Raw genomic sequence first — 53,849 nt, forward strand, 5'->3', positions numbered from 1 at the left:
TTGAATACTATTTGGTAAGATGGAAGATTGAAACTAACTATAAATATCTAAAATCTAATTTGAGTTTCGATAAATATAGAGTTCGTAGTATCCTTTCTATAGAAAGATATTTTTTGATTGTATTTTTAGCAATCAACTTTTTGGAGTTATTTAGATTTAAATCTATTAAACCATCTATTAAAACCATTGGTGATACTATTAATTACTCCAATAGCCTTTCACATACAACAAAACAATTCACTAATTTAGTGCTAATCTTTCTAGTTTTTATTTTTCTTTATTAGATTTTGTTAATTATGCTTATCTCTAAAGGTATACGATATAGGCAAAAAAATCAATACTTTAAAAGATAGAAGATTAAAATCTGAAGTAAAAATTTCAACAATTACTTTTATAATATTATTTGGATTTATGCTTCAAATAAGAAGTTTCAATAGATTAAACCATTGGCTTTAAAAAAACAAATTTAAGAAAGTATTACCTAAAAATACTGGAGCACCTCGCATTGATGGCATTAGGCGATCTTTAAGTAAATTTGACTTAGATGGATTAAAGGAAACGCATAATCATATAATTAAAACCACTATAAAAAATAAGGTTTTTAGAGGTGGAACTATTGATGGATTAAGAGTAGTTGCTATAGACGGGGTGGAATTATTTGAAAGCACTAAAAAATGTTGTGACACGTGTCTTTCTAGAGTACAGAGAGATGGTATTACTCACTATTTTCATAGGGCAGTAGTATGTGCGACTGTAGGTTCAGATCCACATATTATCTTAGGACAAGAGATGCTTAAACCTAAAAATGATAGCTCAGAAAAAGACGAAGGCGAAATTACAGGTAGTAAAAGACTTATTAGGAAGTTATATAAACAATATCATCATTTTGCAGATATTATAGTAGCTGACGTTTTGTACTGTAAATCTACTTGGATTAAAGAAGTTCTTTCTATAGGAATGGATGTAGTAGTTAGAGTTAAAGATGAAAGGTTTCATATTGTAAAAGATGCTTTAGGCTTATTTAAATGCCGTAAGGCAGATAAAGAGTGGATTATAAAGGAAAAATGTAATGAGTATAGAAAAATTAAAGCTTGGGATGAAGATAATTTTGAAATGTTTGATTCAGATATAAAAGTAAGATTTATAAAATTTGTAGATGAAATTCATACGGGAGACAAGGTAGAAGTCAAAGAAGGATGGATTGTAACTACAGATAAAAACATCACAGTGGAGACATTATATAAGATAATGCATAAAAGATAGGATATTGAAAATAATGCATTTCGTCAATTAAAAACACAGTAGCATTTAAATCATTGCTTTTTGCATAGTCCTACGGGCGTAGAGACTGTGTTAATGTTTATAATGATAGCATTTAATTTTATGCAATTATATTTCTTTAGGCGTATTAGAGGTTTTAGAAATAAAAAAATGTTGCAAATAGATATTATTGAAGATATAAGAGATGAAAAATTTACTATAGAAGAAGACTGGATCAATCCAATATTTGGGAAAATATAATTTAAAAACAAAACTGAAAATTGATTATTAAAATTTCTTGGGGTAGGGGGAGGTGTAACTATTTTTAAGACCTATCGGTCTATAGACTTTCTAATTATTCAAGTAAATGTTAAAAAAATAAATTTTAGTAAAAATAAATTTTTAACTGGAAATTTGGTGGGAAATCTCTGGATTTTTATGATAATATTTGTTAAGTCATACTTCCTATAGAGATTTAAGTGAAGACTTTAATTTATATACGTCCAAAATCCTCAGAAACATTGTGTATTTGTACATGCATAAATTAAGTTTTACTATGTAAATTCTATATTCAAGAGAGATACAAATTAAATAATTAATGAATAAAGTTTAATTAAACAAATTGCATAATTATCTTAACCTTTCCATATTCAACTTAGTCAAGTCATAATTATGGAATTTTTTCAATAATAATTTTAAGGGCAAAGGCTTTTATTTTGATAATATTTAAGATTTTCTTAATATTAAACAATTCGACAAAATTCAACAAAAAATTATTTGCTTTTATGCTAGTATAATATTTATGATAGAGATAAATTAACTCATTGGGCTAGTTTCAAGTGCAAAAGATTTTCTTTTTGCCAAGGAACTTAAGTTTTTTACAAAAGAAATTCAGAGTTACAATTCAAGTAACAAAGAGCAAATGCAAATTATTATCAGTAAAATTTTAGAAGCAGGAATTAAGGTTTTTAGACCCAAAAGAATGACATTAAAACTTGGAATTAAAATGCGTCTTCATACGTCTCTATTCATGTAATAAACCCTTTTTTTATCTATAAATATTACTTGGAAAACTAAGATATTCTAGAAGAAGGTGAAATTAATGATTTTGATTAAATTAAAGGAGCATAGGCACTTTGCAGTACTATTGTATTACTTAGTAATATACTGTTTATATATCTATACTGAAAAAGTTACTGTACCGCAATATATTATGTATTCAAAATTAGATGACTATATCCCTTTTGTTAAAGAAATGGTTATACCCTATTTATTTTGGTACATATATATTTTTATTGCATTAATGTACTTAGGATTTACTTCAAAGAAGGATTTCTATAAATTATGCGGATTTATGTTTGTAGGTATGACAATATGCTTTATAATTTATTTATTATTTCCAAATGGACAGAATTTAAGACCTTTAGTATTAGGAGATGACTTATTATCCTATGTGATAAGATATATATATTATACTGATACCCCTACAAATTCTGCGCCAAGTATGCATGTATTAGATTCTATTGCAGTTCATTTAACAATTACAAATTGTGACAAGTTAAAGAACAATAGAATGTTAAGGCTTACTTCAGGAATTAGCATGCTGTCCATAATAGCTTCAACTGTAATGATAAAACAACATTCGATAATAGACGTATTATATGGGATAATACTTAGTCTTATAATTTACTGGGGTATTTATAAGGTAAATATTTATAAATACTTAAGCTCTAAAAAATTTATTTATGTGAATGATGTTAATAGATAATACTGTACATATTTACATACTACAAAGGCATGACTAAAGATTTTTTAGCAATCTTTAATCATGCCTATCATTATATTGACTAATTATAATGCTTTCTCCAATTTTCCTCTTAAATCACAACAGGCCCCTGCATAATTCAGGAGCCCTATATATAAAAGGGGATGACCTTTCATATGTTAAACATATGATATCAAAATAATATGTATAAAGTGTGAACTAATTGTTAACAAAATATATACCTATAGGAATGGTAGAGGAAATTTTTTTATTAATTTTTGAAAAATATTTATGGAACTAGACTATTTAATTATCTCCTTATTTTACGTGGCATATAGTTCGAGTTGGATACAACGTTAAAGTTGCTAATATAATAATATTTTGTTAAATATTTGAAACTATTTTTCATTTTAAACGTCTTAATAAATGAGAAAATTGCGTAATACATTTAAGGAATGTTTCAATATAAAATATAGTAGAGAGAGTCGAAATAAAGTCAGGTATTTGTAAAAAAATAGTAGATAACTTATGGGTACTAGGACCTATTTTACTTAAAATTAAACATTTTTTACAATTTTTTTACGAAAGACACTAAGCTTTTTATAAAATTCGTGTATAATGTGTATAAAGTACCATAAAAACGCAAAAAAGGCAAAGAGGGGATAGAGTGTGGAAATTGAAAAGCAGATGATTGATTTTCTATTATTTAACAATGATTTAGAAGGGTTTTCTATTATTAAAGAGGATGTAATAATTAATTGTAATACTAGATTTGCAGCTATGCTTGGATATTTATCTAAGGATGATTTAATAGGACATAAATTCTACGACTTAGCTTCAGATATGCAATCCAATGGCTATAATTCCTTTGAATTATACAGAATAATGGTTTATAATACATTCTCTAATGGAAGAACTAAATTTGAATATCAATTTAAGACAGTATCTGGAGAGATTCTTTGGGTACAAGTAATATTTATTGAGGAAGAATTGGAAGGAGAAAGAATTATTAATGCTATTATTAAAGACAGAACTATATGGCGAGAGATTGAATGTTCTACTAAAGAAGGAGAAAAAAAGTATACCAGCATATTTAATAATCTCCACACTCCTATGCTGATTATTGATTTAAAAGATGGTAGTATAAAGGATGCAAATTGGGCAGCATGTGATTACTATGGATATACTAAAAAAGAAATATTGAAAATAAAAATTAATGATATAAACATTCTTACAAAAAAAGAGATATTTGAAGAAATAGAGCTGGCTAGACTGGAAAATAGGAAATTTTTTAAATTCAAACATAAATTATCTGATGGTCAAATAAAGGATGTAGAAGTGCATAGTGGCCCTATAACAATTAATAATAAAATATATTTTTTATTTACAATTTATGATGGTCAAGAAAAAAAAGAAATAGCGGATAAGTATGAAATAAGAAATATGTATTTTAAGTACTTATTTGAGAATTTACCAGAAGCTATAACATTGCTCGACAATGAATTTAGAATTATAAATGTAAATAAGGGTTTTGAAGAAACCTTTATGTATTCAATAGATGAAATAAAATATAAAAATATAACAGATGTAATATGTGATGAGGCATTTTATGATGAATCAAGTTACTTTAAAAAATGTATTATGAATGGACAAATTATAAGAAAAGAAACAAAGAGAAAAGGAAAAAATGGAGAATTGCTGGATGTTGCTTTATTAGGATTTCCAATAATGAGGAATGGAGAGCAAATAGGTGCAGAGTGTATATATTCAAATCTAAGTAAAATTAAAGAGGAAGAAAAAAAAATAGAGATTTTAACTAATCTTGATAGTATTACAAAATTATATAATAGAGAATTTTTTATTAACAAATTGAATTATGAGATTTTTAAAAGAGAAAAAAATAAGGAATACGATAAAAAGCTGGCTATATTATTTTTAGATATAGATGATTTTAAGGAGATGAACGATACCCTTGGACATTTAATAGGAGATGAAATTCTTAGGAAATATGCCAAAAGATTAGCAGAATGTATAGATAAAAATGATGTGATTGCAAGATTTGGAGCAGATGAATTTATTATTTTATTACCTACAATAAGTGATTCTGACCAAGCAGTTAATATGGCACAAAGGATTTTAAATGTTTTACATCCCCCATTTATTGTAAATGACTATGAACTTAATATAATGACCAGTATTGGTATATCAATATACCCCGATGATGGAACAGATTCTACAACACTTGTTCGAAATGCAGATATTGCAATGGATAAATCTAAAGAAGCAAAAGACAGTAAATTTACAATTTTCAAACCAATACTTGACAGAGAGATTCAAGAGAATTTTCAAATCAAGAATAACCTTCGTCATGCTATTAGTAAGGATGAGTTATTTTTAAATTATCAGCCAATATATTCTGTTTTGACAGAAAAAATAATTGGTGTAGAGGCTCTATTGAGATGGAATTATGAAGGGAATAAACTTATTCCTCCATCGAAGTTCATACCTATAGCAGAAAAAAGTGGAGAGATAAAATTCATTGGTGAATGGGTACTTAGGAATGCTTGTAAACAAAACGTTTTATGGCAAAGATTGGGACACGAACCCATATTTGTATCAGTGAATGTATCGGTTCTGCAGTTAGAGGAGCCTAATTTTTATAAAACAGTTAGTAGAGTATTAAAGGAAACAGGAATGGAAGCAAGATATTTAATGCTAGAAATCACCGAAACAATTCTTACCCAAAATAGTACTAAGGTTATCGAAATAGTTAAAAAACTCAATGACTTAGGTGTACGATTAGCTATAGATGATTTTGGGACAGGTTATTCTTCACTATGGCAGCTTAGTGAACTTAATGTTAGCAAAATAAAGATTGATAGAGTATTTGTAGATGGTATAAATAAAAATTTCAACAAAGGTAAAATTATTAAGGCTATTATATCAATGGCAAAAAGCTTAAATATTGAGACTATAGCTGAAGGAGTAGAGACAGTGGAGCAGTTTAGATTCCTAAAGCAGAATAGATGTAATATGCTTCAAGGATATTTGTTTAGTAAACCAGTAGCTCCAAAAAAAATAGAGAGTATGTTAAGTAAGAACTATGGTTGGTATCCATTTAGAAAATATAATTAACTTCACCGATGATAGGCGAGGTATGGGTATAGGGAAAAGAAGAAATTGAACAAAAATAAAAATGATACGATTTTAGTGAAAAATAGAAAAAAATAAAATAAAAAATCAAGAAAGTGGAAGCTGTAAATATACAGCATCCACTTTTTAGTTAATTTAACTAATTGTGTTTTCTACCCCAAGAATTTTAACATTTCCTTTTAGTTTATACAATAAACCTGTTTTTTTATATGATAAGTTTATACTAATGGTTGAAGAAGTTGAGTTATCCAGATATAATAATAAGCTGAAGAATTAAAAATAGACTATTAAGCTATCTAAACATGACCTTAAAATCTGTAACCTTCAACTAAAAAAGAGGCATGGCACGTTTTTGCTATTAGGGAGTGATTTAAAATGATGGGAAGAACTCACTATACATTAGGTATTTTATATTATCTTTTATTTTGCATGATACCTATATTCACAATGGTCAAATTTTCTAGCCTTAAAGAAATAGTGATTGGTATTTTAGCTGCATCCATCGGTGCAGTGTTCCCCGATGCCGATTCTGACCACAGCTTAATAAATAATAAAAATCCAATTTTTAGGACTTCAAATAGAGTAGTAAATCATTATAAGCAATTACTAAAAAAAATATTTGCTATTGTTTTTTTTGGTATTCCAGCCACATTTATGGCGTTTTATATGTACTATTATAAAAACTATTCAGTAGTACTTATGATATTTACATTCATACTTATTATTCTATCTATAAAGGGTGCAGCTGTAGGAGAAAAAATATATATACCTATTTTTACAGAAGGTTTAAGAGCAATAAATAGTGGAGCGGCTAGAGCAAAAAAAATATTTATGATGATTGTATATTTAAGTGCAGGTATTACGTGTATTTACCTTAGTAAAGGAAGTGTTGATGGAATAATATGGGGCTTAATATTTATTATAATAGCAATATTTCCCCATAGGACCTTTTTACATTCTCCAGAAGGAATTATTTTAGCAACAATCGGAGTAAAATATCTAGAAAAAAGAATAATGTTTGCTAATATTTCTACGGCTTTTTTTATTGGATATTTCAGCCATTTGTATCTAGCAGATATTTTTACAAGTAGTGGAGTTCCTATATCTACTATACCTTTAATATTAAGAAAGACCAAGCTACATAGTAAATTTAAAAGATACAAGACATATATGATAGTCTACACAATTCTAAATAAGAAATTATCGATACCATTAATAAAGACAGGAAGTAAATGGGGAAGTGTATTAGAGGGGATTTACGTTTTTGTGTTGTTTATACTTTTATTTTCATTAATTATTAATAATAAAGGATTTACATAAATATAGATAACTTTAAGGTTTAATGGATTTAAAAGAAAAAATGTAGATAGTGTAGGATAGTTACTTTAAAATTCTTTTAAAATGATATATAATTATATTATAATAGTAAAGTTTTTCCTTTTGGAAAAAGGCAAACCTATAGAAATATAGGGACGCAAAGCCACAGGTCTAAGGAAGTGATGCTTCTATGACGGCTGGGCTGCCCGGAGGTGTTTTTTGTGAAAAAATTTATATTAACAGTTATAATTTGTCTATTTTTATTACCATATGTATCCTTTGCTGAATCAGGCTTTAAAATCAATTCAGCGACTCTTACACCAGGATATGACATAGGTTTATCTTTGAAAAATGCTAAAAAATTAGGAATTGATACTATTAATCTTTCTGTAAAGATAGATATAGACTCTATAAAAAGCAGTAAAGCAAAAATATCTTCTGAAGAGAAAGAAAATCTAAAAAATTCATTGAGGAGAATATCAAATAAAAGATATAGAATATTTATCGAATTATTCCCATGGATAAATGACGGGGAAAATGTTGAGACAGAGTACAATCCAAGTAATAAGAGGGTATTTTTTCGTACATGGGCGAAATGTATTTATGAGGTTTTAGAAATATGTAAGGATTATGAAATAGAGGGATTATTAATTGAGAATAATTTTATAAGCCTTTACCAATATGAACGTAATTGGACAAAAATAATAAATAATGTGAGAGAAAAAACTAACGCTAAAATAGGATTTAAGATTAATTGGTGGTATAATGCCGATTGGGATCCAGAAAGTTATGAATATTATAGATCACTTTTTAATCTTTCATACTTAAGGAAAGTGGACTTCATTAGTATACCCGCATATTTTGAATTAGCTGATCAGCCTACTGATAATGTAGACCAGTTAGTTGAGGCTTGGAAATCATCAAAACGATATGATAGAAAACAACCTATATATGAACAGATAAAAAGACTATCAGAGCATTATGATAAAAAGATATTCTTTGGAGAGGTTGGATATACAAAATATAGGGGTACTACTGTAGAACCTTGGAACTATAGTTTAAATTCTAAGATAGATAGAAAAGAACAAGCAGCAGCCTTTGAAGCATTTTTTCAAACATTTAAAGATAGTGAATTTGTTTTAGGATACTCATTATTTCAAATTGGAGTATACGATTCAAGATATTATTTTATGGATAGTGGTGATGTAAAAAATACAATTAAGTATTATATAAAACAATGAATATTTTAAAGAAGAAATTCATATTTAATAAAGCAGCCATAGGGCTGTTTGTTTTTGTTTATATGATAAAATATATAAACATAAAAAAAGGAATTTATACTTTAAAGTCGAATGTTGTAAAAGGGGTTTTAGTATAAAGCTTAAGGAGATGTAAATTCATGAAAAAAATTATAGCTATTATTTGCATCATAACGGTAATATTATGTATTATTATATTTAATATATTTAATTATTTTTCTAAATCTGATATCATAGATGAAAAAGAGCTTATTGACGAAGAAAAATTTACACAAGATTATTTAGAAAAAGAAAAAATTTGCTTGAAATTTATAAAGGAAAGTATGTCTTCAAAAAGTGGGGGCATACATACTAATTATTTAGAAAATCATAAAATAGAAGAAATGGCAAGCGGACATGAAATATTATCAGAGTCAGAGGGACTCATTATGCTATATTATGTTGAAATTCAAGATAAAGATGAATTTGACAAACATTTTAATATAGTAAAGAATAAGATGATAGATAAAACTGGTCTGGTAAAATGGAGAATAAAAGAGGATAATTATGATATAGCTATCAGTAATGCTACAATCGATGATTTGAGAATAATTCGTGCATTGATATATGCCTATGATATTTGGAAGGATAAAGAATATTATAAAACTCTAAAAAAAATTAGTGAAGCATTGCTTAAATATAATATATATGAAGATTGTTTGAACAATTATTTAGATATGGAGTATAAACATAAATCAGAAGAAATCGATGCAGCTTATATAGATTTATATACAATAAAACTCCTTTCTAGCATTAATAATAAATGGGATAAAGTCTATAACAAAGGATTAAATATTATAAATAAGGGATATATATCTAATAAGTTTCCATTATACCAAAAGACCTATAATATAAGCAAAGATAGGTACCAAAAGAGAAAAGTTATAAATTCTATAGATGCTTTTTTAGTTGTATTGCATCTTAGTGAAGTTGGATTAGTTAAAAATGAAACTATTGAATGGATAAGAGATCAAATGAAGGATGACGGCCGTATTTACGGAGAATATGATATTAAAACTGGAACTCCTGCTGGGAATGTAGAAAGTACTGCTACATATGCAATTGCTGCAAGGATTGCAAAAGTCATAGGAGATGAAGCCTTATATAAGGCATTGATTAATAGGATGTTATATCTGCAAGTAGGGGATAAATCCAGTCCTTTATATGGAGGCTTTGGGGATGTAGATACACTAAAGGTTTATTCCTTTGATAACCTCCAAGCACTATTAGCTTTAAACTTTAGGAGGATAAAATGACAAGAAATAGACATATTGATATATTCTTTTTACTTTTAATCATAGAGATATTTACTATTACTACGCTACTTATATTGAATGTAAAAGAAATTACTTTTACTGACTATGTTTTGTATATGCTGATTTTTCTTATAATAGTTATATCCTTCTATTCAAACTTGATAACGGGATTAATAACAAGTGCATTTTTAGTATTTGGGTATGGGAGCTATATGTTATATCAAAGTCTATTTTATGAAAAATCAAGTATTGGAAATAGTTATTTTTGGATTGTATTATTCCCTTTATCAGCATTTATATCTGGGAGATTATCCGATTCTATAAATGAGATACGAAATAAAAATATGAAATTTGAGAAGCAGGTAAAGGAGCTAGTAACAGTAGATGAAATAACTGGATTTAATAATATAAAAGAATTTTATAAAGATTTAAATGAAGAAATGAGTAGATCAAAGAGACATAAATTTAGTTTAGTAGTAATGTTAGTTGAAATTCAGTATTTAGAAGAATTAATAGGTATTTATGGAACAGATAAAATCAATAAGATATTTAAGATCATATCAAATATAATTGAAAAGGTTACAAGAACAGAGGATAAAAGATACAAGATAGATGAAGATTTATTTGCTGTAATAATGCCTAATACAGATATAAAAGGTGCAGAGATAGTTAAGGAACGATTAAAAAAGAAATTGGAGGATATTGAAGTAAATCATGGCAGTCAGACAAAAACATATAAATTTGATTTTAAAATTGCAGTTTTGCAGTATAATGACAGAATAACCAATTCCTTTGAGTTTAAAGAATTAGTTCAAAAGGAGCTTGAATATGACATTTAGAAGGGTATTAATATTTTTTTCAGTATTAATATTATTCTTAGCTTTGGTGCAACCCCTACAATTAGTAAATGCTGAAGAAAGTAAAAAGAAAGTCCTATTGATATATGACAGAAGGCAAATTTTTGGTTATATAGAAGATATTGTAACTTCTTATAAAGAGCTATTTGGGCATTTTGATGTTGAAGTTTTAGAAGAAAGTCAAGAAAATTACAAAAAAGGACAAGCGGAGGATTTTGATTATATATTTGTTATAGGAATAGAAGGAAATTTTTCTAATTTGGAACTTATAGAGGATTTAAAGAAAACTAAAAAAACTGTTTGCTGGATAGGAAAGGGCATAGAAAAACTTTTAGAAAATAATGAAAATTTAAGTTTTAGATATAAAGGTGAGTCAAATGATTTAGTAAAAATACTTTATGGGGAGAAAAGCTTTGATACAGGATTAATTGATGAATTTGTAATTGTAGACAACCTTTCTCTAAAAGCCAAAGTTTATTCTTGGCTAAGTGATGGAAATAATAGATATCCATACATACTTAGAGAAAATAACTATTGGTACGTATCAAAAACAATCACTTATTCAGTACTATTTTATATATTTGCAGATGTTTTGTATGATCTATTTAATGAGTACAGTATTGAGAAAAGTCGAATATTTATAAGGATTGAAGATGTACATCCCTTCAGGGATACAGATAAATTAAGGGCTATAGGAGAATATTTAAATAGCAAGAATATTCCCTTTATGATAGCAATGATACCTGCTTATAAAAGTCCTAAATCCTCTTATATAACTTCTTTGAAAGAAAAGCCTGAGTTTATTGAAACCATAAAATATTTGCAAGAGCTTGGAGGCAGCGTAGTTTTACATGGATATACGCATCAAGCCTTTGGAGGAGAGTTAAGTGGAGAAGGATTTGAATTTTGGGATGGAATAAATGATAAGCCCTTGGATTTAGATATAGAAAAATGGATACATGAGAGAATTGGTTTAGGAATACAGGAAAGTATAAAAAATGGTATATACCCCTTAGCCTTTGAGGCTCCCCATTACGCTATTAGTCAAAGAGGATATAAGGTGCTTAAAAAATATTTCTCAACCTATTGCGGACATGTTCAAACAAGTGACCAAGGATTTACTACAACAAGCTATCCCTATAATCTTTATGATACTGAATTGTTTAATAAATTAGTACCTGAGAATCTTGGATATGTAGACCCTGATAATCCTTTAGTTATAAATGAAATTAAAAATAATTTAAAGCAAGTTTCTGTAGTTAGAGGCTTTACAGCAGGAGTATTTTTTCACCCGTATTTGGATATAAAATATCTAAAGGAAATAGTTGAAGCCATAGAAGCTGAAAACATAGAATTTTATGATTTGAGGAAGGAAGACAACTGGGTTAAATGGGAAAATATAACCATAGTATCGAAGAATGGAGAAATAAAGACGAATTATGCAAAAAAAGATGAGGATGGTCCAATTAAAGGCTCCTTTAACATAGGAACAAAGGTATTGATAATTTTTGTATTATTTATTAATATAATGTTTTTCATTATTTTGATTAGATCAAAGAAAAGGGCTAATAAATATTTAATAGGAGATTGATAATATGGGACTGAGTCTAGTAGATTATCTTTTTTTATATTCTTTGCTTTCCACATGGCTTCTTTTACTTATGAACATATTTTTAACCTTTAGTGGATATAGGTTTTATACGATTTCTTCAAGTAAAAAAATAGATATACTCAAGGAAATGACAGAATTTCCAAGCGTGTCAATATTGATACCAGCCCATAATGAAGAAAAAGTTATCGGTAAAACTGTAAAAGCTATGTTATCCCTTAATTATCCAGAAGATAAATTTGAAGTAATTGTTATAAATGATAATTCCAGTGATGATACAGGAAAGATATTAGAAGAACTAAAAAAAACCTACAGCAATAAAAACCTAAGGATTATTACTACCGATAAAATAACTGGGGGTAAAGGCAAATCTAATGCATTAAATATTGGCTACCAAAACTCTAAAAGTGATTATATTGTGGTTTATGATGCTGATAATACACCAGAAAAGCTGGCTTTAAGATATTTGGTATATGCCATAACTAATTCAAAGGATTTAGGTGCGGTAATAGGCAAGTTTAGAACAAGAAATAAATATAAAAATATTTTAACAAGATTTATAAATATTGAAACTTTAAGTTTTCAGTGGATGGCTCAAGCGGGGAGATGGCAGTTATTTAGGCTATGTACTATTCCAGGTACAAATTTTATTATCAGAAGAAGTGTGATTGAAGCACTTGGTGGATGGGATATACATGCTATAGCAGAGGATACTGAAATTAGCTTTAGGATATATAAAATGGGATATAGGATTGGATTTATGCCCTTGGCTGTAACATGGGAGCAGGAACCAGAAAAGCTTAGGGTATGGTTCAAGCAACGAACAAGGTGGGCAAAGGGTAATGTATATGTACTTCTTAAATATTTAAAGAACATATATAGAGAAAAAACTAAAAGCGTTTTATTTGATTTATATTATTTCTTTTCAGTATACTTTCTATTTCTATCATCGGTAATATTATCTGACATAATTTTTATTTTAGGATTATTTACTGATATAAAAATAAGCTTATCAAGCAATTTTTTTGTGATTTGGATTCTTGCCTATATTCTGTTTATTCTTGAGGTTAGCATAGCATTAACCTTAGAGAAGGGGGAAAGTAATTACAAAAATATTATATTGGTTGCTCTTATGTATTTTTCATATTGTCAGTTGTGGATGATAGTAGCTATTAAAGGAATGATATTGTATTTTAAGGATGTATTATTTAAGCAAGAAACTAAGTGGTATAAGACCGAAAGGTTTTAAGTGAGGTGAAGAAATGAAAAAATTCATTTTTATTATTTCCTGTATAGTTTTTTTAAGCACCTTAAACTCTACTTTACTATATACCTATGGAATGGCAAATGAAAAATACGTAATTCAAGCTGGTGTGTTTAAAAATCGATTTAATGCCGATAAAGTATATAATCTTTTAGTAAAAAATAATTTTCCTGCATATAAGCGACAAAAAGATAAGATTTGGGTTTATGTAGGACAATATGATGATAAATTAGAAGCTGAAAAAGCTCTTAGCAAAATCAAAAAACTGGGGATTAATGGATATGTAAAAAAAATATATAGTACAGTAAATTCCAATATTACTAATAATGTTAGTGTTGTTCCAAAAACACCTAAAATAGAAGTCAAAAATGATAGTGAAATACAATCTAAAAATTATCACTTAAATAATGATGTAACGATAAAAGGTATTTTTGGAAGCTACACATTTTTTATAAACGTTGATAAATATTGGGAGATTAAAAATAATGCTTATTTGGAGTTGATTTTTAGTCAGAGCCAGATAAAGAATTATAAGAATTCTACATTAACAATTGAAATTAATAACTTTCCTATTTATAGCGTACTTTTATATGATAAAGGTGTTAATAGAGAGAGAATAAAAGTACCTATTCCATTAGATAAAATTACTGAAGGATATAACGAAATAAAAATAAAGGCTTATCATAGAATTACAGATGAACCCTGTTCCGATATTATAAACCCTGGAAACTGGATAGTATTTCACAAAGATTCATATGTTCATATAGAATTTATAGAAAAACCAGATAGCTTAAGTATAATTGATTATCCATATCCTTATTTAAAGGAAAGTAAGAATAAACCAATAGATAATGTAATAATTGTTCCAGATAATTATTACAGTCATGAGCTAAATGCAGCTATGATTTTAGCAGCCAATTTTGGACAAAGATATCCTTATACAAAATTTGATACAAATGTTTTAAAATTTAGTGAGGCTACTAATAAAAACAATAGTAATATTATATATATTGGCAGTAAAGACAATACTCCACAAGAGATATTATCACTATTATCCCATGAAGAAATTAATTCTATTTCAGATAAGGCATTGATTAAGGAACTTAAATCTCCATACAATAGTAATTACAAAATTTTACTAATATTATCAAATAATGATGAAAGTATGTTAAAGGCTGTAAAAGCATTATCAAATGACAAGATGATTTCTCAAATGGACAAGTCATACCAATTTATACCTAATAAAATTAGTATAGATGCAGAAAACACTCCTGAATCTGAATATATTTATTTAGAAGACTTGGGTTATTCAAATATTAAATTAGAAGGAATATTCTATCAAAAAGCTACCTTTGGGGTTAATATACCTAAAGATTGGATTATACAAGAAGGGGCACTTTTACATATTGATATGAGATATTCTGAGGTTCTGGATTTTGATAGGTCTTTATTAACGGTATATTTAAATGATGTTCCTATTGGTAGTAAAAAATTATATTATGAAAATGCAAATAATGATGTATTAGAAATAAAAATTCCTAAAGAAGTTAAGGACAATGACTATTATAACTTGGAAATTGTGTTCTATTTTGAATTAAACAGCCAAGATTGTGATTATAGAAGAGATATTAATTCTTGGGCATATATTTCAAATAGCTCTTACTTATATTTACCCCATGATAAAAGAAAAGATAGTTTTTTTGAGAATTATGAGAGTCCCTTTATTAAAAATAAAAAATTCAATGATTTATTGATAATAGTACCTGAAGATATGAACTCTTATGAGATGACAGTAGTTGCAAGTATAGTAAGTGCATTAGGACGTAATGTCAATAGCTTAGAAAATATAGAGGTAACAACCTTGAAGGAAGATACAGATAAGTTTAAGGATAAAAACTTAATTATTATTGGTACCCCAGATAGAAATGATTTGATTAAAGATATAAATGAGCGATTATATATTAAATTTGATAAGAACTTTAGTCAGTTTTTATCAAATGAAAAGATTACATTATTAGATGATTATAATAATAATCTATCTTCTTTACAATTAATAAAATCACCCTTTGATGAAAGCAAGAAAGCCCTTATAGTTACAGCAACTAAGGATGAAGGATTAAACTGGGCTAAAGATTTTTTAACTGATTTTGAATTAGTAGATAGATTAAAGGGAAATGCAGTAGTTATAGATAAATCTGCTAATATTCAATCCCAATATTATGGAGTAGTTAATGATGAACAAAAAGATAGACAAATGGATAGACAGGACGATAAAGATAAAATAAATACGAAAAAATATATCACAAAAATGATAGCAAGTAAACAAGTTAGGAATTATATTATTTTTGTAATATCTATTTTATCTTTTATCATAATTAGCTCTATACTGATAATGAGAAGGAGAAGATAATCCTATAGAAGATTGGAGAGATGATTTTGAATGAGAAGGAGATATTTACACGAAATATTGAATCTTTAGCCCTTCGTTCCCTTCTTTATGAAGTTTCGGCCTCCCCAAAGCCAGGATTAGTAGACAGGAATAATAATGGGGCCCATAATGATATGGATTTTTACACTTTTATTGATAGTAGTTCTGTTCTGGGAGAAACTTTTTATCACTGCACATTAACGGGCATAGAACATAAGGATTCTAGTAAGACCTTGTTAAAGGCTATTCGTCCCTTTGGTATTAGAGGCGAAAAAAAAATGTTTGCAATTACAAATAATGTTAATACTCATAAAGGGTTAGTTTTTTCACTAGGTATCATATGTGCAGCTATAGGGTATCTTTATCAGAAAAAACCAAACCGTAGATGGCATGCTAATGATATTTGTGAGCAAGTAAAGTATATGACTGAAGGTTTAGTTGAAAGGGAGTTAATGAATAAGAACTTCAAAAATCCAGTAACTTATGGTGAAAAATTATATATAAAGTATGGAGTTACTGGAATACGAGGAGAAGTGACATCGGGTTTTCAAACTGTTTTAAATCATGGATTACCTATATTAAAGGAATTGATGGAATCAAGGGTTGGAACTTTTAATGATAGATTAGTTCAAACTTTATTAAATCTAATGACTCATACAGAAGACTCAAATATTCTTGGACGCCATAATCTTGATATGCTTAAGAGGGTACAGAATGAAGCAAAAAGAATCATTGAGTTAGGTGGAATTTTTTCGCCAGAAGGTATCAAAGCTATTAAAGAGTTTGATAATTGGTGTATAAAACACTGGGTTAGCCCTGGAGGGTCAGCAGATTTATTGGCTGTTACGATAATGTTATTTTTGATAGAAAAATTATAATTTTATATTGCAATACAATATAGTTTTATGTATAATGATATTGATAAACGTTTTCCATGATAATTGCTAGGCTCGTTATAGATACATGTAGTATGCTATAGATGAGATAGCAAGATGGGAATAAGCATTTTATTTAGAATGTATAATTTAATCATATGTGTATTGGCAAGGAGAAAGATAACTTATTTGTTAAGCTTTCAAAGGTCAGTATGTAAAATTCTTAGTATTTCTAAGGGTTTTATATGCTGACTTTTTTTGTTGTTTAGATACAACGATTGTGTAATTACATAAAATAGTTAACTATATAGAGTATTAAAAAGCCTTTAGCTTGGAGGAGAAAATATAATGATGTTTAGTGATTTTCAAGTTAACCAAATAGATATTAGTGAGAAAAAAATAAGGGAAGAAGTTATAAAGCTATTACAACAAAATGATTTGTCTATAGACACATCTTTAGAATTGATGATAGGTGTTTTTGATGCAGAAAAACTAATTGCTACAGGTGGGATTAAAGCCAACACATTAAGATGTATAGCAGTTGACAAGAAATATCAAGGTGGAAAAGCGTTAAACATGCTAATGAGTGAGCTTATTAAACTTCAGTATCGCAGAAATATTAATGACATATTTTTATTTACTAAGCCTTCAGCTAAAAATAGCTTTGAATTTATGGGTTTTTATGTTGTTGAAGAAATAGATGGTAGCGTGGTTTTAATGGAAAATAGACCCCATGGATTAAAAGAGTATTTAACTAACTTATCTAAACTTAGGGTAGAGGGTAACAAAATAAGTGCAATAGTTATGAATGGCAACCCATTTACATTGGGACACAGGTATTTAATTGAAAGGGCTGCTAGGGAAAGCGACCATTTACATGTTTTTGTTTTATCGTCAGAGGAATCAACCTTCCCTTATGAAGTTCGAATGAATCTCATAAATGAAGGAACTAAGGATATAAAAAATTTAACAATTCATAAAGGTGGTGACTATATAATTTCAAATGCCACCTTCCCCTCCTACTTTATTAAGGAGAAATCAGATATTCTTCATATCCATACTATGTTAGATGCAAAGATTTTTGGAAAATATATTGCACCTTGCCTTGGAATTAATAGGCGTTATGTCGGTGAAGAACCGTATTGTGAAACAACAAATATGTATAATCAAACATTAAAAAAGCTACTTCCAAAGTATGGAATTAAAGTAATAGAAATTTCAAGAAAAACCATCGATGACGTATATATTAGTGCATCAAATGTTAGGTCATTTATTGCAAAGGGAGAAATTGATAAGGTTAAAAGTCTGGTTCCTAATTCGACCTATTCATTTTTGACTACAGAAGAGGGACAGCAATTAATTAATAAAATCAAAACATCTTTAAATAAAAGACATTAATGATGATAAAACTTAAAGGGGTGACAAAATGGAAATCATAAGAACAGGCATGGCAGGAACAATGGAATCAAGTGATATAAATGTAGTTATTGAAAAACAAGAAGCGAAAGGAATTAAAATTTATTTAAATAGTTCAGTTGAAAAACAGTTTGGGGACCAAATTAGAAAGGTGATTTTAGAGACCCTTGAAGATTTAAAGGTAACGAATGTAGTTGTTAGGGCAGTTGACCGTGGAGCATTGGATTGTACTATACGTGCTAGGGTTCAAAGTGCAGTTATGAGGGCAGCAAATAAGGAAAATGAACTGGATTGGGAGGTATTATAGATGAAAAAGAGACTTAGAAGGACAATGATGTATGTTCCTGGTAATAACCCTAATATGCTTGCAGAAGCCCATATATATGGAGCAGATTCATTGATGTTTGATTTAGAAGATTCTATTTCTCTTTCAGAAAAGGATTCTGCAAGACTTTTAGTCTATAATGCCATAAAAAGTATTGACTATGGAGAAACAGAGATAGTTGTAAGAATAAATGGATTAGATACTCCATTTGGACGCAACGATATCAAGGCTATGGTAAGAGCGGGAGCAGATGTCATTCGTTTACCCAAAACAGAGACAGCTAAGGATGTATTAGATGTTGAAGAAATAATTGAAGAAGTTGAAAGAAATAGCAGTCGTCCTATAGGCTCTACAAAAATGATGGCTGCAATTGAGAGTCCTTTAGGAGTAATAAATGCAGTTGAAATTGCGAAAGCAAGTTCAAGATTAATTGGTATAGCCATCGGAGCTGAAGACTTTGTAACAAATATGAAAACAAAGAGAAGTCCAGAAGGAATAGAACTACTATATGCAAGAAGTCAAATTTTAATAGCTGCTCGTGCAGCAGGTATTTGTGCATTAGATACTGTTTATTCTGATGTAAACAACGAGGAAGGTTTCCGAAAAGAGGTTAAACTGATAAAGCAATTAGGCTTTGATGGAAAATCCATCATTAATCCAAGGCAGATTGCTCCAGTTCATGAGATATATGCACCAACTGAAAAGGAGATAGAACATTCAAAAAGGGTGATAAGAGCAATAAAAGAAGCTGAAGAAAAGGGGTTAGGAGTAGTTTCGCTAAAGGGTAAGATGGTTGATAAGCCAATTGTAGAAAGGGCAGAAAGAATATTAGAACTAGCAAGGGCATGTGGCATGGAGAAGGAGGGAGAATAAGATGAAAAATTCAATTGGAAGAGAAATTCCTGAGAAGATTGTAGGATATGATAAGTTTAAGTGCTACTGTTCCCCCTTTATAAAAGAGCCTGTTGGGAGAAAAGCCTCTCCTAAGCTAAGGCAAGTAAAGCCAGGTGATAAAAAAGTTGTAAATAGCTTAGAAGAAGCTATAAAAAAAGCAGGTCTAAAGGATGGAATGACAATTTCCTTTCATCATCACTTTAGAAACGGTGATTACATAATAAATATGGTAATGGATAAGATTGCTGAAATGGGAATAAAGGATATAACCATTGCTCCGAGTTCTTTAACTACTGTCCATGAAACATTGGTAGAGCATGTAAAAAGCGGAGTAATTTCAGGAATATATACTAGTGGAGTAAGAGGAAAATTGGCTGAAGAAATTTCAAAAGGAATAATGGAAAAACCGATAATTATTCGTTCCCATGGGGGTAGAGCAAGGGCTATAGAAGCAGGAGAAATACATATAGATGTAGCATTTCTAGGGGTTCCTAGCTGTGATGAATATGGTAATGCCAGCGGTAAAGGAGCTAAAACAATATGTGGCTCTTTAGGATATGCCAAAGTAGATGCTAAGTATGCAGATACAGTCGTTCTTATTACCGATGATTTAGTTTGCTACCCTAATTTTCCTGCAAGCATTTCTCAGACTGATGTAGATTATGTTGTTGTGGTAGATTCAATTGGTGACCCAAATGGAATAGCTTCAGGTGCAACTAGATATACAAAAAATCCCAAAGAACTTTTAATTGCAAAATATGCCAGCAAAGTCATAGTAAATTCAGGATATTTTAAAGAAGGATTTTCATTTCAAACTGGTTCTGGAGGTTCATCTTTGGCGGTTACCAGATTCCTAAAGGAGATAATGAAAGATAGGGGCATCAAAGCAAAATTTGCATTAGGTGGAATAACAAAACCAATGGTTGAACTTTATGAAGAAGGACTTATAGAGCATTTGTTTGATACACAAACCTTTGACTTAGTATCATGTGAGTCAATATTCCAAAATCCTAATCATCATGAAATAGACGCATCTATGTATGCAAATCCACATAATAAAGGGAGTTTTGTAAATAAGTTAGATGTAGTTATACTGAGTGCCTTAGAAATAGATACCAGCTTCAATGTCAACGTAATAACTGGATCAGATGGAGTTATTCGAGGTGCATCTGGAGGGCACTCCGACACAGCAGCAGGTTCAAAGATGTCAATAATAGTTGCTCCCCTCATAAGAGGGAGGATTCCAACTGTAGTAGACAATGTTAATACAGTTGTAACTCCAGGTGAAACAGTAGATGTTTTAGTAACAGACAGAGGAATAGCAATTAATCCAAAGCGAAAAGATTTAATGGAAAATCTTAAAAATAAGGGATTGCCTATTGTTACGATTGAAGAATTAAGGGATATGGCACTAAAAATAGCTGGTAAGCCAAAGCCAATCGAATATACTGATAAAGTTGTTGGTGTAGTTGAGTATCGTGATGGAAGCATTATTGATGTCATAAGGCAAATAAAGTAGGGACTGATTACTTTATGAATACCAATGAAAACATTAATATTATCTTACTAAATAGAGAAAGGCGTACTATCTATCAGAAAAAGCTAGTTAAAGAATACAAAAAGACCTTAATAACTTTTAAATTAAATATACCAGGACCCCAAAAGGATAGTCAGCTTTTTAGAAGGATATTCAATAATGGTTTAACCCAACTTAAAAATGTATTAAAGAAAGATAGCATAAACATTGTATTTGAAAGGGCTATTTTTAGAGATACTGGTCCAGAGGCTTTCATAATAGTAGATGCACAAGCAGAAAAGATAAAAATTCTTTGTATTGAAATTGAAGAAAAAGATGGTTTAGGTAGAATATATGATTTTGACGTCTTTGATTCATCTGGGAAAAATATTGGGCGTGAAATAGTAGGAAAGAATCAAAGAAAATGTTTCTTATGTGATGAATATGTTTGGGTATGTTCAAGAAACAGAACTCATAGTGTTGAAGAAATGCTTCAATATATCCATAATACTGCCCAAATATATTTCAAAAATAAAAAACTAAGGGAGGAATTTAAATGTCACTAAAAAAGAAGATTTTATCAGGATTATTAGCTGTTAGTTTGATAGGAACGACTATTCTAACAGGCTGCTCAACAAAGGATGCAAATAGCGGAAATACTGCTAAAGCATCTGAAAATGACAACTATCCTAAAAAAGCAATGGAATTTATTGCCCCAGGTGGAGCTGGTGGTGGATGGGATCTTACTATTCGTACAGTATCTAAGGTATTACAAGATACAAAACTATCTCCAGTACCAACACCAGTTACAAATAGACCTGGTGGTGGGGGAAGTGTAAATCTTGCTTATATGCAGGAGAAAAAAGGAAGTGATAATATTATTTCCGTTTACTCTTCACCTCTTTTGTTAACAAATTTAAATGGTACTACAGAGCTTAGTTACAAGGATACTACTCCTTTAGCTAGATTAATTGCAGATTATGCAGTTTTTGTTGTCAGAAGTGACTCAAAGTATAAAACTATTAATGATGTAATTGATGCCCTTAAAAAGGATCCAAAGAGTGTAAAAATTGGTGGGGCTTCTTCTGTAGGAAGTATGGATCATATACAGTTTTTAATGATTGCTAAAGCAGCTGGGATAACTAATTTAAAGGATATTGATTATATAAGCTTCCAAGAAGGTGTAAATAGCCAGTTATTAGGTGGCCACATTGACGTGCTTTCAACTGGACTTAGCGAGGTTACAGGGCTTATAGAAAGTGGAGATATGAGAGCATTGGCACAAACAGCTGACCATAGAGTGGGAACTGGAGTATTAGCTGAAATTCCAACATGTAAAGAGCAAGGAATAGATGGTACTTTTGTTAACTGGAGAGGACTTTTTGGACCGCCAGAAATGCCAGAATATGCAGTTAAGTTCTGGGCGGAAACAATCGATAAAATGGTACAGACACCAGAATGGAAGAAAGCATGTGAGAGAAATGGTTGGGATAATGCATATCAAAAAGCCGATGAATTTACAGTTTTCTTAGAAGAAGTTAATAAAGGATATGAAGAAATACTTTCAGAAATTGGTATGCTAAAGAAATAATTATAAATTGGGATGCCTATTTATAGAAATGGCGTCCCTTTATAAAATGTAAAACAGAGGTGAGGACTTTGAATCTATCAGCTTTAGGAGGAATATTAGCGACAGTTTTAGGATTGATATATACTACTCAAGCCTTGATGCTGCCCAAAGCATCCATAGGTAATCCTATAGCACCAAAAATCTTTCCCATAGGAATTGGCATATTATTAATATTATTTGGACTTATTTTATCATTTAGCGAAATAAAAAATACAGGTCTAAAGAAAAAGGATATAGAGAAGGATAAAAATGAAAATATTAAGCTGATTACTTATACAAGCTTAGCATGTATTCTATATGGATTAATTTTCAATAGGTTAGGCTATGTTATTTCAACAATTATATTTTTAGAAATCATACTATTATTGTTTAATGGAAAAGAAAAGATAAAAACGAACACAATTGTTTCTATATGCTTTAGCGTAATAATATACTTTTTATTTTCAAGATTTTTGGGTGTTACATTACCAGCAATGCCTTTCTTATAACCCATAGGAAATTATAAATTTATTGAAATTGTGGATAAATATAATTTCTGTTATGTGTTTTAGAAAAGTCAACCTTAACAATCTTTATAATATTTAAATTATTAGGTGGTGACATAATGGATGTATTAGCTTATCTATTAAAGGGATTTTCAGTAGCTCTGCAGCCAATTAATCTAATGTGGGTAACTTTAGGTGGGATATTAGGAACAATAGTAGGAATGCTTCCAGGTTTAGGACCTGCTACAGGAGTAGCTGTATTGTTACCCATGACCTTTACTATGGGACCAGAAGCTGCACTAATTACGATGTGCGGAGTATATTATGGTGCTATGTTTGGCGGTTCAAGAAGTTCGATATTAATTAATACCCCTGGTGACGGGGCAGCTTTAGCAGCAACCTTTGATGGTTATCCAATGGCACAACAAGGAAGAGCAGAATCGGCACTAGCTATGTCTGCAATAGCATCATTTATAGGAGGAATACTATCTACAATTGTTATGGTATTTGTTGCTCAACCAGTAGCCAAATTTGCACTGAAATTTGGACCAGCAGAATATTTCATGCTTATGGTTTTTGCATTATCTGCGACTGCTTCTATGACCAAGGGAAACCTTACAAAAGGGTTTATTTCTATGCTTATAGGACTAATGATTTCAACTGTGGGAATAGATGCACAATCTGGAATATCTAGATTTACATTTGGAATATTAGAGCTTCAAACAGGAATAGACTTTTTAGTTGTAATTATAGCAGTATATGCCTTAGGAGAAGTATTTAAAAGCTTTAAAATGATAAAAGAAGGCAAAAAGAAAATGCAAACTAAATTTGGGAAGATATGGATTACAAAAGAGGAGTGGAAAAGAAGCAAGTGGCCTATACTGAGGAGTGCACCATTAGGATTTTTTATTGGAGCTCTTCCAGGGGCTGGTGGAACTATGGCATCACTTATGGCTTACAATAACGAAAAACAGCTTTCAAAGCATCCTGAAGAATTTGGGAAAGGAGCTATTGAAGGTCTTGCAGCACCGGAATCTGCAAATAATGCAGCTTCTGTTGGAGCATTAATTCCAATGCTTACCCTTGGAGTGCCTGGGTCTGGTACTACAGCAGTTATGATGGGAGCATTATTGATGCTAGGATTACAACCGGGACCAATGCTCTTTCAACAGCATCCCAAGCTAGCTTGGGGATTGATAGCAAGTATGTTTGTAGGAAATATGATTTTAGCCATTGTAAACATTCCACTTGCAGGTCTCCTTGTTAGAGTTCTAGCAATTCCACCAAAGATTTTATATCCGATAGTGTTGGGGCTTGCTTTTGTTGGAACATATGCAATCAGCAACAGCGTAATAGATTTTTATCTATTGGTAATCTTTGGAGTGATGGGTTACTTTATGTCAAAAGCAAAAATTCCTACAGCTCCACTAATATTGGCAATAATCGTAGGAAATAGCATGGAACAATCCTTTAGACAGGCTATAACAATCTCGGATGGAGATTATAGTATATTCTTTGGTTCAAAGGTTTCAATAGTTTTACTTATTCTAACAATAGTTTCAGTAGTTTATCCATTCGTAAAAGAAAGGATAAAGGGAAAAAAGAATATTGTAAGTGCAAATTAGTCGAAAAATAATACACCAAAGGCATAGGTTTAAAATTCTTGTGAACGAGTTTAACTACACAGAATATAAGCTTATGCCTATTTCCTATTACAAACCATATTTATGGTTATAAAATTAGATTTCAAAGAACAAATAGATTATCGGGGAAATGCTGTACAAAAAAGTAATATGATATAATATCACTAAGAGGTGGTATGAAAATGGAAGAAAAAAATGATCTAAGAGATTTGGTAAAACTTATATTTGCAACCTTATTAGGTGTAGCTATAATTATACTTGCCTTTTATGTAAACTATAAGAATATTAGAGATTATATAATATCGAAAGAACAGCAGCAATTACTAACTATCTCCAAATCAGTATCAAGAAGCTTAGAACAGTATTTTGATTACCATAGAGAAAACCTTCAAATTATAACCAAAAATCAATCATTCAAAGAACAATTTAAAAAATATATCTCATCCGATGGGTTGAATTCACAGTTCAATAGTTTAGAAGATTATTATATTATTCAAGAGGATAATATTGATAGGATACAATTATTAAATTTAGATTCACATATTATAGACCAATATCCTAAGAATGATTTATCAATCCATCCTTATATTTTAAGTGATATACAGAAAGTCTTAAAAATGAAAACATCAGTTGTTAGTAAAGTTTATCCTTATAATGGACAATTTTTTATACGATTATATGAGCCTGTATTTTACAATTCAAAAATTAAAGCAATTTTATGTATTCAAGTTAAGCTTGATAGAATTTATGAACAATTTGTAAAACCAATTAGAACTGGAAAAGGATACGCTTCTGTAAAGGATCAGCATGGAATATTATTAATGCATCCTAAAAAAGAAGATATCGGAAAGAATGTAATAAAAGCTAGGAAGGAAGAATTTCCAGATTATGATTGGTCAGAACTGGAAGCTTTGGTTCAGAAACAGATGAACGGAGAATCAGGGGTTGGAATTTATCATTCTATATGGTATCACGATAAAAACAAAAAAAGAGTAAAAAAATTTAGTGCCTATTCACCTGCAAGGATAGGAGATCAATTTTGGATAGTTACTGTTTCAATGGATTATGCAGAAATGACAAAATTTATTAGAACTCAGACATATAAAACGGTTACATTTGTTACTATTGTTATACTAATTTTTATCTCGTGCATGCTTTATATTTATAAAATTAAAAAGGATAAGAGAATATTAGAAAAGGAAGCAAGCCTATTAAAACAAGTAAATGAATTAAATATAGAGTTGGAAAAAGATATTGAGCAGAGGAAATGTCTTGAAAAAGAGCTAATTCGAAATAAAGAAAAATATGAACGTCTTTTTAATAGTGGAAGTGATTGCATTTTCGTCCTAAACTTAGATAACAAAAATTTACCAACTGAATTTTTAGAAGTGAATAAAAAAGCTTGTAAAAGTCTAGGTTACGATAAATCAACGTTTTTGAATATGTCATATTTAGATATTTCAAAGGATTCAAGCATTGAAAAGTTTAAGCATATGGTGGAGAGTTTAAAGAAGAATCAATCAATGATTTTTGAAGATACATTAGTTACTAGCTCAGGAGAAACTATTCCTGTGGAAATTAATGCACACCTATTCAAATTAGAAAATCAATTGAAACTCATACTGATTTCTAGAGATATAACTAATAGAAAGATTCAAGAAGAGGCTTTGAAAAGAAGTGAAGAACGTTTTAGAAAAATAATTAATCAAGTTGCATCTGAGATTTCAGTTGGTCAGAGGGAAAAAGACATTGATATTTATGAAGCTTCAAATAAACAAAGTACATTTTATTCTGATATAGAGAATAAAAACCGTATTGCTTTAGAATTAGAAAAAATCAATATAAAATTGGAAGAAATGTTTAAAAAAGAAGTAGATGAAAACAAAAGAAAGGAAGCGTTGATGATTTATCAATCAAGACTTGCTGCCATGGGCGAAATGATAGGGAACATTGCTCATCAATGGCGTCAGCCTATTAGTGGGTTGGGATTGATGTTTTCCAATATTCAGGACGCCTATAAATATGGTGAGCTAACTGAAGAATATTTAGAAGAATTAGTTGAAAAATCTAATAGGCTTATCAATCGTATGTCTCAGACTATTGATGATTTTAGATATTTTTTTAATCCTAAAAGCGAAGAAGTAGTTTTTTCAGTAAAAGAAAACGTAGAGGCAACAATTGATTTTCTAGAGGAACATTTAAGACTTAATGGAATCATGCTAAATATTGATGTTATTGAAGATGGCATGATTTACGGTCATGCTAATCAATATTCACAAGTGATATTTAATATTGTGCAAAATGCAATTGATGCTTTAATCAAAAATAGATTAAATAGGCGAAAAATAAACATAAGAATTTTTGCTAAAGGATTATATCAGGTTGTTGAAATTCAAGATAATGGTAAGGGCATAGATGAAAAAATTATCAATGATGTTTTTAAGCCATATTTCACTACAAAAAGCAAAGGAAAAGGTACAGGACTGGGACTTCATATGTCCAAGGTCATTATAGAGAAAAATTTCCATGGAAATATAAATATTGCTAATCAAAATGATGGTTTGTGCGTATCAATTATAGTTCCTAGAATTGGAGTTGATGAAGATGGCAGATAAGAATAAAAGCATTTTATATAATCTTAAAGTATTGTATGTAGAGGATGAAGAATTTGTTAGAGAGCAGTTAGCCAGCTTTATTAAACGAAGAGTTGGCAAATTATATTTAGCTGCCGATGGAGAAGAAGGGCTTATAAAATTTAATAGGCATAATCCAGATATAGTGATTACAGACTTAAGGATGCCCAAAATAGATGGTATAGAGATGGCTAAGAAAATCCGAAATATAGATAATATATGTCCAATAATTATCATAACAGCTATATCTGATGTAGAATCCATTGTACACACAATTGATATTGGTATTGATAAATATATAGTAAAGCCTATTGATACAAAGGAATTAGTTGAAACTATGGAAAAAGTAGCATTGAAGCTTTATAAGATTAAATCTAAAGATACTATCATAAATTCTATTATACTTGACAAAAATATAAAAAAAGAGCTAGAAACAAAAATACAGACTGTTATGGCAAAATTCATTAAGTTATCAACTGGAAAAGGGCCCAAAAACGTTCAGGCCTTTATACAAGGAGATATTCTTACGATTCAATTTTTTGAAACAAGGACAACATATGAAAATACTTTACTTGAAAATCCTGGAAATCTAAGATTAGTGGACTATAATAGAGAATTATTATTTAAAGACAAAAGCAAAGAAATGGAATCTCTTATCAAAGATATTCTAAATACCCAGGTTAAAGTAGATGAAATAGCAATAGATTCTAAGTTAGATATTGACCAAATTAAATTTAATATTTGCACTTTGAATAGAGAATAAAAGACCTTTTTAGGAGAATATGATGATAAATATTATATTCTAACTTATAAGAAAAAGATATAACAGGATAGATATTATCTATCCTTTTTTTACAATCTTTGGATATCCAACCTGATAACTTAAGTTCCTATAGAATAGTATATTTAAAAGTTTTTACTTAAATAAAGGACTTTTTAATATTACTAAATCAAATCATGATATAATATGTACTGTAATAAAAAAAGAATGGAATGATGTAAATATGTTATTTAATGATAGAAATGAAATTGTTCAAGATATCAAACAGAGAGCGATATTGGTAGGAATAAATTCTGGTAGAAGGGATGATATTCCTATTGAAGAATCAATGGAAGAACTTAAAGAATTAACTAGGGCTGCTGGTGCTGAGGTTGTAGATATAGTGATTCAAAATAAGGCAAAGATTGATCCTGCATACTTTATAGGTAAAGGAAAGGCTGAGGAAATAAAGATTATGTGTACAGCCTATGATGTTGACACAATTATTTTCAATGATGAATTGTCAGCTTCCCAGATGAGGAATCTTGAAGGGATACTTGAAGTGGCTATTATTGATAGAACAACCTTAATATTGGACATTTTTGCAAGAAGGGCAGAAACAAAGGAAGCAAAGCTTCAAGTAGAAATAGCTCAATTAAGATACAGGCTTCCAAGATTAGTTGGCTTAGGAAGGTCATTATCAAGAACTGGGGCGGGAATTGGAACAAGGGGACCAGGTGAACAAAAACTTGAACTGGATAGAAGAAGGATATTAGATAGAATAAGTGATATAAAAAAACAGATTGAAGAGGTTAAAAAAAATAGGGATATTCAAAGAGCTAAAAGAAATAAACTCCAGATACCTGTAGTTTCCCTCGTAGGATATACAAATGCTGGTAAATCTACCCTTATGAATAAATTACTAGATTTAAGCTTAGAACAATCAGAAAGTAAGAAGGTTTATTCTGAGGACTTGCTATTTGCTACACTAGACACCTTCCATAGAAAGATAGTTTTAGATGACAAGAAAGAATTTATTTTGACAGATACTGTTGGATTTGTCAGCAAATTACCTCATCATCTTGTAGATGCCTTTAAATCAACCTTAGAGGAGGTTGTTGAGTCCGATTTATTGATTCATGTAGTGGATTCTTGCAATGAAAACTTTGAAATGCAGATTAAGGTTACCAATGAGGTTTTAAAAGACCTAGGTGCGTTAAATAAGCCAATGATTTATGCTTTTAATAAATGTGATAATGGAATTAGGAATACTTTAGCAAAAACTAAGGATTCAGTGTTTATCTCAGCATTGACAGGTTATGGAATTGAGAACCTAACCCAAATAATAAAAGAACATTTATTTAAGGATATGATAAAATGTAAAATGCTTATTCCATATGAAAAAGGCGATATATATTCATATTTACATGAAAATACGAAGGTATATAACATTAAATATGAAGCAAATGGAACATATTTAGAAGTTGAACTTAATGAAGCAAATTATAATAGATATAAGCAATATATAATTGAAGCTTAGTGGTAATCAAAAGGGTATAGTAAATAATCATGGTTTTAGAGCTAGATTAATATAAAAGGTAGTATAAGAAAGGTAAAAAGGTGATAAAGACCATGGGTACTTCAAAAAAGATATGGGATAATATAGAGAGAGTTGATGACTGTATAATAACCTATATGCTATATAAGGAAGGGAAACCGATAGAAATAATAAGCAAAATCAGGAATATTTCCAAGGAAAGGGTTGAAAAGGATATAATTGATGCAAAGATTAAGCTTAGAACTATCAAGGTAAATCACCATAAAAAAAGTTTATTAGATAATATATTGGAATTATCTAAGGATGAACGTTTTAAATTTATAAACGAAGAGTCACAAGAAAAACTTGAGGAATTAACTAAAGAAATAAAAATGAAATATAGGGACATAAAAAATCAGGAGGATAAAGCTACCCTAATATGGTTAATAGGAGAATTAAGGGACACTAGCTTATTAAGTTTATTATCAAAGGATGCTTTAAATAACAATGGTAATATAAGGCGAATGGTATGTTCGGCCCTTGGAAAAATAGGTAGCCAAAAAGCTCTGCCGATTTTACATAGAGCTTTAAGGGATAATAAGCCTCAAGTTAGACAGTATGCTGCTAAAGCACTTAAAGATATAGGCAATAAAAGTTCATTACATATACTTAATGAAATAATAGATAGAAGCAATGAGAAGGATTATGTAAAAAGGGCATGCTTGAAATCTATTGAAAGTATAAATATGAGATTAATTTAAACTATTGTGCTAATAAATAAAATTTTATGGTTTTGTAATACCTTAGGGGGTTTTAATATTTCATTTGAGTGATTTTTATAAACCTGTTTTACCCTTTGAAACTATATAAAAAAACAGGTTTATTACATGAACGAAAAGGAAATATTAAAACCCCTGCGATAGAAACTAGAACAATGAGTTAACTTAATAATCGTTTTGTATCCTTTACTATGTTAGCTATATTTTTATAAGAGTACAATGTACCCTTTGCAACTATAGGTCTTCCTATTTTAGTCAATTTAAGGTTTCTAGATAAATAACCTCCAAATTTCATGAAGCCATTTACACATGGTTGTGTATTAATCAATATAAGATTATTTGGTGATTGATTAAATATTTTCCATGTATCCAATATTACTGGTAAAATGAGATGAGATATATATTTTCTACCAAGGGTATAGATACTATTGCCTTTATCATCGATTCCTCTATAAATTAGTCTTCCTCGATCCTTTTTTTCTAATGCATCATAAAAGGGGACACTTATTAAATCATGATAACTAGGTTTATATTCTATAGGAAGTATTCCTAAATGAATAGCAGCAGCTGTTGATGAAGAATGACATCCAGTGGCACAGTGATACACAATATGCATGTTAATTACCTCCGATAATTACTAATTCAACTCATTGTAATGGTTCCTATCCTAGAAATTTTAAGATTTTTTCGTATTTAACAAAGAGCTGTACTTATCTTATTTTAATATAGTATTTGATAAATTAAAGAGAAATATTACTTGAGAAAGTTAAAGATTCTAATACTAGATTGGTAGGTGGTATTATGGACAAGGATTACAAAACATTGCTTCAATATGGTGAAGCTGAAGAAATAATAAATAAATCTAAGTTTATTGGATATGCAAAACCTGTAACGAACGAAAAACAGGCAGTTGAATTTATTGAAAAGATTAAAAAGCAGCATTGGAATGCAACCCATAACGTACCTGTGTACTTAATTGGACAGAATAATGAAATACAGCGATATAGTGATGATGGTGAACCCTCAGGGACTGCTGGAGTACCAATATTAGAAATGCTTAAAAAAGAAGAAATAAAGAATATTGTAGTTGTGGTAACTAGATACTACGGTGGAATCAAGCTGGGGACTGGCGGTTTGGTGAGAGCATATACTAGTGCTGCTAAACTGGCAATAAAGGAGGCTAAGGTAGTTGAAAAGGTTATAAGAAATTCATATCTAATAAGGATAGATTACACTTTGCATGGTAAGATTCAAAATGAATTAATGAATGGGGAGTATATTATTAAAGATACTATTTATGATGATAAAGTAAATATATATGTTTATTGTAGCCCCGATGAAAGTGATAAACTTATTAGTAAAATTACAGATATTAGTAGTGGAAAAGCTGTAATAGAAGAAAAAGACCAAGTTTACCTTACAATTCATGATGGAAAGGTTATAGATGGTTAATTTAACTGATTGCGTTGATAAATAAATTTTTTGTTTTTGAGATGCCTTAGGGGGTTGGTTTATGATTAATTATCTCCGACTTTAAACTGGGTATATTTACTTGATAATATATTTTTAATATGGGTATAATGGAAATAGCTAAATAATTTAGTATATTCAATAAGGAGGCAGAAAAATTGGATAATATAGAGAAGATAAAAGAAGAAATGTTAAATAAAAAGGTTTGGGCTGTTGTTGGAGCAACTCCCGATGAATCAAAATTTGGCTATAAGATATTTAAAAAGCTTAAAGAGAGAGGATACGAAGTTTACGGGATAAACCCAAAGTATGAAGAGCTTGATGGAGAAAAGCTGTATAAGAGCATTTCAGATTTACCAGTTAAGCCCGATTGCGTAGACATGGTAGTTTCACCTAAAAGAAGCAAGCCAATAGTTGAAGAAATAGCAGAAAATGGAATAGAATATGTATGGTTTCAGCCAGGAACCTTTGATGGAGAAACTATTGACTTAGCAGAAGCAAAAAATTTAAAATTTGTATATTATGATTGTGTATTGGTAGCTTTAGGATAGACAATAGTATTTGGACATTTGAGTCACATTATTTATGTGGCTTTTTTTCTTTATAAAAAAACTGATATATAGCCATAAAAAATAGAAATATACCAAAGCTTTTTCTTAATAAATTCGATGAGAGATTAACTGCCAGCTTAGCACCGAGATATGCGCCAATAATACCTGTTAAAGTCAAAGGAATCCATACCTTTTTCTCAATATTTTTATTTTTTATATGTGTTATAACTGCGACTAAAGCTATAGGGATAAAAGTAAAGAGGTTTACACTTTGTGCTTGCTGCTGTTTTAAATTGGTGAATAATATTAGAGCAGGAATAAGTATCGTTCCTCCTCCAATTCCCATTCCGCTAATAATACCCGAAAAAAATCCTATAATAGAAAAGAGCATTTAAAACACCATCCTAAAGGCTGCTATCATCATAAATATAGCGAATATTTTTCTTAAAAGGAAATTTGGAACCCTGTTAAGTAGTTTTGCACCTAAATATCCTCCCAATACTCCACCTAAAACAACTCTAAATGTAATATTATAAGATACAATTCCAGATTTGAAATATATATATGTACTTACAATAGTTAATGGTAGAATTATTGAAATGGCTGTAGCATGGGCCTTATGATCTTCCATATTTAACAAGAATATCATACTAGGGATCAATAAAGTTCCTCCACCAGAGCCAAATAATCCATTAGTTAAACCAGTAAGTAATCCTAAAAATACAACTTTAAGCATATTCTTTTTCATAAAGTTCTTCCTCTATAAGTAAATTTATTAGTATTTTTTTATTAATTTAACCTGTTAATTAAATTTAGATACATAAAAATTGCAATACATTTAATAAAGTAATAAATATTTCTTTTGATGTATATAATAATAAAACTTAAAAGATTGACTTAAAACTAGCAGCGGCTATTTATTGAGTAAATAAATATAGTATACCATTATAAAAAAATATAAGATGAAGCTTTATAAGCACAGATTTATAAAATAGCTGTTGACATGAGATTTAATATAGCATAAAATAAAGTCATAAAAACATATAGGAATAGTATGAATTAAGGAGGCTTTAATGATGAAGGTTGTAAATAACATTGTAGAATTAATAGGAAATACCCCAATTGTTAAATTAGATAAGCTAAAGCCAGAAAATGGAGCTGATATTTATCTGAAATTGGAGTTTTATAATCCTGGAAGTAGTATAAAGGACAGAATTGCCCTTGCTATGATAGAAGCTGCTGAAAATGAAGGGATACTAAAAAAAGGCGGAACCATAATTGAGCCGACAAGTGGTAATACAGGAATAGGGCTGGCTATGATTGGAGCAGCTAAGGGATATAAAGTTGTCTTGGTCATGCCTGATACTATGAGTATTGAGAGAAGGAAGCTCTTAAAGGCCTTTGGAGCTGAGGTTATTTTAACAGATGGAGCAAAGGGTATGAAGGGAGCTATTCAAAAGGCTGAAGAAATGGTTAATGAAAACCCTGATTACTTTATGCCCCAACAATTTAAAAATGAAGCAAATCCAGAAGCCCATAGAAAAAGTACTGCATTGGAAATTTTAGATCAAATGAATAATGAGTTTGATATGTTTATAGCCGGTGTTGGTACAGGGGGAACAATAACAGGTATAGGTGAAGTGATAAAAAGTCAAATGGATAAGGTTAAAATCGTTGCCATTGAACCTGAAAGCTCTGCTGTATTATCTGGAGACAAGGCTGGTCCCCATAAAATACAAGGAATTGGAGCTGGTTTTATTCCAGATATTTTAAATATTGATGTAATTGACGAGATTTTTAAAGTTAAGGACGAAGATGCTCTTGAAACTGCAAGAAAGATTGCCACTGAAGAAGGAATACTTGTAGGTATTTCATCAGGTGCAGCAGTATATACTGCCATTGAAAAGTCAAAGGAATTAGGAAATGGTAAGAAAATAGTAGTTATAATACCAAGCTATGGAGAGAGATATTTAAGTACACCCCTTTTTAATGGACTTGATTAAGTAGATACATGAAGATCATGTAAATATAATTTAATAATGAAAAAATAAATAGATAAAAAGGCAAGAGATAATAGGAGCAATTATTTCTTGCCTTTTTTATGTATTATGTAATTCTCCATAGAAAAAACTGCACAATAGTCAAATAAAATATAAATATTCATATTTTATTAGAGAGTCACGTAAAACTAAAATAAGGGGGCATTATGTGTATATTCAAGAAAACTTAATTTTAATTTTACAATTAGGTACTGGCTTATTTAACTTTAGTTTTGAGTTACACAATAATAATATTGGTATAACATTTGAATTTCAAGACTTTGAGGGTAAATATGCTGCCTTTTCCCAGAATCTCATGATGTCAATTCTATTTGTAGCACTATTAGTTAAGCGAGGGAATTTGTTGATTTGATATATATTGTTTTTATTTGTAAGATAGCTAAAAAAGATATTTATATAGGTGAGCAAAGCTCAAGACATGCTTAAAATAGATAAGCAAAGCATATAAATAAAAGGGACTAACTTATTAAATAGTTCCTTTTATTTTTAAAAATGCAATTCATTAAGCTTAAGAAAATATTTGTAAATAGTAAATATAATGTTATATTTGCATAATCTGATAGAGCAAGTATTAAGCTCACAATAAAAGCAGCAAACATAAAAAATAGAAATAAGTGTAATTGAAAATTAATTATTTTGTTCTTTTTAATTAAACTATAATTTTTAAAAGCTTTATTATTTATTAGACCTATTTCAATAAAAAAATAGAAAGCTATATAAAATATAAAAACAAAAACTATCATTTTGAGTCTTTCAACAGCTTCAGGCATCATCTTAATTGGAATTATTAAAAATAATATTGTAGTAAATATAAAATATGCTTTTGAGTATTTCATAAATTTCAAGTAATTTAATGTTAGATTTCTTAACAAACTCATCCTCCCTTATATATAATTTTCCATTAAATAGAGCTATTTCTATTAGGCATGAAATATAATATTCTACGCAATCTGTAAAATACCTTTTGAATCCTGAAAATTTATTATGAAAACATTATTTTAAAAGGATGTTATTCCGAGTTGTATTGAACCTTGAACATTCTTAGCGGTTCTAGATATTAGATTTTTATCTAAATTTATAAGGCCTCAACTTCTATAAGTGGAGGATTCCACTTTTTGCTTCATATAGAGTAGACTCTCCATCTGAAACCTCGATGTTTAGCTCAAGCTAAACGAGTTCACTGACGGTTTATAGCTAAGTACGATGGGGAAGAATACTATATTTATGTTAATGCTGAAACAGGAGAAGAGTGCATAAACAAGGCAAAAAAATAAAGCTTTGATAATATTTTTCCAGAAAGCTTTTAGGTTATAGGGTTATATTTGAAAAACAATAATAGGCTAACAAAATAGCGCCTCTAAAGTGCTATTTTGTATTTATACTAAATTTTAGCTGGCAAAAAATTATAAGACAAGTAGAATATGTTATTATAACTATTCAGCTTTCAATATACCATTGAGAAATATATCTGTATAAAAATTATTCTTGATTTCGAATTTTTCATCTTCATCTGTTATATTTTGATCTCTAAAATATATTAACATGTTAAACATTGATGTTACATACAAATGGAAAATAAGCTCTATATCAATAGAATCCTTCAATTTTCCAGAATTTTTCAGTTCAATAAGCTCGTCCATTACAAAGCTATTGAGCTCTTTGGCATATTCCCCAAAGTAAAACTTTCTCATTACTTCTATGGGTACCTTATACCATGTACGGTTAAAGTCAATTTCTTTTTTAGTACAGACCTCTTCAAGGGAAACTGATTCCTTCTCCAAAAAAACACTTCCATATTTTTCTTTTTGCTTGGTCATTATTCGTTTTTCAATATCCGTGAGTAAATATAAGTATAAATCATCTTTATCATGAAAATATTGATAAAAGCTTCCTATAGAAATACCAGCCTTGCTGGCGATTCCTCTAATAGTTACATTTTCATATTCCTCAGCAATAAAAATATCATATGTTGCATCTATGATTTTTTGTTTTTTTTCAGGTGGTAAATTAAAAAACGTTTTTTTTGGCATAAATTCCTCCTTCAAATAGTTAAATCGCTATATATTCTTCACTAAGCATTTAGATAAAATAAATCCTTTCTTTTAAAACCTATTTAATCTATTTCTCTGTTATACCAATTATTATAGCAAACTATTAAGTAAATGCAAACAGTTTATACAATATAGAAAATAAATATATTTAGAAAATTTATAAATATTCATACAATGTATTGACATTGGATTTTAATATTGATAATATGTTTATAAAGTCTATGTGAACATGTTCATAATATCAAAAATTCTACTATATTGTAAAGTAATTTAATACTAAAGATAAACAATTCTAAGATTACATAAAATATGTGATTTCTAAAATGCCTTAGGGGGTTCTAATATTTCATTTGAGTGATTTTTATAAACCTATTTTTCCATTAGAATTATATGAAAAAAACAGGTTTATTACATGAACGAAAAGGAAATATTAAAATCCCCCACGATAGAAACTAGCTTGGTTAGTTAATTTAATGAAAAAGCATATGAAGCTATTGGTTTATTTGAAATCACAGCAACATGATATTAAATTAGGGGGAGATGGCGTGAAGAAGTATGTGATCAAAAGAATCTTAACTGGGTTATTAACAATTTTAATTGTCTTTGCAATTAATTTTATAATTATTAGATTAGCGCCCGGAGATCCCATTAAAACACTTATGGGAAAAGAGAATGATGATCCTGTCTTGAGGGCAGCATTAGAAGAAAAGTATGGACTTGACAAACCCTTAACGGTTCAGTTTGCATTATATCTAAAAACTGCCTTGGGTGGTGACTTGGGAACATCAATAATTTATAATAGGCCAGTTACCGAAATGATTGCGGAAAAAATCGGAGCTACACTTTTATTAGTATTAACTGCAGCAGTATTAGCTTTAATCATAGGAACGAGTATGGGGATTCAAGCAGCTAGGCGAGAGGGTTCGTTTATTGATGTTATTTTTTCTGGTTTGTCCTATGTTCTTAATTCTATGCCATCATTTTGGCTGGGTTTGATGCTAATTATTATATTTGCATCTAAATTAAGTATGTTGCCATCATGTGGAATGACAAATACAAGGGCTTCATATACAGGAATGAATTATGTTTTAGATGTGCTTGTCCACATGATATTACCCGTTGGAACTCTATTGTTGATTCAAATCCCTATTTACTTTAGGATCGCTAAATCTTCTGTATTACAAGTAAGTAATGAAGATTTTATAATTACCTTGAGAGCAACTGGAATGGGTGAGAGAAAAATATTTAATAAATACATATTTAGGAATGCTATCTTACCTACCATTACAATTTTTGGAATATCGTTAGCATATTTAATTACAGGTGTGGCACTTATAGAAATTGTGTTTGCGTGGCCAGGTACAGGACGATTGGTACTTACAGCAATCAATCAGAGAGATTACCCAACCCTTATGGGCATATATCTTATTATGTCTATTTCAGTAGCTGTTGTTATGGTTTTAGTGGATATTGTGTATGCAATAACATCCATATACGCAAGGCCTTTTAACATCTTTTCCATCCCTTAAGGGAGATAAAATTGAACTAGCAGCCATAGGAGGCTTTCTTCCGGATTTATCTAAGGAGTATAAGGGTTGTATTTTTGCTCCAAGATGTAAACATGCAAAAGATAAATGTCATCAAACTAAACCAATGAACTTAGATATGGAAAATGGAAGGATGGTAAAATGTCATCTATATGGAGGTGAAAAATCAAATGGATAAAAGCAAACCATTTATAAAGATCGATAATGTCTCTATGTGGTACCCTCAAAAAGGAGGCTTAAAAACAAAGCAGGTAAAAAAGCAGTGGATAAAGGCAGTGGATAAAGTCAGTCTAGAATTAGAAAAGGGACAGGTATTGGGTGTGATTGGGGAAAGTGGTTGTGGTAAATCTACTCTAGGAAGGATTCTTGCTAGGCTTGAGAATCCAACAAATGGTGATGTATTTATAGATAATATATCAACCAAAGAAATGATTAAGAAAAATGCTAAAGAATTTAGACGAATGGTACAAATTGTATTTCAAAATCCCTTTGACACATTTACACCAAGAGATACTATAGAAAAGATTTTAATGAGACCATTGAAGATTCATGGCATTGGAAAAACAGATGCAGAAAGAAAAGAGATATGCTTAAAGGCATTGGAATCAGGTGGGCTTCGTCCTGCAGAGGAGATAATGAAAAGATACCCACATGAACTGTCAGGAGGGCAGCTGCAGAGAATATCTATTTTGCGTTCCATGCTATTTCAACCCAAGTTTATTATTGCCGATGAACCTGTTTCTATGCTGGACGTTTCAGTTAGAGCTGATATTATCAATATGCTGTTGACCTTGAGCAAGGAAAAGAATGCCGCCGTTATATTTATAAGTCATGATATCGCATTAACAAGATATATATCTGATAAAATTGTGGTAATGTATTTGGGTAAAGTAGTTGAGTATGGAAATAGCGATGAAATAATAAATAATCCTCAGCATCCCTATACACGAGCGTTGATTTCTAATTGTTCATCTATAGATCCAGAAGAAGCTATAGAAAAAATCGGAATTCAAGGGGAACCACCTACACCAATAAATCCAGGTCCAGGGTGCTATTTTGCACCAAGATGTTTTAAGGCCTGTGATGAATGTTTTATTAAATATCCTGCTACTGTAGATGTAGGAGATGGACATACAGTAGCATGTGATAGATTAAATTTAAATAAAATGGAGGGGTGAAGATGAAAAGAAAAATTTTATTAACTATTATGATTTTGGGGTTAGTGGCATTAATAGTAGTGGGATGTTCAAGTACTGATAAAGAAACAGGAAAGGAAAAGGCTGATGGTGGTAAAGAAAAAGTATTGATTGTAAGGGCTATAGGTGATCCAATGTCATTTAATCCAGACACATTAGCTGATGACAATGCTTATCCTATTGTTCAGAACCTTTATAATCGATTAGTGAAATTAGATGCATCTAAGCAAATAATTCCTGATTTAGCTAAAGAGTGGAAAGTAAGTGAAGATGGGTTAAGTATTACTTTTTTATTAAGAGAAGATGCTAAGTGGCATGATGGAAAACCTGTAACTAGTAAAGATGTAAAGTATACCTTTGATACTATAAAAGAGAACGATACATATTATTTCAGTTCTAGACTCAATATAGTTGATTCTATTGAAGCACCAGACCAATATACAGTTAAGTTTAACATGAATAAACCAGATGTTTCCTTTATTGCAGATTTAGGTTGGTATGCTACTTTTATATTACCAGAACATATATTTAATACAGATCAAAAATGGGAAGATAATCCTGCTTCAAAAAATCCAGTTGGATCAGGACCATTTAAATTTTCTAAATTTAAGCAAGGTGAAAGTATTACATTGATTCCTAACGAGGATTATCATGAAGGAGCACCAAAGCTTGATAAGCTTATTTTCTCAATCATTCCCGATGATGCAACTGCTATACAAGCCTTAATAAATGGGGGAGCTTGATGTATATGAAACTGTACCTCCTGCCAATGTAGATGAATTGAAGGCCAATGAAAATATTAGATTGGCTTTAAATGAATATCCATCACCTTATAGGATTATATTTAATTTAGAAAATGAAGCAGTACAAGATGTTAATTTAAGAAGAGCTATTGCAACGGCTATTAACAAGGAAGAAATATCACAAAAGATCTATAATGGTATTCAAAAGCCAGAGTACAATATGTATCCATCTTTAATTGAATGGGTATCTAACAGCAAAGATACATCTCCTAAGTTTAATATTGATGAGGCGATAAAAATATTAGAAGATGCAGGTTATACAAAAGATGAAAACGGGTTTTATGTAACTGGTCTCACACTAGATGTATTTGAAGGAAACGGTATACCAGAGACAGCAAAGCTTATAGAAGCTACTTTAGAGCAGGCTGGTATAGAATTGGAGGTTGCCATACATGAATTTAACGCTTGGTTTGAGAAAGTTGGTGTTAATAGGGATTTTATGCTGGAGCTTCAAGGTGGGTTTATGGGTCCTGACCCAGCTGCTTTAGCTAAACGTTTTGGAACAGGCTCTGGAAGCAATTATGCTTCATATAGTAATCCAGAGTTTGATGATTTACTAGCTAAGGGTGCTGCAACAGGAGATAGAGAAAAGAGAGCAGAATTATACAAAAAAGCTCAAGCAATATTAGCTAAAGATCTTCCTTATATACCAATTGTTTGTTTTGCAGCATACGATGCAAATAATTCTGACTTTATAAACTTACCAATAGATGGAACAGGAAAATGGGGTTGGCAGGAGTATACCTTTACAGATTTAAAATAAATTTATTACTAGGTTAATAGCAAATTTAATAGTTGATTGCATATCTTATTTTACATAAGATATGCAATCAACCAGTATGGGAGGCTAATCTTATGAAAAAAATATTTGAAGACTTGATAAACAATATACCTGACTACAAAGAATTTTTAACAGTAGATGAAATGGATGCAAATAGTAAAAAATTAGCTGAAGACTTTCCTGAAGCGGTAACTATCTTTGAAATGGGAAAAACTAGAGCAAACCATCCTCTCTATTGCTTGAAGATTGGAAATGGATCTAAGAATGCCCTTATGTTTGGCTGCCCACATCCAAATGAGCCAATTGGAACTATGATGCTAGAGTATTTTTCAAAGGAATTAGCAAGGAATAAAGAGCTAAGAGATGAATTAGATTATACATGGTATATCGTAAAGGTCTGGGATGCAGATGGAACAAAGCTCAATGAGAATTGGTTTAAAGGGCCATATACACTCTATAATTATGCACGTAACTTTTTTAGGCCTGCAGGGCATCAACAAGTAGACTGGACTTTTCCAATAGATTATAAAAATTTACATTTCCATGATACGATTCCAGAAACCAAGGCTATGATGAAGCTTATAGATGATATAAAGCCAGAATTCATATACTCTCTACACAATACAGGCTTTGGAGGTGTTTACTGGTATATATCAAGGGAAGCTAGAGAAATTTATGATGATATGAGAAATGCTGCAAAAAAACAGGGCGTTCCTCTAAATTTAGGAGAGCCAGAAGCACCTTATTGTGTGGCTTTTGCTCCTGCCATATATCAAGATTTAGGCATTCGTCAAAACTATGATTATTTAGAGCAGTATGGGATTGAAAATCCTGGAGAGGTTATCAAGGTAGGTACTTGTAGTGCTGATTATGCAAAGGATGTTTGTGACGCTTTTACACTTTTAACTGAATTACCATATTTTTATGATAAAAGGATAAATGATTTATCAGAATCTGATATAAGTAGAAAGGATGCTGTTCTTCAGAATCTTGAATTTAGTGAAGCAGCCGATGAATTTATTAAAGCTACACTTGACAGTGTAAAACAATATATAGATGAAAGTAACCCCTTTAGATTAGCTTTAGAAGCATTTACCGATAGTAATGAAAGGAATGCTGCTACTAGAAAAATGGTATCACAGAATCCAGAATTTGCAAAAAAAGCAACTGTTGCTGAGAAGTTTGACAATCTACTGATTTCTAAATTCTATAAAATGCTTTCATATGGATTATTGGTAAGGGCCAATGAAAGTGAATTACAAAGGATGATAGAGTTAAATGAAGATAACCAAGAAAAGAAAAATGCTTTAAAAGAGGCATTTGAAAAATCTGAAGAAAGATTAAAAAAATTAAGTATAGAGCTAGAAGAAAAAATAGACTATGAAGTAGTTCCAATTAAAAAGCTAGTTGCTATTCAATTGGAATGCGGAGTATTAATGGCGGATTATTTGAAGCAGAATTAAGGAGGCAAATCAATGATTCTGATTAAAAATGGGACTGTGCACGATGGAAAAGGGCAGGTATCCCAAAATATAGATATTTTAATAGAAGGAACTAAAATAAAGGCTGTAGATTATTCAATAGAAATATCAGATGATGTGGAAATTGTTGATGCAAAAAATAAAGAAATTTTTCCTGGCTTTATTGAATCCCTTAATGTATGGGGGTGTATGGGACCTGGTTGGGAAGATAATGATCTAAACGAACATTCTGATCCAATAACACCAGAGATGAATGTACTTTATGCTTTTGACCAAGATGGGATGGCTTTTCAGAGGGTGTTTGAGTATGGGGTCACTTGTGCGGGTATTACACCAACAACTTCAAATGTTATAGGAGGCCATGCGGCTGTTTTTAAAACATATGGAAAACATCCCTATGAAATGTTAGTCAAGGAAAAAGCCGCTATGGTAGCATCTATTACAGATGCAACAAAAAAAGTATATGGGAAACGAAATGTTTCCCCTATGACTAAAATGGGAGCCTTTGCTTTATTGAAGGAAGCTTTAATAAAGGCTTACAACTATGATTCATCTAAAGAAGAGGTGGATTACGATGCCAAATGTGAAGCACTCAGAAAGGTTTTAAATAAAGAGATTCCTCTTTTTATAAACTGCAATACAAAATCTGAAATGGATGCTGTTGAATTAGCGCTACGAGATTTTTCAATTGATATTGTTTTTACAGGTGCCTTTGGCATTGATGAAAGCACAGCAAAAATAACTGAGAAGAAAACAGGGGTTATTCTTGGAGACTTAACAAATGCAATGTCATATAAGAATCGTCAAGTAGATTTTGAGAGCATTTCTAATTTAATGAAAAAAGGTATTGATATAGCCATCAGCTCCTGTGGCGATTTGGTATCTTCAGGGAAAGAATCCTTGCTGTGGAACGCTATATTATGTTATAAATATGGCTTGAAAAGTGAAGACGTGGTGAGAATGATTACTTCTATTCCAGCAAAGCTTTTAGGAGTAGATGATAAAGTAGGTTCTATAGAAGCTGGAAAGGATGCAGATATTGTTATATGGACTGGTAACCCTATTGAGACCTATAATGCAGTTGTTCAAGGAGCTTACATAAATGGTGAAAATGTTTTAAACTCTAGGAGGAATTTATCATGTTGGTAATAAAGAGTGCTAAAATATACACATCAGCTGATAGGGTCATTGAGAAGGGAGATATATTGATTGAAGATGGTAAAATAAAGGATATTGGGACATCACTGAATGCAAAAGGCGCAGCAACTATAGATGCAGATGGTCTTATTGTAACACCTGGACTAATAGATGCCCATAGTCATATAAGCGGGTTTGAAACTGATATGAGTGATCAAGATCTTAACGAAATGACTAATAATGCAACACCACAGGTTGAGGCGATTTATTCAGTAGACACTGCATCTAAAATGTTTGAAAGAGTTATTCAATCAGGAATTACTACTTCTGCCATTGCACCGGGAAGTGGTAATGTAGTCGGGGGCCTTGTTTGTGCTGTAAAATCCTATGGACACAGTATAGAGGATATGTGTATTAAAAATCCAGTTGCATTAAAAATGGCACTTGGAGGTAACCCTAAAGGAGTATATGGCAAGAGAAATCAAATGCCTATGACACGAATGGGAATTGCCCATGTTATTAGAGAAACCTTGATTAAAGGGCGGGAGTATTTACGTAAAAAAGAGGCTGTTAAGGACGATGAATCAAAGATGCCCCCTTTTGATTTGGGACTAGAAAATGTATGTCGGGTACTAAAAAAGGAGATACCACTTAAAGTGCATTGCGAACAATTTGATATGCTGACAATCATAAGCATTGCAAAGGAATTTGATGTGGAATTTACCTTGGACCATGCATGGGGTGCTAGTGATTTCTATGATGATATTGTGGAATCTGGATGTAAAGGGGTTATTTATGGGCCTATAGGGGTTCCATTACTACCAGGTGAGTGCGGAAAAATTGATATATACAGCCTTGTAGAGCTTGATAGACGAGGAGTTACTTGTGCAATAATGACGGATGGTCCGATATTAAATCCTGATGTGCTCATAGTCCAAGCAGGAGAGGTAATTCGCTTTGGAGGCAATATAGAGAGAGTCCTAAATATGCTTACCATTAATCCAGCAAAAATAATAGGTGTTGATGACAGGGTTGGTTCTATAGAAAAAGGTAAAGATGCCGATATAGTAATTTTTAAAGGTATGCCAGCGGTAGATACCAATGCTACTGTTGAATATACCATTATTAACGGTGAAGTGGTTTATAGAAGAAATAATAATAACTAGTATGAGAATAAGATAGACAAAGGGGCAGGTGATATGGCCTCTTTTTTGTGCTTATCCTTGTTTGCTTTATTTCTACTCTTTTTTATGGATTAGTCTATGAATTATGTTATAATATTTTATTATAATAATAATATAATATATTTTGATATGTATAAAGTAACCTATTGTGCTAGCTTCTATCGCAAGAGTTTTAATATTTTCTTTTTACTTATGTAATAAACATGTTTTTTTATATTATTTTGAAGGTGAAAAAAGGTTTATAAAAATTACTCAAATGAGACATTAAAACTCTCTAAGGCATTTAAAAAACAAAAAATTTAACTAACTAGTACAAGTGGTTAGATTAAGATTTACTTGGAACTCTCTATATGTATTAGAGAGTTTTTGGAGAAGGTAATTATGCAATTTGTTCTAATAATAACATGAGGTGGTAAAATGAACAAAAATATTGATAAAAAAATAAATCACGTAGTCGAATGGCTTAGAAAACAAGTTAATGATTCGGGTACCAATGGCTTAGTTGTAGGGCTTTCTGGAGGAATTGATTCTTCTGTAGTAGCTTTTCTTATAAAAAAAGCTTTCCCAGAAAACTCCATAGGAGTTATTATGCCGTGTAAAAGCAATGAAAAGGATAAAAACGACGCAATAGAAGTTGCAAAGGCTTCAGGATTAAAGCATATTGTTGTAGATTTAACTGAGGATCAAGATAATGTTCTTGGAAAAGTATTTAATGAGCTTATAAAGGAAGAATATTATATCGAAGGAAATAAAAGATTAGCTGATGCAAATCTGAGAGCTAGAATGAGAATGAGCACATTATATACTGTAGCTAATTCATTAAATTATCTAGTTGTAGGGACTGATAATGCTGCTGAACTTTATACAGGCTATTTTACCAAATATGGAGATGGTGGAGTAGATATTTTGCCAATAGCTAATATAACTAAAAGAGAGGTTTATGAATGGGCAAGACATTTAGGAGTTCCTCAGACAGTATTGGATAGACCGCCTTCAGCAGGACTTTGGGAAGGACAGACAGATGAAAATGAAATGGGTACCACATATAATATGATAGATGATTTATTGGAAGGTAAAGAGATACCACAAAAGCATAGAGAGATAATAGAGAGACTAAATAAGCGTACCGAACATAAAAGAAAAATGCCTCCTGCACCTCCTAAATATAACTAGATTTTCTCATTTTATAAATGATCTATTGGAGAAAAATCGTACAAAACTAAAGCATTGGATGATCTTCAGTTTTTATTGTTGAATAAAATCAAATGTGGTAAAATATTTGAGGATATAAAAAGGGAGGATTAATATGGGTAGAATAGGTACTATAGTAAATAGAAAAAACAAACAAGATGCCAAAAAGGCAAAAATATTCACAAAGCTTGGAAGATATATAATGGTTGCAGCAAGAGAAGGTGGATCAGATCCAGAATATAATGCAGCTCTACAGACGGCTATAGAAAAAGCAAAGGCTGCAAATATGCCTAATGATAATATAGAAAGAGCAATAAAAAAAGGGTCAGGAGAGCTTGACGGTGTAAACTTTGAAGAATTTACTTATGAAGGCTATGGACCAGGAGGAATTGCAGTATTAGTTGAGGTGCTAACCGACAACAAAAATAGGGCAGCTGCTGATGTTAGAAGCTACTTTACAAAATGTGATGGTAACCTTGGAGCTAATGGCTGTGTAGCATTTATGTTTGACCGTAAAGGTGTTCTTGTTATAGATAGAACTGATGCGATGGACGAAGAAGAAATGATGATGGAAGCTCTTGAAGCAGGAGCAGAGGATTTTACTGCCGAGGAAACTCACTTTGAGATTTATACTGAAGTGGCTGACTTTGGTACTGTAAGAAATGCTCTTAGTGAAGCTGGATACGAATTCTCAATGGCAGAGCTTAGATATCTTCCTCAAACTATGAGCAAATTAACAAATGAAGACCAAATAAAGAAGATGCAAAAGCTTATTGACCTTCTTGAAGATTGTGACGATGTTCAGAATGTGTATCATAATTGGGATGAGCAATAAATTTTATAGTAGAAGGCGTTCTAAGCTAGTAATTTTAACGAGTTTAGCGAACTACGGAAAATAGAAAAATTGAAATTTCCTAGTAGATAATGACATACAAGGTTTTTTTACACTAAAAAAATACCCTTTAAACGTCGATAAACTCTATGTTTTATTATTTTCTGAACTACGATAAACACCTCTAATTTTATTGTATATCAATAATAATTTTGGAGGTGTTTTTGTGTATTTAGAATATCAAGATTTTTTGTTTAATTGTGAGTCAAGAGGACTATCCCCTAAAACAATTAAGAGTTATAGAAACACTATTTTACAATTTTTAAAGTATATAGAAAGAGAATTTGGAATTAAAGAATTAAATGAAATTAAATCTATTCATATTAAAAAGTATTTCAAAAGCAAAAGCGATGATGGTTGTACTTTTGTCTACATTAACTCTATTCACAAAGTTTTAAAAACATTTTTTCAATATTGCTATGAAGAAGAATATATTTTAACTAATCCCATCAAAAAAGTAAAGTTCCACAAAGAAAAAAAGAGAATAATTGAAACTTTTAATGATAAGGAAGTTTCTAAATTGATAGACGTGTATGATTTTTCAAATTATCTTAATGTTAGAAATAAAGCAATTCTATCTCTACAATTTGATACAGGAATAAGAACAACAGAAACGATAAATATACTTAATCATCATATACAAGAAGGTAGAATATTCATACTAGGGAAAGGAAACAAAGAAAGATATGTACCTGTATCAATTGAATTGAAAAAAATATTAAAAAGATATGAAAAAATAAAAAAAATGTATTTCAAAGATAAAAATATCCCTGATAACTATTTTTTGTCTAGGACAGGTAGACCTCTGACTGTTGAAGCAATAGAAAGAATATATAAAAAAGCAGGGGAAATTGCAGGGATAAGAAATGTTATCAGATGTAGTCCTCACACTGCTAGACACTACTATGCTATCAAAATGCTAGAGAATAATGATATCTACACAGTTTCAAAACTATTAGGACATTCAAAAATAAATATCACTCAAATATATCTTTCTTCATTGACTAATGAAAAGATAATAGAGCGAGGACAAGTATCAAGTCCTTTGAGTGTGTTAGGTGGTGTTGGAAAATGATTAACGCACTAAAAAAACAATATCAAGTAGATATTATTATTAAAGAATTTGAAGGCAGCGTAAAATTTTTTGATTATTATTTTGATAATGATTGGCTAGTTGCTATCAAGAATCATAACACTATAGAAATATATAATCAAGATGGAATATTGATAGATGAGATTGATAATATACAAAATACTCCTCCTACACCCATTGAAAATACTAACGTTCAGAACGTGATTTTTCACTAGAAGCCCATATTTGCCCATATTCGAGCGAAAAATAGGCAGGGTATAGTTTAGTACCCCTAAGCATATAAAAACGCTTAGAATCGAAAATAAAGGGCGATTTAGTTTAAATTAGAATGGCGGAGATAGAAAATCAAGTTGGGACAGTCCCAACTTGAAAACGCAATCACAACTTGCAGAAGAGTTTGGCATTAAACAACATCAATTATCCAAATACAAAAAACTTCAACAACTTATTCCTATCACGCTGAGCAGATGTATAATTGAACTTGAAAGATTGTATGGGGTAAAAAATGGTAGACCAGAAAAAAGTTGCGCCTGGCGGAAGTTAAAAATACAGTCACATCAATCTCTACACTTCAAAAAGTTGGTCAAAAACGACCAAGATTTTGAAGTCAACTATCCACAACTTCAAAAAGTTGGTCAAAAACGACCATTTTCCGAAGTGGAACAATAATATACTAAGTATATATAATAATAATAAACTAAGTTTCTTTACACACTACTTTTTTCTTTGTTTATTGTGTATTACTTTTTTCTCTTATTTTTTTATTGTTATTGTTAGTTTTTACTTCTATTTGTGTAGTGTGTGGTATAGTATTGTTGTTTTTTAGTCCAGAGGCGACGGTCGCCACTCCAAAACTCAATTATAATTAGCAAAAGAAGTCGCAAATTTGTGACACCTTGTTTCGTAGTTCATCAAATGAACTTCGAAAATATGCTTGACTACACAGAAACGTTGTAGTCAAAAACGAACAATCATGAAAATGCGACAGTTGGATTTCCTTTTTTTGAGAAAAGCATAATTATCAGTAGTTTATATAACCCCCAGGTTATATATCACTTTTTTTTGTAATCTAGGGGTTACCAAATTGGTACTACCCAGTATTAATCAAAATGATGAGTACACCCAAAGTTCAAAATTGGATTCGGCTTCTGGGACTAGTCCTCATTGTCACCAAGTGCCACAACGTGTCACAGATTTTTTAAAATTTTAGTTATTAGAGAATTAAAAATTGAAACTATAACTAATTCTTATCAGTATCAGGAATATATTCGATTATATCTCCTACTCTACAATCTAATACAGAGCATATCTTATTAATTATTTCAAATTTTACCCCTTCAGTTTTATTATTTGCTAACTTCCATATTGTATTGTATGGAATTTTTGCCTCCATACTAAGCCAATTCAAACTTTTATTTTTATTTTCTAATATATTTAAAATCTTAATTCTAATCATTTTTTCCTCCTTAAATTTTTAAATTTTATTTATAAATATAGTATATCATTTTTTAAAAAAATATCTAGTTATAATGTTGACAAGATAATCTATAAGTGATAATATAATGTTAAAGTTATAAGTTAAAAATTATAACAATGTACGGTAGGTGGCGATACTATGAAAGCAAAAACTAGAAATGAATTGGGCTTCATGATGTATTGCACAATATCTCAACGTATAGACAAAGCAATAGAAAATAATAACATTTCAGAAATAGATATGCTAGAAGAAATGATTGACTACTATTCTGCAAATTTTGTTATCAGTGCAGCACATTTGAGAGAAAAATTAGAAATATTGAAGGGGGTGAAGTAGTTGAAAATGCTAATATTTTCGGGCAGTAATAGAGAATTTCGTATTTACATCAAAGCACTAAAACAGCCAACTCAATTTAAGAAAAATTTAAGGAAATGATATCAATTTTTGACATTTATTTTATAAATTTTGGGTTAAAATGTTAAATGATAAAAACAAAAGGGGGAAAAGGACTTATGAAAAATCAAATTAAGCTAATCAATGAACATATTACTTTTTTGAGGTGGCTAGATGAAGAAGATTTCAGAGATGAAATAAGACAAGCATTGAGAATCAAGAAGAATATCTATCTGAACAACGAACTTACAGATGAAGAAATTCAATACATAGAAAAAAAAATAAGGACTGCATAAGCAGTTCTTTTTGTGTGTAAAGGTTAATAATTACAGGAAATTAACTAGATTTTTTCGTTTCAAAACTATATAATAATTAAGGTAAAAAATGCACCAAATGTGGTGAAAATAAATTGAGAAGTGAAAAATACTTTAGACCAAGAAAAGATTCTAAAGATGGATTTAGAAATGAGTGTAGAGTGTGTGAAAATAAATAGTTTCGGCGATTTTAACTAGATTTTTTCATTTCAAAACTATATAATAAGTAGACAGATAATATACTAAATGTGGTGAAAACAAATTAAGAAATGAGAAGTATTTTGGAAAAGATAAAAGAAACAAAGATGGATTTCAAAGTATGTGTAAAAAATGTGATAATATACGTAAAATTACAGGAAATTAACTTATTTTTTTCATTTCAAAACTATATAATAAGTAGACAGATAATATACTAAATGTGGTGAAAACAAATTAAGAAATGAGAAGTATTTTGGAAAAGATAAAAGAAACAAAGATGGATTTAAAAGTAGTTGTAAAAAATGCGACAATGCGACTAAAATTACACGAAATTAACTTATTTTTTTCATTTCAAAACTATATAATAAGTAGATAAATAGACAAAAAATGTAGTAAATGCGACGAGATAAAATTAGCAAATTATAAATATTTCATAAAAAGGAAAAATACAAAAGATGGTTTCATGTATATATGTAGAAAATGTGAATAAATCAATGTTTTTGGTCGGATTTATATTGTCAAATCACACTTTCCTGACAAGTATATATGAGGGGATTATATTAATATTTAACAAGAGATAAAATAATAATACTAGCTCTATTAATTGAATATTAATATATTGAGTTTGGTAAAGATGAAAGAAATTTAGATGGATTTAAAAGTTATTGTAAAAAATGTGATAAATAGTAGATTTACACGGAAAAACTGCAAAAAAATCGGGAGTTTACTACACTAGATAATATTACGAAAAGGGAATGATTATTGCCGATACAATAAATCTCAATCAAGATATCTATTTTATAGATGTTTTGCTTGAGATTTATTTTGTCATCTGTTTAAATTTGCTTTCATTGATGGTAGTTTTGTCATTTTTATGTGAGTTCGAATCTCACCTCCTCGAAAAAAAGAAAAAATGACTAGGCAACGTGAGTATGCGTTGCATTTTCTTTTTACAATGACCCCTTGTAAAAGGGGTTTATATATATTTTTTTTAAAATTTCGGTAAATATTTTCCAATAGAGAAAGGAAGGGGCGACATGAACAATGTAGAGAAAGAAAAATTGCTTAATGATTTACACATATGGCAATACAAAACAGGCACGTACTGGAAAGATATTGCATCATTTATAGGGGTCAGTGCGACAACTATACACTTTTTCAAAAATGGACTACGTGAACTAAGCGAAGAAAAAATTGCTAAACTGAAAAAATTAATTTATAAAAAATAAAAAATAGGGGCTTAGTTATTAGAACTTATACAAGGGCAGCAACTAAAAGGAGGAATTTGTAAATGTTTAATTTAGAAAAGGATAACTATACTAAAGAAGAAGTAACAAAACTACTTCAAAGTGAAACTGACAAAGTTAGAACTGAATACAGTAAAAAAGTAAAAGAACTAGAAAGCAAACTACCACCTGAAAAATCAGAAAAAGAACTTGAACTAGAAAAGAAAGAGCAAGAACTACTTGCAAAAGAGAGACATTTCAAAGTAAGAGAAACACTTGAAAAAAATCAGTTGCCATCTGAATTAGCTAAGTTTTTAACTGCTGAAGAAGATGTTGAAAGCGTTGTAAGCGAACTATCAGAAGTTTTAAATCAACATATCTTAAACAATTCATATAAGCCAACTTCTAAGAAAAATAATGATGGCATAACTAAAGAACAATTTGCGAAAATGGGATATTTAGAAAGAATGAGTTTATTTGAAAGCAATCCAGAACTTTATAATAAGTTGTCAAATTAAGCACTTGCTATGTGATGTGATGTAGTGAGTGCTTTTTTATATAGATTAGGTTTTATGACCTTTTTTAAAATTAAAAAAAACAGAAAGGAATGATAAACTATGGCTTTAGTGCAAAAGACCATATACGCATCAATGGTGCGTGATAAGTTCAATGGCAAAGTCAAAATGCTTCAACTTGCAAGAGATTTAGGGCATTTAGATGGATTAGGAAGTGGAGATACTATATCATTTCCAAAGTGGTCATTGATTGGCGATGCTGAAGAAATGACAAAAGGTAATGCTTTAAGTCCTGAAGAACTACAATCAACAGAACAAACAGTACAAATCAAACAAGTTGGTAAAGCAGTAACAGTTTACGATAGCGTGAACAAAACTAGCTTAGGAAATCAACTTGACGAAGGGGCAACTCAAACTGCATTAGTATTAGCAAGAAAACTAGATGCAGATTTAATTGAAGTTGCTAAAAATGCACCATTTCAAGCAACTTGTGCAGGGGCAACTGCATTAACAAGTGCTGAAATTGAAAGTGCTATGCTGAATTTTGGCGATGAAAGAGATGTAGACGAATTTGCAGGTATAGTAATCAATTCGCTACTAATACCTTCTTTCTACGCTATGCCAGAGTTCACAGATGCAACTGATACTACGACAGTAAGTGGTAATGGCATTATGAAAAATGGAATACTTGGAAAGTATAGGGGTATTCCAGTTATTGTAACCGATAAAGGTACTTATGACAATACTAATGCTGAATGTATCACTTATATAGTGAAAAAAGGGGCATTAGGGTACAAAATGGCTAAAGAACTTGACATTGAAACTCAAAGAGATGCACTTAAAAAATGTACTCATATCGCAACTGATATGATGTATGCTTGTGCATTAGTAAAAGATGATGGAGTTGTTGTAATTAGATCAACTAATGTGTAGTATTGTTCTATCTTTAAGAGTTATTTGATATTGTCTTGGCTAACATTAACATTTGAATATTGATATTGACCATTTGCATATATAGGGGAAATTTTCCCCTTTTTTATTGTCTAGGAACTCAAACATTTTTTTGATAGAATTATATATGCGAAGCATAGTATTTTAAATGCTTTAAGAAAAATGCAAACTTTTACCTGTAAAATAATACAAGCGGAGCTTGATGATAAAGATGAAAAAGATAAAACAAATATTTCAAGATCATTGGGAAGGCTTTGTTAAAATATATAAACCTAGAATAAGAAAAAATGTATTAAGAGAAGTAAACCTGAATTATTCATAGAAAACATCAAAAATGATTGAATCGTAGTATTAACAAGTAGTCCAACAAATTGGACTTTGCACCCATTGGGTGAAATAACAAAAAAATAAAGAAAAGAACCTAATTTTGTGTTAAAGTTAAAGCGTTAAAACAAAAACTATATCACGAAAAGAGGTTCTTTCTATGACAAGTTTACATCAAAATTCACTTAACTTCAACAAAAGTTTTTCATATGATTTCGGTGGAGGTAATCTTTCTTCAGATGCAGGGTTAATAATAGTTCGTTCTTTTCTTGAAAAAATTGGCTTAATACCGCTACTTAAAACCCTTTTTAAGG

General features: G+C 30.3%; 50 protein-coding genes, 1 pseudogene and 1 riboswitch. Of the genes and pseudogenes, 46 read left to right on the top strand and 5 right to left on the bottom strand.

Going from position 1 to position 53,849, the window contains the following annotated elements:
• From BUB36_RS19445 to BUB36_RS10260, 25 genes and pseudogenes are all read left to right on the top strand, one after another.
• A pseudogene (locus tag BUB36_RS19445) lies at positions 1-284 on the top strand (hypothetical protein); the annotation flags it as partial.
• A 364-nt stretch (positions 285-648) separates the two neighbouring features.
• Entirely contained in the window at positions 649-1,263 is a 615-nt protein-coding gene (locus BUB36_RS20145; protein WP_242655758.1) for a hypothetical protein, read from the top strand.
• A gap of 93 nt (positions 1,264-1,356) precedes the next feature.
• Positions 1,357-1,521 carry a hypothetical protein gene (locus BUB36_RS20150; protein ID WP_242655760.1) on the top strand — a complete coding sequence of 55 codons (165 nt, stop codon included), beginning with the start codon at positions 1,357-1,359 and terminating at the stop codon, positions 1,519-1,521.
• An 841-nt stretch (positions 1,522-2,362) separates the two neighbouring features.
• A complete protein-coding gene (locus BUB36_RS10155; protein ID WP_207550796.1) occupies positions 2,363-3,028 on the top strand; it encodes a phosphatase PAP2 family protein in 666 nt (221 codons plus the stop codon).
• A 666-nt stretch (positions 3,029-3,694) separates the two neighbouring features.
• Positions 3,695-6,160: an EAL domain-containing protein gene (locus BUB36_RS10160; RefSeq protein ID WP_073149606.1), complete on the top strand. Its 2,466-nt coding sequence runs from the start codon at positions 3,695-3,697 to the stop codon at positions 6,158-6,160.
• Between the two features lie 393 nt (positions 6,161-6,553).
• Complete coding sequence (locus BUB36_RS10165) at positions 6,554-7,498, top strand: metal-dependent hydrolase (protein WP_073149608.1); 945 nt, start codon at positions 6,554-6,556, stop codon at positions 7,496-7,498.
• Between the two features lie 119 nt (positions 7,499-7,617).
• Positions 7,618-7,705: riboswitch (cyclic di-GMP riboswitch) on the top strand.
• An 11-nt stretch (positions 7,706-7,716) separates the two neighbouring features.
• Complete coding sequence (locus BUB36_RS10170) at positions 7,717-8,736, top strand: glycoside hydrolase family 113 (protein ID WP_073149609.1); 1,020 nt, start codon at positions 7,717-7,719, stop codon at positions 8,734-8,736.
• 158 nt (positions 8,737-8,894) lie between these two features.
• Positions 8,895-10,049, top strand: a complete 1,155-nt coding sequence (locus tag BUB36_RS10175) for a glycosyl hydrolase family 8 (RefSeq protein WP_073149611.1) — start codon at positions 8,895-8,897, stop codon at positions 10,047-10,049.
• Entirely contained in the window at positions 10,046-10,888 is an 843-nt protein-coding gene (locus BUB36_RS10180; protein WP_073149613.1) for a GGDEF domain-containing protein, read from the top strand. The genes BUB36_RS10175 and BUB36_RS10180 overlap by 4 nt, the downstream gene beginning before the upstream one ends.
• A complete protein-coding gene (locus BUB36_RS10185) occupies positions 10,878-12,497 on the top strand; it encodes a DUF2334 domain-containing protein (protein ID WP_073149614.1) in 1,620 nt (539 codons plus the stop codon). Before BUB36_RS10180 ends, BUB36_RS10185 begins: the two co-directional genes overlap by 11 nt.
• A 4-nt stretch (positions 12,498-12,501) precedes the next feature.
• Complete coding sequence (locus BUB36_RS10190) at positions 12,502-13,764, top strand: glycosyltransferase family 2 protein (protein ID WP_073149615.1); 1,263 nt, start codon at positions 12,502-12,504, stop codon at positions 13,762-13,764.
• A gap of 13 nt (positions 13,765-13,777) precedes the next feature.
• Positions 13,778-16,189, top strand: coding sequence for a cellulose biosynthesis cyclic di-GMP-binding regulatory protein BcsB (locus BUB36_RS10195; protein WP_073149616.1), 2,412 nt, complete (start codon positions 13,778-13,780; stop codon positions 16,187-16,189).
• A 20-nt stretch (positions 16,190-16,209) separates the two neighbouring features.
• Positions 16,210-17,085 carry a triphosphoribosyl-dephospho-CoA synthase CitG gene (gene citG, locus BUB36_RS10200; protein WP_073149617.1) on the top strand — a complete coding sequence of 292 codons (876 nt, stop codon included), beginning with the start codon at positions 16,210-16,212 and terminating at the stop codon, positions 17,083-17,085.
• 345 nt (positions 17,086-17,430) lie between these two features.
• Positions 17,431-18,480, top strand: a complete 1,050-nt coding sequence (citC, locus tag BUB36_RS10205) for a [citrate (pro-3S)-lyase] ligase (RefSeq protein WP_084111935.1) — start codon at positions 17,431-17,433, stop codon at positions 18,478-18,480.
• Between the two features lie 28 nt (positions 18,481-18,508).
• Positions 18,509-18,805 (top strand): citrate lyase acyl carrier protein, encoded by a 297-nt coding sequence (citD, locus tag BUB36_RS10210; protein ID WP_073149618.1) that lies wholly within the window; start codon positions 18,509-18,511, stop codon positions 18,803-18,805.
• Positions 18,806-19,696, top strand: a complete 891-nt coding sequence (gene citE, locus BUB36_RS10215) for a citrate (pro-3S)-lyase subunit beta (RefSeq protein ID WP_073149619.1) — start codon at positions 18,806-18,808, stop codon at positions 19,694-19,696.
• 1 nt (position 19,697) lies between these two features.
• Positions 19,698-21,236, top strand: coding sequence for a citrate lyase subunit alpha (gene citF / locus BUB36_RS10220; RefSeq protein ID WP_073149620.1), 1,539 nt, complete (start codon positions 19,698-19,700; stop codon positions 21,234-21,236).
• Between the two features lie 14 nt (positions 21,237-21,250).
• The gene (citX, locus tag BUB36_RS10225; protein ID WP_073149621.1) at positions 21,251-21,799 is read left to right on the top strand and encodes a citrate lyase holo-[acyl-carrier protein] synthase; all 549 of its coding nucleotides are present in this window, start codon (positions 21,251-21,253) and stop codon (positions 21,797-21,799) included.
• Positions 21,790-22,824: a Bug family tripartite tricarboxylate transporter substrate binding protein gene (locus BUB36_RS10230; protein WP_073149623.1), complete on the top strand. Its 1,035-nt coding sequence runs from the start codon at positions 21,790-21,792 to the stop codon at positions 22,822-22,824. The genes citX and BUB36_RS10230 overlap by 10 nt, the downstream gene beginning before the upstream one ends.
• A 59-nt stretch (positions 22,825-22,883) precedes the next feature.
• Complete coding sequence (locus tag BUB36_RS10235) at positions 22,884-23,351, top strand: tripartite tricarboxylate transporter TctB family protein (protein WP_165613069.1); 468 nt, start codon at positions 22,884-22,886, stop codon at positions 23,349-23,351.
• Positions 23,352-23,467: 116 nt separating this feature from the next.
• Complete coding sequence (locus BUB36_RS10240) at positions 23,468-24,973, top strand: tripartite tricarboxylate transporter permease (protein WP_073149627.1); 1,506 nt, start codon at positions 23,468-23,470, stop codon at positions 24,971-24,973.
• Positions 24,974-25,173: 200 nt separating this feature from the next.
• Entirely contained in the window at positions 25,174-27,606 is a 2,433-nt protein-coding gene (locus BUB36_RS10245) for an ATP-binding protein (RefSeq protein ID WP_073149629.1), read from the top strand.
• Entirely contained in the window at positions 27,596-28,387 is a 792-nt protein-coding gene (locus BUB36_RS10250) for a Na-translocating system protein MpsC family protein (RefSeq protein ID WP_073149631.1), read from the top strand. Before BUB36_RS10245 ends, BUB36_RS10250 begins: the two co-directional genes overlap by 11 nt.
• Positions 28,388-28,628: 241 nt before the next feature.
• Positions 28,629-29,924 (top strand): GTPase HflX, encoded by a 1,296-nt coding sequence (gene hflX / locus BUB36_RS10255; protein ID WP_073149633.1) that lies wholly within the window; start codon positions 28,629-28,631, stop codon positions 29,922-29,924.
• A gap of 92 nt (positions 29,925-30,016) precedes the next feature.
• The gene (locus BUB36_RS10260; RefSeq protein ID WP_073149635.1) at positions 30,017-30,682 is read left to right on the top strand and encodes a HEAT repeat domain-containing protein; all 666 of its coding nucleotides are present in this window, start codon (positions 30,017-30,019) and stop codon (positions 30,680-30,682) included.
• Positions 30,683-30,860: 178 nt separating this feature from the next.
• On the opposite strand, the gene BUB36_RS10265 is transcribed toward BUB36_RS10260, so the two are convergent.
• Positions 30,861-31,316 carry a DUF3189 family protein gene (locus BUB36_RS10265; RefSeq protein ID WP_073149637.1) on the bottom strand — a complete coding sequence of 152 codons (456 nt, stop codon included), beginning with the start codon at positions 31,314-31,316 and terminating at the stop codon, positions 30,861-30,863.
• Positions 31,317-31,501: 185 nt separating this feature from the next.
• On the opposite strand from BUB36_RS10265, the gene BUB36_RS10270 reads away from it, so the two are divergent.
• Positions 31,502-32,152, top strand: coding sequence for a YigZ family protein (locus BUB36_RS10270; protein ID WP_073149639.1), 651 nt, complete (start codon positions 31,502-31,504; stop codon positions 32,150-32,152).
• A 176-nt stretch (positions 32,153-32,328) separates the two neighbouring features.
• Positions 32,329-32,721 carry a CoA-binding protein gene (locus tag BUB36_RS10275; RefSeq protein WP_242655764.1) on the top strand — a complete coding sequence of 131 codons (393 nt, stop codon included), beginning with the start codon at positions 32,329-32,331 and terminating at the stop codon, positions 32,719-32,721.
• 28 nt (positions 32,722-32,749) lie between these two features.
• On the opposite strand, the gene BUB36_RS10280 is transcribed toward BUB36_RS10275, so the two are convergent.
• Positions 32,750-33,112: a sulfite exporter TauE/SafE family protein gene (locus BUB36_RS10280; RefSeq protein ID WP_073149641.1), complete on the bottom strand. Its 363-nt coding sequence runs from the start codon at positions 33,110-33,112 to the stop codon at positions 32,750-32,752.
• Complete coding sequence (locus tag BUB36_RS10285) at positions 33,113-33,469, bottom strand: sulfite exporter TauE/SafE family protein (protein WP_073149643.1); 357 nt, start codon at positions 33,467-33,469, stop codon at positions 33,113-33,115.
• Between the two features lie 325 nt (positions 33,470-33,794).
• Between BUB36_RS10285 and cysK the strand changes: the two genes are divergently transcribed.
• The gene (gene cysK / locus BUB36_RS10290; RefSeq protein WP_073149645.1) at positions 33,795-34,724 is read left to right on the top strand and encodes a cysteine synthase A; all 930 of its coding nucleotides are present in this window, start codon (positions 33,795-33,797) and stop codon (positions 34,722-34,724) included.
• Positions 34,725-36,214: 1,490 nt separating this feature from the next.
• Here cysK and BUB36_RS10305 read toward each other — a convergent pair.
• Positions 36,215-36,811, bottom strand: coding sequence for a TetR/AcrR family transcriptional regulator (locus BUB36_RS10305; protein ID WP_073149651.1), 597 nt, complete (start codon positions 36,809-36,811; stop codon positions 36,215-36,217).
• Between the two features lie 566 nt (positions 36,812-37,377).
• Here BUB36_RS10305 and BUB36_RS10310 point away from each other — a divergent pair.
• The 13 genes from BUB36_RS10310 (at position 37,378) to BUB36_RS10365 (ending at position 48,806) form a co-directional block, all read left to right on the top strand.
• Positions 37,378-38,361, top strand: coding sequence for an ABC transporter permease (locus BUB36_RS10310; protein WP_073149653.1), 984 nt, complete (start codon positions 37,378-37,380; stop codon positions 38,359-38,361).
• A gap of 10 nt (positions 38,362-38,371) precedes the next feature.
• On the top strand, positions 38,372-38,557 hold the full coding sequence (locus BUB36_RS20580) for an oligopeptide/dipeptide ABC transporter ATP-binding protein (protein WP_334293001.1): 186 nt from the start codon (positions 38,372-38,374) through the stop codon (positions 38,555-38,557).
• Positions 38,550-39,557 carry an oligopeptide/dipeptide ABC transporter ATP-binding protein gene (locus BUB36_RS10320; protein WP_073149655.1) on the top strand — a complete coding sequence of 336 codons (1,008 nt, stop codon included), beginning with the start codon at positions 38,550-38,552 and terminating at the stop codon, positions 39,555-39,557. The genes BUB36_RS20580 and BUB36_RS10320 overlap by 8 nt, the downstream gene beginning before the upstream one ends.
• Positions 39,558-39,559: 2 nt before the next feature.
• Positions 39,560-40,318 (top strand): ABC transporter substrate-binding protein, encoded by a 759-nt coding sequence (locus BUB36_RS19990; protein WP_207550797.1) that lies wholly within the window; start codon positions 39,560-39,562, stop codon positions 40,316-40,318.
• Positions 40,305-41,141, top strand: coding sequence for an ABC transporter substrate-binding protein (locus BUB36_RS19995; RefSeq protein ID WP_207550798.1), 837 nt, complete (start codon positions 40,305-40,307; stop codon positions 41,139-41,141). Before BUB36_RS19990 ends, BUB36_RS19995 begins: the two co-directional genes overlap by 14 nt.
• A gap of 92 nt (positions 41,142-41,233) precedes the next feature.
• A complete protein-coding gene (locus BUB36_RS10330) occupies positions 41,234-42,622 on the top strand; it encodes a M14 family zinc carboxypeptidase (RefSeq protein ID WP_073149657.1) in 1,389 nt (462 codons plus the stop codon).
• A 12-nt stretch (positions 42,623-42,634) separates the two neighbouring features.
• The gene (locus BUB36_RS10335; protein ID WP_073149658.1) at positions 42,635-43,789 is read left to right on the top strand and encodes an amidohydrolase family protein; all 1,155 of its coding nucleotides are present in this window, start codon (positions 42,635-42,637) and stop codon (positions 43,787-43,789) included.
• The gene (locus BUB36_RS10340; RefSeq protein WP_073149660.1) at positions 43,780-44,943 is read left to right on the top strand and encodes an amidohydrolase family protein; all 1,164 of its coding nucleotides are present in this window, start codon (positions 43,780-43,782) and stop codon (positions 44,941-44,943) included. The genes BUB36_RS10335 and BUB36_RS10340 overlap by 10 nt, the downstream gene beginning before the upstream one ends.
• A gap of 435 nt (positions 44,944-45,378) precedes the next feature.
• Positions 45,379-46,134: an NAD(+) synthase gene (nadE, locus tag BUB36_RS10345; RefSeq protein ID WP_106406501.1), complete on the top strand. Its 756-nt coding sequence runs from the start codon at positions 45,379-45,381 to the stop codon at positions 46,132-46,134.
• A 133-nt stretch (positions 46,135-46,267) separates the two neighbouring features.
• Positions 46,268-46,987 (top strand): YebC/PmpR family DNA-binding transcriptional regulator, encoded by a 720-nt coding sequence (locus BUB36_RS10350; RefSeq protein ID WP_073149662.1) that lies wholly within the window; start codon positions 46,268-46,270, stop codon positions 46,985-46,987.
• 223 nt (positions 46,988-47,210) lie between these two features.
• A complete protein-coding gene (locus tag BUB36_RS10355; protein WP_073149664.1) occupies positions 47,211-48,119 on the top strand; it encodes a tyrosine-type recombinase/integrase in 909 nt (302 codons plus the stop codon).
• Positions 48,116-48,352, top strand: coding sequence for a hypothetical protein (locus BUB36_RS10360; protein WP_073149668.1), 237 nt, complete (start codon positions 48,116-48,118; stop codon positions 48,350-48,352). The genes BUB36_RS10355 and BUB36_RS10360 overlap by 4 nt, the downstream gene beginning before the upstream one ends.
• Positions 48,353-48,503: 151 nt before the next feature.
• Positions 48,504-48,806, top strand: a complete 303-nt coding sequence (locus BUB36_RS10365; RefSeq protein WP_073149670.1) for a hypothetical protein — start codon at positions 48,504-48,506, stop codon at positions 48,804-48,806.
• A 571-nt stretch (positions 48,807-49,377) separates the two neighbouring features.
• Here the strand turns inward: BUB36_RS10365 and BUB36_RS10370 are convergent.
• On the bottom strand, positions 49,378-49,593 hold the full coding sequence (locus tag BUB36_RS10370; RefSeq protein WP_073149672.1) for a helix-turn-helix domain-containing protein: 216 nt from the start codon (positions 49,591-49,593) through the stop codon (positions 49,378-49,380).
• A 159-nt stretch (positions 49,594-49,752) separates the two neighbouring features.
• Here BUB36_RS10370 and BUB36_RS10375 point away from each other — a divergent pair, with 159 nt between their 5' ends.
• The 5 genes from BUB36_RS10375 (at position 49,753) to BUB36_RS10390 (ending at position 53,193) form a co-directional block, all read left to right on the top strand.
• A complete protein-coding gene (locus BUB36_RS10375) occupies positions 49,753-49,950 on the top strand; it encodes a hypothetical protein (RefSeq protein ID WP_073149674.1) in 198 nt (65 codons plus the stop codon).
• A gap of 176 nt (positions 49,951-50,126) precedes the next feature.
• Entirely contained in the window at positions 50,127-50,303 is a 177-nt protein-coding gene (locus tag BUB36_RS19705) for a hypothetical protein (protein WP_165613070.1), read from the top strand.
• A gap of 1,253 nt (positions 50,304-51,556) precedes the next feature.
• Positions 51,557-51,748 (top strand): hypothetical protein, encoded by a 192-nt coding sequence (locus BUB36_RS10380; protein WP_073149676.1) that lies wholly within the window; start codon positions 51,557-51,559, stop codon positions 51,746-51,748.
• Between the two features lie 62 nt (positions 51,749-51,810).
• Positions 51,811-52,263: a hypothetical protein gene (locus BUB36_RS10385; protein WP_073149678.1), complete on the top strand. Its 453-nt coding sequence runs from the start codon at positions 51,811-51,813 to the stop codon at positions 52,261-52,263.
• Between the two features lie 99 nt (positions 52,264-52,362).
• Entirely contained in the window at positions 52,363-53,193 is an 831-nt protein-coding gene (locus BUB36_RS10390) for a phage major capsid protein (RefSeq protein ID WP_073149680.1), read from the top strand.
• The last annotated feature ends 656 nt before the right edge of the window (positions 53,194-53,849 follow it).

This window comes from Paramaledivibacter caminithermalis DSM 15212, assembly GCF_900142245.1.
Classification (GTDB): Bacteria; Bacillota; Clostridia; order Peptostreptococcales; family Caminicellaceae; genus Paramaledivibacter; species Paramaledivibacter caminithermalis.

Coding starts and splice junctions, on each gene's coding strand:
- BUB36_RS20150 (WP_242655760.1), top strand. CDS start 1,357: ATGTTTATAATGATAGCATTTAATTTTATGCAATTATATTTCTTTAGG.
- BUB36_RS10155 (WP_207550796.1), top strand. CDS start 2,363: ATGATTTTGATTAAATTAAAGGAGCATAGGCACTTTGCAGTACTATTG.
- BUB36_RS10165 (WP_073149608.1), top strand. CDS start 6,554: ATGATGGGAAGAACTCACTATACATTAGGTATTTTATATTATCTTTTA.
- BUB36_RS10175 (WP_073149611.1), top strand. CDS start 8,895: ATGAAAAAAATTATAGCTATTATTTGCATCATAACGGTAATATTATGT.
- BUB36_RS10180 (WP_073149613.1), top strand. CDS start 10,046: ATGACAAGAAATAGACATATTGATATATTCTTTTTACTTTTAATCATA.
- BUB36_RS10185 (WP_073149614.1), top strand. CDS start 10,878: ATGACATTTAGAAGGGTATTAATATTTTTTTCAGTATTAATATTATTC.
- BUB36_RS10190 (WP_073149615.1), top strand. CDS start 12,502: ATGGGACTGAGTCTAGTAGATTATCTTTTTTTATATTCTTTGCTTTCC.
- BUB36_RS10195 (WP_073149616.1), top strand. CDS start 13,778: ATGAAAAAATTCATTTTTATTATTTCCTGTATAGTTTTTTTAAGCACC.
- citG (WP_073149617.1), top strand. CDS start 16,210: ATGATTTTGAATGAGAAGGAGATATTTACACGAAATATTGAATCTTTA.
- citC (WP_084111935.1), top strand. CDS start 17,431: ATGATGTTTAGTGATTTTCAAGTTAACCAAATAGATATTAGTGAGAAA.
- citD (WP_073149618.1), top strand. CDS start 18,509: ATGGAAATCATAAGAACAGGCATGGCAGGAACAATGGAATCAAGTGAT.
- citE (WP_073149619.1), top strand. CDS start 18,806: ATGAAAAAGAGACTTAGAAGGACAATGATGTATGTTCCTGGTAATAAC.
- citF (WP_073149620.1), top strand. CDS start 19,698: ATGAAAAATTCAATTGGAAGAGAAATTCCTGAGAAGATTGTAGGATAT.
- citX (WP_073149621.1), top strand. CDS start 21,251: ATGAATACCAATGAAAACATTAATATTATCTTACTAAATAGAGAAAGG.
- BUB36_RS10230 (WP_073149623.1), top strand. CDS start 21,790: ATGTCACTAAAAAAGAAGATTTTATCAGGATTATTAGCTGTTAGTTTG.
- BUB36_RS10240 (WP_073149627.1), top strand. CDS start 23,468: ATGGATGTATTAGCTTATCTATTAAAGGGATTTTCAGTAGCTCTGCAG.
- BUB36_RS10245 (WP_073149629.1), top strand. CDS start 25,174: ATGGAAGAAAAAAATGATCTAAGAGATTTGGTAAAACTTATATTTGCA.
- BUB36_RS10250 (WP_073149631.1), top strand. CDS start 27,596: ATGGCAGATAAGAATAAAAGCATTTTATATAATCTTAAAGTATTGTAT.
- hflX (WP_073149633.1), top strand. CDS start 28,629: ATGTTATTTAATGATAGAAATGAAATTGTTCAAGATATCAAACAGAGA.
- BUB36_RS10260 (WP_073149635.1), top strand. CDS start 30,017: ATGGGTACTTCAAAAAAGATATGGGATAATATAGAGAGAGTTGATGAC.
- BUB36_RS10265 (WP_073149637.1), bottom strand. CDS start 31,316: ATGCATATTGTGTATCACTGTGCCACTGGATGTCATTCTTCATCAACA.
- BUB36_RS10270 (WP_073149639.1), top strand. CDS start 31,502: ATGGACAAGGATTACAAAACATTGCTTCAATATGGTGAAGCTGAAGAA.
- BUB36_RS10280 (WP_073149641.1), bottom strand. CDS start 33,112: ATGCTCTTTTCTATTATAGGATTTTTTTCGGGTATTATTAGCGGAATG.
- BUB36_RS10285 (WP_073149643.1), bottom strand. CDS start 33,469: ATGAAAAAGAATATGCTTAAAGTTGTATTTTTAGGATTACTTACTGGT.
- cysK (WP_073149645.1), top strand. CDS start 33,795: ATGATGAAGGTTGTAAATAACATTGTAGAATTAATAGGAAATACCCCA.
- BUB36_RS10305 (WP_073149651.1), bottom strand. CDS start 36,811: ATGCCAAAAAAAACGTTTTTTAATTTACCACCTGAAAAAAAACAAAAA.
- BUB36_RS10320 (WP_073149655.1), top strand. CDS start 38,550: ATGGATAAAAGCAAACCATTTATAAAGATCGATAATGTCTCTATGTGG.
- BUB36_RS19990 (WP_207550797.1), top strand. CDS start 39,560: ATGAAAAGAAAAATTTTATTAACTATTATGATTTTGGGGTTAGTGGCA.
- BUB36_RS19995 (WP_207550798.1), top strand. CDS start 40,305: ATGGGGGAGCTTGATGTATATGAAACTGTACCTCCTGCCAATGTAGAT.
- BUB36_RS10330 (WP_073149657.1), top strand. CDS start 41,234: ATGAAAAAAATATTTGAAGACTTGATAAACAATATACCTGACTACAAA.
- BUB36_RS10335 (WP_073149658.1), top strand. CDS start 42,635: ATGATTCTGATTAAAAATGGGACTGTGCACGATGGAAAAGGGCAGGTA.
- BUB36_RS10340 (WP_073149660.1), top strand. CDS start 43,780: ATGTTGGTAATAAAGAGTGCTAAAATATACACATCAGCTGATAGGGTC.
- nadE (WP_106406501.1), top strand. CDS start 45,379: ATGAACAAAAATATTGATAAAAAAATAAATCACGTAGTCGAATGGCTT.
- BUB36_RS10350 (WP_073149662.1), top strand. CDS start 46,268: ATGGGTAGAATAGGTACTATAGTAAATAGAAAAAACAAACAAGATGCC.
- BUB36_RS10360 (WP_073149668.1), top strand. CDS start 48,116: ATGATTAACGCACTAAAAAAACAATATCAAGTAGATATTATTATTAAA.
- BUB36_RS10370 (WP_073149672.1), bottom strand. CDS start 49,593: ATGATTAGAATTAAGATTTTAAATATATTAGAAAATAAAAATAAAAGT.
- BUB36_RS10375 (WP_073149674.1), top strand. CDS start 49,753: ATGAAAGCAAAAACTAGAAATGAATTGGGCTTCATGATGTATTGCACA.
- BUB36_RS19705 (WP_165613070.1), top strand. CDS start 50,127: ATGAAAAATCAAATTAAGCTAATCAATGAACATATTACTTTTTTGAGG.
- BUB36_RS10380 (WP_073149676.1), top strand. CDS start 51,557: ATGAACAATGTAGAGAAAGAAAAATTGCTTAATGATTTACACATATGG.
- BUB36_RS10385 (WP_073149678.1), top strand. CDS start 51,811: ATGTTTAATTTAGAAAAGGATAACTATACTAAAGAAGAAGTAACAAAA.
- BUB36_RS10390 (WP_073149680.1), top strand. CDS start 52,363: ATGGCTTTAGTGCAAAAGACCATATACGCATCAATGGTGCGTGATAAG.